47 protein-coding genes and 4 pseudogenes (1 of these 51 running past the window's edge) are annotated in these 57,005 nt (G+C 69.9%); 25 read left to right on the top strand and 26 right to left on the bottom strand.

Going from position 1 to position 57,005, the window contains the following annotated elements:
- Together ACZ5SK_RS08470 and ACZ5SK_RS08465 are read right to left on the bottom strand one after the other, a co-directional pair.
- Positions 1–775: the 5' portion of an ATP-binding cassette domain-containing protein gene (locus tag ACZ5SK_RS08470; RefSeq protein WP_334578505.1), read on the bottom strand. It extends 5 nt beyond the left edge of the window; 775 of the gene's 780 nt are visible here — the first part of the coding sequence; it begins with the start codon at positions 773–775; its stop codon lies beyond the left edge, outside the window.
- Positions 776–798: 23 nt separating this feature from the next.
- Positions 799–1,911 carry a sugar ABC transporter substrate-binding protein gene (locus ACZ5SK_RS08465; protein WP_361707554.1) on the bottom strand — a complete coding sequence of 371 codons (1,113 nt, stop codon included), beginning with the start codon at positions 1,909–1,911 and terminating at the stop codon, positions 799–801.
- Between the two features lie 203 nt (positions 1,912–2,114).
- Between ACZ5SK_RS08465 and ACZ5SK_RS08460 the strand changes: the two genes are divergently transcribed.
- Together ACZ5SK_RS08460 and ACZ5SK_RS08455 are read left to right on the top strand one after the other, a co-directional pair.
- Entirely contained in the window at positions 2,115–2,981 is an 867-nt protein-coding gene (locus ACZ5SK_RS08460) for a polysaccharide deacetylase family protein (RefSeq protein WP_334578503.1), read from the top strand.
- Positions 2,982–3,120: 139 nt separating this feature from the next.
- The gene (locus tag ACZ5SK_RS08455; protein ID WP_334578502.1) at positions 3,121–3,603 is read left to right on the top strand and encodes an SRPBCC family protein; all 483 of its coding nucleotides are present in this window, start codon (positions 3,121–3,123) and stop codon (positions 3,601–3,603) included.
- Between the two features lie 38 nt (positions 3,604–3,641).
- On the opposite strand, the gene ACZ5SK_RS08450 is transcribed toward ACZ5SK_RS08455, so the two are convergent.
- The 9 genes and pseudogenes from ACZ5SK_RS08450 to ACZ5SK_RS08410 form a co-directional block, all read right to left on the bottom strand.
- On the bottom strand, positions 3,642–5,372 hold the full coding sequence (locus ACZ5SK_RS08450; protein WP_334581247.1) for a glycoside hydrolase family 15 protein: 1,731 nt from the start codon (positions 5,370–5,372) through the stop codon (positions 3,642–3,644).
- Between the two features lie 70 nt (positions 5,373–5,442).
- A pseudogene (locus tag ACZ5SK_RS08445) lies at positions 5,443–6,553 on the bottom strand (enolase C-terminal domain-like protein).
- A complete protein-coding gene (locus tag ACZ5SK_RS08440; protein WP_334578500.1) occupies positions 6,550–8,409 on the bottom strand; it encodes a thiamine pyrophosphate-requiring protein in 1,860 nt (619 codons plus the stop codon). The pseudogene ACZ5SK_RS08445 and the gene ACZ5SK_RS08440 overlap by 4 nt, the downstream one beginning before the upstream one ends.
- 98 nt (positions 8,410–8,507) lie before the next feature.
- Positions 8,508–11,555 (bottom strand): FAD-binding and (Fe-S)-binding domain-containing protein, encoded by a 3,048-nt coding sequence (locus ACZ5SK_RS08435; RefSeq protein WP_468575599.1) that lies wholly within the window; start codon positions 11,553–11,555, stop codon positions 8,508–8,510.
- Between the two features lie 26 nt (positions 11,556–11,581).
- On the bottom strand, positions 11,582–12,187 hold the full coding sequence (locus ACZ5SK_RS08430; protein WP_457495192.1) for a cysteine hydrolase family protein: 606 nt from the start codon (positions 12,185–12,187) through the stop codon (positions 11,582–11,584).
- A 72-nt stretch (positions 12,188–12,259) separates the two neighbouring features.
- Positions 12,260–12,448, bottom strand: a pseudogene (locus ACZ5SK_RS08425) (LLM class F420-dependent oxidoreductase); the annotation flags it as partial.
- A gap of 149 nt (positions 12,449–12,597) precedes the next feature.
- Positions 12,598–13,680 carry an iron-containing redox enzyme family protein gene (locus ACZ5SK_RS08420; RefSeq protein WP_468575597.1) on the bottom strand — a complete coding sequence of 361 codons (1,083 nt, stop codon included), beginning with the start codon at positions 13,678–13,680 and terminating at the stop codon, positions 12,598–12,600.
- A complete protein-coding gene (locus ACZ5SK_RS08415; protein ID WP_334578496.1) occupies positions 13,677–13,901 on the bottom strand; it encodes a CDGSH iron-sulfur domain-containing protein in 225 nt (74 codons plus the stop codon). The genes ACZ5SK_RS08420 and ACZ5SK_RS08415 overlap by 4 nt, the downstream gene beginning before the upstream one ends.
- Positions 13,885–14,562, bottom strand: a complete 678-nt coding sequence (locus ACZ5SK_RS08410) for a HemK2/MTQ2 family protein methyltransferase (RefSeq protein WP_361707540.1) — start codon at positions 14,560–14,562, stop codon at positions 13,885–13,887. Before ACZ5SK_RS08410 ends, ACZ5SK_RS08415 begins: the two co-directional genes overlap by 17 nt.
- Before the next feature lie 177 nt (positions 14,563–14,739).
- Between ACZ5SK_RS08410 and ACZ5SK_RS08405 the strand changes: the two genes are divergently transcribed.
- Together ACZ5SK_RS08405 and ACZ5SK_RS08400 are read left to right on the top strand one after the other, a co-directional pair.
- A complete protein-coding gene (locus tag ACZ5SK_RS08405; protein WP_334578494.1) occupies positions 14,740–15,792 on the top strand; it encodes an ATP-binding cassette domain-containing protein in 1,053 nt (350 codons plus the stop codon).
- A complete protein-coding gene (locus ACZ5SK_RS08400; protein ID WP_334578493.1) occupies positions 15,789–16,583 on the top strand; it encodes an ABC transporter permease in 795 nt (264 codons plus the stop codon). Before ACZ5SK_RS08405 ends, ACZ5SK_RS08400 begins: the two co-directional genes overlap by 4 nt.
- On the opposite strand, the gene ACZ5SK_RS08395 is transcribed toward ACZ5SK_RS08400, so the two are convergent.
- Positions 16,561–19,722: an ATP-binding protein gene (locus ACZ5SK_RS08395; RefSeq protein ID WP_468575594.1), complete on the bottom strand. Its 3,162-nt coding sequence runs from the start codon at positions 19,720–19,722 to the stop codon at positions 16,561–16,563. The two genes, ACZ5SK_RS08400 and ACZ5SK_RS08395, sit on opposite strands and share 23 nt — an antisense overlap.
- A gap of 217 nt (positions 19,723–19,939) precedes the next feature.
- On the opposite strand from ACZ5SK_RS08395, the gene ACZ5SK_RS08390 reads away from it, so the two are divergent.
- Entirely contained in the window at positions 19,940–21,292 is a 1,353-nt protein-coding gene (locus tag ACZ5SK_RS08390) for a COG1361 family protein (RefSeq protein WP_334578491.1), read from the top strand.
- 53 nt (positions 21,293–21,345) lie between these two features.
- Here ACZ5SK_RS08390 and ACZ5SK_RS08385 read toward each other — a convergent pair whose 3' ends face one another.
- The gene (locus ACZ5SK_RS08385) at positions 21,346–22,362 is read right to left on the bottom strand and encodes a zinc-dependent alcohol dehydrogenase family protein (RefSeq protein WP_334578490.1); all 1,017 of its coding nucleotides are present in this window, start codon (positions 22,360–22,362) and stop codon (positions 21,346–21,348) included.
- A 329-nt stretch (positions 22,363–22,691) separates the two neighbouring features.
- Between ACZ5SK_RS08385 and ACZ5SK_RS08380 the strand changes: the two genes are divergently transcribed.
- Positions 22,692–24,134 (top strand): alpha/beta hydrolase, encoded by a 1,443-nt coding sequence (locus tag ACZ5SK_RS08380; protein ID WP_334578489.1) that lies wholly within the window; start codon positions 22,692–22,694, stop codon positions 24,132–24,134.
- A gap of 210 nt (positions 24,135–24,344) precedes the next feature.
- A complete protein-coding gene (locus ACZ5SK_RS08375) occupies positions 24,345–25,703 on the top strand; it encodes a phosphatase PAP2 family protein (RefSeq protein WP_334578488.1) in 1,359 nt (452 codons plus the stop codon).
- 64 nt (positions 25,704–25,767) lie between these two features.
- Here ACZ5SK_RS08375 and ACZ5SK_RS08370 read toward each other — a convergent pair.
- Together ACZ5SK_RS08370 and ACZ5SK_RS08365 are read right to left on the bottom strand one after the other, a co-directional pair.
- Positions 25,768–26,985: pseudogene (locus tag ACZ5SK_RS08370) on the bottom strand (RNA-guided endonuclease InsQ/TnpB family protein); the annotation flags it as partial.
- Between the two features lie 362 nt (positions 26,986–27,347).
- The gene (locus ACZ5SK_RS08365; RefSeq protein WP_334578487.1) at positions 27,348–27,896 is read right to left on the bottom strand and encodes a DUF4232 domain-containing protein; all 549 of its coding nucleotides are present in this window, start codon (positions 27,894–27,896) and stop codon (positions 27,348–27,350) included.
- Positions 27,897–28,463: 567 nt separating this feature from the next.
- On the opposite strand from ACZ5SK_RS08365, the gene ACZ5SK_RS08360 reads away from it, so the two are divergent.
- Entirely contained in the window at positions 28,464–28,610 is a 147-nt protein-coding gene (locus ACZ5SK_RS08360) for a hypothetical protein (RefSeq protein WP_159424411.1), read from the top strand.
- A gap of 15 nt (positions 28,611–28,625) precedes the next feature.
- Positions 28,626–29,393: a DUF2637 domain-containing protein gene (locus ACZ5SK_RS08355; protein WP_334578486.1), complete on the top strand. Its 768-nt coding sequence runs from the start codon at positions 28,626–28,628 to the stop codon at positions 29,391–29,393.
- 21 nt (positions 29,394–29,414) lie between these two features.
- Here ACZ5SK_RS08355 and ACZ5SK_RS08350 read toward each other — a convergent pair whose 3' ends face one another.
- The 5 genes from ACZ5SK_RS08350 to ACZ5SK_RS08330 form a co-directional block, all read right to left on the bottom strand.
- Positions 29,415–30,620 (bottom strand): cytochrome P450, encoded by a 1,206-nt coding sequence (locus ACZ5SK_RS08350; RefSeq protein ID WP_334578485.1) that lies wholly within the window; start codon positions 30,618–30,620, stop codon positions 29,415–29,417.
- Positions 30,620–31,618, bottom strand: a complete 999-nt coding sequence (locus ACZ5SK_RS08345) for a DUF1259 domain-containing protein (protein WP_334578484.1) — start codon at positions 31,616–31,618, stop codon at positions 30,620–30,622. Before ACZ5SK_RS08345 ends, ACZ5SK_RS08350 begins: the two co-directional genes overlap by 1 nt.
- Before the next feature lie 251 nt (positions 31,619–31,869).
- Entirely contained in the window at positions 31,870–34,521 is a 2,652-nt protein-coding gene (locus ACZ5SK_RS08340; protein WP_334578483.1) for an RICIN domain-containing protein, read from the bottom strand.
- Positions 34,522–34,755: 234 nt separating this feature from the next.
- Entirely contained in the window at positions 34,756–35,292 is a 537-nt protein-coding gene (locus ACZ5SK_RS08335; protein ID WP_334578482.1) for a GNAT family N-acetyltransferase, read from the bottom strand.
- A 168-nt stretch (positions 35,293–35,460) separates the two neighbouring features.
- On the bottom strand, positions 35,461–37,674 hold the full coding sequence (locus tag ACZ5SK_RS08330; protein ID WP_468575590.1) for a protein kinase domain-containing protein: 2,214 nt from the start codon (positions 37,672–37,674) through the stop codon (positions 35,461–35,463).
- Positions 37,675–37,902: 228 nt separating this feature from the next.
- Here ACZ5SK_RS08330 and ACZ5SK_RS08325 point away from each other — a divergent pair, with 228 nt between their 5' ends.
- A complete protein-coding gene (locus ACZ5SK_RS08325; protein WP_334578480.1) occupies positions 37,903–39,882 on the top strand; it encodes a protein kinase domain-containing protein in 1,980 nt (659 codons plus the stop codon).
- 224 nt (positions 39,883–40,106) lie between these two features.
- A complete protein-coding gene (locus ACZ5SK_RS08320; protein WP_334578479.1) occupies positions 40,107–40,847 on the top strand; it encodes a DUF4232 domain-containing protein in 741 nt (246 codons plus the stop codon).
- 45 nt (positions 40,848–40,892) lie between these two features.
- Here the strand turns inward: ACZ5SK_RS08320 and ACZ5SK_RS08315 are convergent, their stop codons facing one another.
- Entirely contained in the window at positions 40,893–41,696 is an 804-nt protein-coding gene (locus ACZ5SK_RS08315; protein ID WP_334578478.1) for an SDR family NAD(P)-dependent oxidoreductase, read from the bottom strand.
- A 139-nt stretch (positions 41,697–41,835) separates the two neighbouring features.
- Here ACZ5SK_RS08315 and ACZ5SK_RS08310 point away from each other — a divergent pair, with 139 nt between their 5' ends.
- Positions 41,836–42,744 (top strand): LysR family transcriptional regulator, encoded by a 909-nt coding sequence (locus ACZ5SK_RS08310; RefSeq protein WP_334578477.1) that lies wholly within the window; start codon positions 41,836–41,838, stop codon positions 42,742–42,744.
- 121 nt (positions 42,745–42,865) lie between these two features.
- On the opposite strand, the gene ACZ5SK_RS08305 is transcribed toward ACZ5SK_RS08310, so the two are convergent.
- On the bottom strand, positions 42,866–43,492 hold the full coding sequence (locus ACZ5SK_RS08305; protein ID WP_361707513.1) for a glyoxalase: 627 nt from the start codon (positions 43,490–43,492) through the stop codon (positions 42,866–42,868).
- 52 nt (positions 43,493–43,544) lie between these two features.
- A complete protein-coding gene (locus tag ACZ5SK_RS08300) occupies positions 43,545–44,138 on the bottom strand; it encodes a TetR/AcrR family transcriptional regulator (RefSeq protein WP_334578475.1) in 594 nt (197 codons plus the stop codon).
- 108 nt (positions 44,139–44,246) lie between these two features.
- Between ACZ5SK_RS08300 and ACZ5SK_RS08295 the strand changes: the two genes are divergently transcribed.
- On the top strand, positions 44,247–44,699 hold the full coding sequence (locus tag ACZ5SK_RS08295; protein WP_361707509.1) for an iron chaperone: 453 nt from the start codon (positions 44,247–44,249) through the stop codon (positions 44,697–44,699).
- A 99-nt stretch (positions 44,700–44,798) separates the two neighbouring features.
- Here the strand turns inward: ACZ5SK_RS08295 and ACZ5SK_RS08290 are convergent, their stop codons facing one another.
- On the bottom strand, positions 44,799–45,371 hold the full coding sequence (locus ACZ5SK_RS08290) for a TetR/AcrR family transcriptional regulator (protein WP_361707506.1): 573 nt from the start codon (positions 45,369–45,371) through the stop codon (positions 44,799–44,801).
- A gap of 104 nt (positions 45,372–45,475) precedes the next feature.
- Here ACZ5SK_RS08290 and ACZ5SK_RS08285 point away from each other — a divergent pair, with 104 nt between their 5' ends.
- Together ACZ5SK_RS08285 and ACZ5SK_RS08280 are read left to right on the top strand one after the other, a co-directional pair.
- Complete coding sequence (locus tag ACZ5SK_RS08285; protein WP_361707503.1) at positions 45,476–45,784, top strand: hypothetical protein; 309 nt, start codon at positions 45,476–45,478, stop codon at positions 45,782–45,784.
- An 83-nt stretch (positions 45,785–45,867) separates the two neighbouring features.
- Positions 45,868–46,590 carry a VOC family protein gene (locus ACZ5SK_RS08280; RefSeq protein WP_334578471.1) on the top strand — a complete coding sequence of 241 codons (723 nt, stop codon included), beginning with the start codon at positions 45,868–45,870 and terminating at the stop codon, positions 46,588–46,590.
- A 413-nt stretch (positions 46,591–47,003) separates the two neighbouring features.
- Here the strand turns inward: ACZ5SK_RS08280 and ACZ5SK_RS08275 are convergent, their stop codons facing one another.
- Complete coding sequence (locus ACZ5SK_RS08275) at positions 47,004–47,699, bottom strand: SDR family NAD(P)-dependent oxidoreductase (protein WP_457495199.1); 696 nt, start codon at positions 47,697–47,699, stop codon at positions 47,004–47,006.
- 102 nt (positions 47,700–47,801) lie between these two features.
- Here ACZ5SK_RS08275 and ACZ5SK_RS08270 point away from each other — a divergent pair, with 102 nt between their 5' ends.
- From ACZ5SK_RS08270 to ACZ5SK_RS08240, 7 genes are all read left to right on the top strand, one after another.
- On the top strand, positions 47,802–48,680 hold the full coding sequence (locus ACZ5SK_RS08270; protein ID WP_334578469.1) for a helix-turn-helix transcriptional regulator: 879 nt from the start codon (positions 47,802–47,804) through the stop codon (positions 48,678–48,680).
- A gap of 405 nt (positions 48,681–49,085) precedes the next feature.
- The gene (locus ACZ5SK_RS08265; RefSeq protein WP_361707498.1) at positions 49,086–49,787 is read left to right on the top strand and encodes a hypothetical protein; all 702 of its coding nucleotides are present in this window, start codon (positions 49,086–49,088) and stop codon (positions 49,785–49,787) included.
- Positions 49,788–49,804: 17 nt separating this feature from the next.
- Positions 49,805–50,323 (top strand): HAD domain-containing protein, encoded by a 519-nt coding sequence (locus tag ACZ5SK_RS08260; protein WP_457495201.1) that lies wholly within the window; start codon positions 49,805–49,807, stop codon positions 50,321–50,323.
- Positions 50,324–50,592: 269 nt separating this feature from the next.
- Positions 50,593–50,952 carry a hypothetical protein gene (locus tag ACZ5SK_RS08255; RefSeq protein ID WP_334578466.1) on the top strand — a complete coding sequence of 120 codons (360 nt, stop codon included), beginning with the start codon at positions 50,593–50,595 and terminating at the stop codon, positions 50,950–50,952.
- 147 nt (positions 50,953–51,099) lie between these two features.
- Complete coding sequence (locus ACZ5SK_RS08250; protein ID WP_334578460.1) at positions 51,100–51,411, top strand: hypothetical protein; 312 nt, start codon at positions 51,100–51,102, stop codon at positions 51,409–51,411.
- Between the two features lie 128 nt (positions 51,412–51,539).
- Complete coding sequence (locus ACZ5SK_RS08245) at positions 51,540–51,788, top strand: hypothetical protein (protein WP_107443165.1); 249 nt, start codon at positions 51,540–51,542, stop codon at positions 51,786–51,788.
- Positions 51,785–52,186 carry a DNA-binding protein gene (locus ACZ5SK_RS08240; protein WP_361707493.1) on the top strand — a complete coding sequence of 134 codons (402 nt, stop codon included), beginning with the start codon at positions 51,785–51,787 and terminating at the stop codon, positions 52,184–52,186. The genes ACZ5SK_RS08245 and ACZ5SK_RS08240 overlap by 4 nt, the downstream gene beginning before the upstream one ends.
- Before the next feature lie 661 nt (positions 52,187–52,847).
- Here the strand turns inward: ACZ5SK_RS08240 and ACZ5SK_RS08235 are convergent.
- Positions 52,848–53,308, bottom strand: a pseudogene (locus ACZ5SK_RS08235) (DUF4265 domain-containing protein).
- A 366-nt stretch (positions 53,309–53,674) separates the two neighbouring features.
- Here ACZ5SK_RS08235 and ACZ5SK_RS08230 point away from each other — a divergent pair.
- From ACZ5SK_RS08230 to ACZ5SK_RS08220, 3 genes are all read left to right on the top strand, one after another.
- On the top strand, positions 53,675–55,402 hold the full coding sequence (locus tag ACZ5SK_RS08230; RefSeq protein ID WP_361707490.1) for an AIPR family protein: 1,728 nt from the start codon (positions 53,675–53,677) through the stop codon (positions 55,400–55,402).
- 43 nt (positions 55,403–55,445) lie between these two features.
- Entirely contained in the window at positions 55,446–56,279 is an 834-nt protein-coding gene (locus ACZ5SK_RS08225; RefSeq protein WP_361707487.1) for a DUF4231 domain-containing protein, read from the top strand.
- A gap of 391 nt (positions 56,280–56,670) precedes the next feature.
- The coding region (locus ACZ5SK_RS08220; RefSeq protein WP_468575784.1) for a helix-turn-helix domain-containing protein at positions 56,671–57,005 on the top strand (335 nt) is incomplete at its 3' end.

Genomic DNA, 57,005 nt, shown 5'->3' with positions numbered 1-57,005 from the left:
GCCATGCTTCCTCCGGGCGTGTCGGGCGGTGGGAGGCGGCGTTGTCGGCCGCTCCGGTGATGGAGGCGATGATCTGCTCCTGAGAGGTGGTGTTCACGTCGAACTGACCGTTGTTGCGGCCGAGGCGCAGCACGGCGACGCGGTCGGCGACGGCCTTGATGTCCCCCATGTTGTGGCTGATGAGGAGCACCCCGATGCCCTGGTCGCGCAGTTCCTCGATGAGGTCGAGGAGCTGACCGGTCTGTTCGACGCCGAGGGAGGCGGTGGGCTCGTCGAGCAGGAGCAGGCGGGGCGAGCCGAGGAACAGCCGGGTGATCGCGACGACCTGCCGCTGGCCGCCGGACAGCGTGGCGAGCGGCGCCCGCACGTCGGGTATGCGCACGGACAGGGTGTGCAGCAGCTCGCGGGTGCGGCGCTCCATCTCCACCTCGTCGAGGACGCCGAGCCGGTGGATCTCCCGGCCGAGGAAGAGGTTCGCGACGACGTCGAGGTTGCCGCACATCGCGAGGTCCTGGTAGACGGTCGCGATGCCCAGGACCTGGGCGTCCTGCGGGCGGGTGATCTGGACGGGACTGCCCTGCCACTCGATGACGCCCCGGTCGGCGGGACCGACCCCCGAGATCACCTTGACCAGGGTGGACTTGCCGGCGGCGTTGTCGCCCATCAGGGCGACCACCTCCCCGGCCGCGATCTCCAGCTCGACGTCCACCAGCGCCTGGACGGCGGCGAACCGCTTGGACACGCCGCGCAATGCCAGCAGCGGCTGACCCGGCACGGGGCCACCTCCTCGGGTGGGGCTCATGGGATGAGTCCGGCCTTGGCGCAGGCGGCCCTGAGCTGCGGGGTGCAGATCTGCTCGATCGTGTACATACCGTCCTTCACCACAGTGTCCTTGACGGTGCCGGCCGTCACCGGCACCGACGGAAGCAGGACCGCCGGAATGTCCTTGGTGGTGGCGTTGTCGACGGTGCCGGTGGCGATGGACGCGACCGACTTGCCGCGCCCCAGGGCGACGGCCATCTCGGCGGCGGCGTCGGCGGCGGGCTTGAACGGCTTGTAGACGGTCATATACTGGTCGCCGCGGACGATGCGCCGCACGGCCACGAGGTCGGCGTCCTGGCCGGTGATCGGTGGCAGCGGCCTGACCTCGGTGGCGTTGAGGGCGGAGACGACGGCGCCGGCGAGGCTGTCGTTGGCGGCCAGGACGCCGTCGATGTTGCCCGCGCCCAGTGCGGCGACGGCGCTCTTCATGTTGACGAAGGCGTACTCCGGCCGCCAGCCGACGGTGTCGTACGACTTGCCGATCTTCACCTTGCCCTTGAGGACGGAGAGCGCCCCCCGCTTGAACCAGCCGGCGTTGGGGTCGGTCGTCGCGCCGTTCATCATGACGATCTGCCCGCCGTGCGCCTTCGCGCCCATGCCCTTCAGCAGCGCCTCCCCCTGAAGCCTGCCGATCTTCGCCCCGTCGAAGGTGACGTAACCGGAGATCGGCCCCTGCGCGAGCCGGTCGTAGGCGACCACCGGAATGCCGGCCCGGTGCGCGGCCTCGACCGACGGGCGCAGCAGCTGGGGGTCGACGGCGGCGATGATCAGGACGTCCACGCCCCTGGTGATCATCGATTCGAGCTGCTGCCGCTGGACCGCCGGGTCGGGCGTGGCCGCGAAGGTCGCCGCCGGGCAGTTCGGGCACAGCTCCTTCAGTCGCCGCTCGATCAGGGGCTTGTCGAACTGCCCGAAGCGCGAGGCCCCGCCGCCCGGGAGCAGCAGGCCGACGGTGGGACTGTCGCCGCCGCCCGACCCGCCCCCGCCGCAGGCGCCGGCCAGCGCCACACCGGCGGCGACCGACACCGCCACGGCGGCACGGGTGAGGGACCTGCCCGTCAGAGCCGGAACGCTGCCACGGAGACCCATTCTTCGGTTCCTTAGAAATTTCGCCCGATTTCATAACGTATCGGACGTCTGCTGTCCAGCGTAGCCAAGCCACCGAAGGCGGGCGCAGTACAGGCACGGCCTCGGCCCTCGCCACCTCGTCCCGGGTGGAACCTCGGACATCTGTTCGCCGTCAAGCAGGGGGAACGGGCTGATGATCACGGACGAACACGGGGTGGCACGCGGTGGACAGGCGAATCAAGAGGGCGGCGCTGGCCTGTCTCCTCCTCACGACGACGGTCCTCACGGCGGGCTGCTCGGCCGCGACGCCCAAGGCGTCCTCCGAGGACTCCTCGCCTTCCGCCACCGGGCACTCCGCCGCACCGTCCGCCCGCCCGCGCGGCGACGCGGGCGCGCAGGCCGGCACCGCGGCGGCCTACCGCAAGTGGGGGATCAAGCCGCTGGCGGCGCCGCCCGCCCCGCCCAAAACCAAGCCGGTGGTGCAGGCGGCCGCCGGCAGCGGGGTGCCGGTGATCAGCGACATACCCACCAAGGAGAAGATCGTCTTCCTCACGTTCGACGACGGGGCCGAGAAGGACCCGAAGTTCGTGACGATGATGCGGGAACTGAAGATCCCCTTCACGATGTTCCTGACGGACGCCGCCATCCGCGCGGACTACGGCTACTTCAAGCCGCTTCAGGGCCTCGGCGACCCCATACAGAACCACACGCTGACCCACCCGAACATGCGCACCCTGAGCGCGTCCGCGCAGAAGGCGGAGATCTGCGGCCAGCAGAAGAAACTGAAGGCCGAATACGGCACCGCGCCCCGGCTGTTCCGCCCGCCCTATGGCAACTGGAACGAGGACACCCGTGCCGCCGCGGCGTCCTGCGGCATGGAGAAAATCGTCCTGTGGCGCGAGTCCATGCAGATCACGAACATGCAGTACCAGCGCGGCGACAAGAAGCTCCACCCGGGCGACATCATCCTCGCCCACTTCCGCGGCCCGTCCGAACTCAAGGGCACGACGATGACCGAGATGACGGCGAACATGCTGCGCCACATACAGGAACAGGGCTTCACCGTCGCCCGCCTGGAGGACTACCTCTAGGGCTGCCCCAGCCCACGGCGATCGCCCGTCCGACCGGACGTCGGGCGATACGCCCGATATGCAGGTCTATGCAGGTCTTCATGCCTTCGTGTGCGGGTACCCGGCGTCGTGCGGAACGTCCGCCAGTGAGGAGGAGACGATGAGCACGGTGAAGGAAGCAGTGGACGTCGAGGTCCCCGTCCACACCGCCTACAACCAGTGGACGCAGTTCGAGGAGTTCCCGAGGTTCATGGAGGGCGTCGAGGAGGTGCGGCAGCTCGACGACCGGCACAACCACTGGACGACCAAGATCGGCGGGGTGCGGCGCGAGTTCAACACCGAGATCGTCGACCAGCTGCCGGACGACCGGATCACCTGGCGGGTCGTCGAGGGCGACACCCGGCAACGGGGATCGGTCCGGTTCGAGCGGCTGGACGACACCCACACCCGCGTGGAGCTCACGATGGACGTCGAGCCCACCGGCATGGCCGAGAAGGGCGCGGACGCGCTCGGCGTGATCGACCGCCGGGTCAAGGGAGATCTGCACCGCTTCAAGGACTACGTCGAACAGCGCGGCGGGGAGACCGGCGCCTGGCGAGGACGCATCCGGCCCGGCGACCCCGGCCCCGGCCCCGTCCTCTGACACCGGAGCCCGGAGCCCGGAGCTGACGCCGGAGGGGGTCAGCTCCGGGTGAGGCCGGCGGCCGTCTCCAGCAGCAGGGCGTGGACGAAGGCCTGCGGGAGGTTGCCGCGCAGTCGCCGCTGAGCGATGTCGAACTCCTCGGCGTACAGACCGGACGCCCCGCAGGCGCCGCGGCCGCGTTCGAACCAGCGGTGGGCGTCGACCGCGCGGCCCTGCTGGTGTTCGGCCAGCGCCATGACGAACCCGCACAGCAGGAACGCTCCCTCGGCCTCTTCCAGGGGGCGTTCGTCATGGCGGAAGCGGTAGAGGAAGTGGTCCTCGGCCAGCCGGTCGCGGCAGGCGGCGAGGGTGGCGCGGGTGCGCGGATCGTCGGCGGGCAGGGCGCCGCGGACGGCAGGCAGCAGCAGGGCCGCGTCGACCGACGGATCGTCCGGGGCGCGCTGCCAGTGGCCGTCGGGGTGCACGCAGTCGGCGGACGCGGCGGCGAGCAGCGTGTCGGCGAGCCGGGCGCAGGTGTCGGCGAGGGGGTGGCGGGGCGCCGCGGCGGCCAGGGCGCGCAGCCCGGCGACGCAGGTGAGGCGGCTGTGGGTCCACTGCCGGGCGTCCAGCTCCCAGATCCCGGCGTCCGGCTCGCGCCACCGTTCGGCGATGGCGCGTACCGCCGCTTCCGCGGCCTTCCAGGCGTCGGCGTCCAGGCGGTCCGCCCGCTCGGCGGCGGCGAACAGCAGCAGCGCCTCCCCGAAGCAGTCCAGCTGGAACTGGTCCGAGACATGGTTGCCGACCCGGCTGAAGCCGCCGGGATAGCCGGGCAGGTCCAGCTCCCGCTGCCCCGGCACCGCGTTGCCGTGCACGGTGTAGGCGGGGGCCAGGCGCGTCCCGTCGGCGACGAGCCGCTCGCCGACGAACCGGACCGCCGCGTCGAGCAGGTCGGGGGCGCCGGCGGCGGCCGCCGCCTGGCCGGCGTAGCTCTGGTCGCGGATCCACACGTAGCGGTAGTCGTAGTTGCGGCCGGCTTCCGCGCGTTCGGGAAGGCTGGTGGTGGCCGAGGCGACCATGCCGCCGCCGTGACTGGTCAGCCCCCGCAGCACGGCGTACGCGCGCCGGGCGTCGCCGACGGCGATGGTGTCCTTCAGCGGGGGTACCGCCGCCCGCCAGGCCCGCTCGGTCGCGGCCCATGCCTCCTCGGCCCGGGGGAGGTGACGGGGCAGCGGGGAGGCGGAGCACTCCAGGACGAGGTCGCGGGTCTCGCCGGGCCTGAGCAGCAGGTCGGCGGTCAGGCCCGCCGCGTCGGCGGTGGCTTCCCGGGCGCCCTGCCAGCGCAGCCGGTGGTGGCCCGAGGTGAGGTGCCAGACGCCGTCCTCACCGCGGTGCGGGGAGGATGTCGGGGCGCGACCGTAGTCGCCGTGCGGGTCGAGGACGACGCGGACGCGGGCCGGTGCGTCGACGGCGCTGAGCCGTCGCAGCAGGATCAGCCGGTTGGCCTCGCCGGGGAAGGCGAGCGCGTCGCGGCACTCGACGACGCCGTCGGTGGTGACCCAGCGGCTGCGCCAGATCAGCGTGCCCTCCTCGTAGTAGCCGCCGGGGACGTAGCGGCCGCGCGGGGTGACGGCGTAGCCGCCGCGGCCGCCGATCAGGGAGGCGAAGACGGCGTCGTCGTGCCAGGTCGGGGCGCACAGCCAGTTCACGGCCCCGTCGGGCCCGACGAGAGCGCCGCGCTCGCCGTCGGCGAGCAGCGCGTAATCATGCTGCGCATGCGGCGGGAAGGACATGGACTTCACGTCTGTCACTGCCTCCTGCTGTCAGTTTCAGTCGCCCCGGGTGGCCGGCGGCCCCCCGCCGTCACCCCACCCGATACGGCCGGGCCTGCTCGGTGTTGAGGGTGAGGCCGTGGCCGGGGGTGCCGTCGGTGCCGGGGGTGAGGGCGCCGCCGTCGGGGGTGAGGACGCCGTCGAAGAGGATGCGCTCGATGCGGACGTGGTCGTGGAACCACTCCAGGTGGCGCAGGTTGGGCACCGCGGCGGCGGCGTGCGCGTGGGCGTGCGGGGCGCAGTGCCCGGAGATCTCCAGGCCGCGGGCCTGGGCGAGAGCGGCGGCGCGCAGCCAGACGGTGAGGCCGCCGCAGCGGGTGGCGTCGGCCTGGAGGCAGTCCACGGCTCCGGCGGCGAGCATGTGCTCGAAGTAGGGCAGGGTGTAGCCGTACTCGCCGGCCGTCACGTCCTGGGGGACCTGGGCGCGGATCGCGGCGAGGGTGGTCAGCTGGTCGGAGGAGACGGGCTCCTCGAACCAGGTCACGCCCTCGTCGGCGAGCGCCCGGCCCACCCGCACGGCCTGCTTGGCGCCGTAGCCGCCGTTGGCGTCGACGTACAGCTCGGTGTCGTCGCCGATGACGGCGCGGGCCCGGGCGACGCGCCGCCGGTCGCGGTCCTCGCGGGTTCCCCACGACTCCGCGATCTTGATCTTGACGCGGGGGATGCCGTCCTCCTCGGCCCAGCCGCGCAGTTGCCGTTCCTGCCGGTCGTCGTCGTAGGTGGTGAAGCCGCCGCTGCCGTAGACCGGCACCTCGTCGCGGGCCGCGCCCAGCAGGCGGACGAGGGGGCAGGCCGAGCAGGCGTGCCTTGCAGTCCCACAGCGCGATGTCCACGGCGGCGATGGCCTGTGCGGCCACGCCGGGCAGACCGGCGTTGCGGACCGCGCGGTGCATGGCCTCGTTCATGCGCGGCACGTCGAGCGCGGGGGAGCCGGTGACGACGCTTGCGAGCAGGTCGTCGACGATGCGCGCCGTCGCCGCGGGCGCGTAGGTGTAGCCGAGGCCGGTGACGCCCGCCGAGTCGACGGTCGCCAGGACCAGGGTGGTGCTGTCCCAGGCGAGGGTGCCGTCCGCCTCGGGGGCGTCGGTGGGAACGGTGAAGACGGCGGTGCCCACCCGTTCCACGGCCGGGGTGTCGCTCATGTGCCGTCCTGTGCGCCGGGCCGGTCCGTGCGGTGGCGGTGGCCGGGCAGGAACTCCTGCACCTTGGCCTTGAAGCCCTGGCGGACCATGTCCGCGCGGTCGCTGTCGCCCTTGAGGATGGAGGTCGTCGCGGCCTCGATCTGGTCGAGGGTGGCGTGCGGCGGGATCGGCGGGACGGCCGGGTCGGTCACGAAGTCCAGGACGCAGGGCCGGTCGGCGGCCAGCGCGGCCTCCCAGGCGCCGACCACGTCGTTGGGCTTCTCGACCCGGATGCCGTCGAGTCCGAACAGGCGGGCGACGTCGGCGTAGGCGATGTCGGGGATCGACTGGGAGGGCAGGAACTGCGGGGCGCCCTCCATGGCGCGCATCTCCCAGGTGACCTGGTTGAGGTCCTGGTTGTTCAGCACCGCCACGACGAGCCGCGGGTCCTCCCACTCCCGGTAGTACTTGGCGATGGTGATCAGCTCGGCCATGCCGTTCATCTGCATCGCCCCGTCGCCGACGAGGGCGATCGCGGGACGGTCGCCGTGCGCGAACTTGGCGCCGATCGCGTACGGCACCCCGGGCCCCATGGTGGCGAGCGTGCCGGACAGCGAGCCGCGCATGGCGCCGCGCAGCTTCAGGTGCCGGGCGTACCAGTTGGCGGCGGAGCCGGAGTCGGAGGACAGGATCGCGTTCTCCGGCAGCAGGTCGTTCAGCGCGTGGACGACGTACTCGGGGTTGACCGGGTCGGCGTCGACGGCGGCGCGCCGCTGCATGACCTCCCACCAGCGGGCGGTGTCCTTCTCGATCTTCTTGCGCCAGCTCTTGTCCTTCGCCCCCTCCTTCGCCCCCTCTTTCGACCCGCCCTTCCCCGCGTCGAGGAGCGGCAGCAGGCGGGTCAGTGTCTCGCGGGCGTCGCCGACGAGGTTGACCTCGAAGGGGTAGCGCAGGCCGACCATGTGCGGGTCGATGTCGATCTGCACGGCCCGCGCCTGCCCGAACTCCGGCAGGAACTGGGTGTAGGGGAAGGACGAGCCGATGACGAGGAGGGTGTCGCAGCCGGTCATCAGCTCGTACGACGGCCGGGTGCCCAGCAGGCCGATGGAGCCGGTGACGTACGGCAGGTCGTCGTCCAGGGCGTCCTTGCCGAGCAGTGCCTTGGCCACGCCGGCGCCGAGCCGGTCGGCGACCGCCATGACCTCCTGACGGGCCCCGCGGGCGCCCTGCCCGACGAGGACGGCGACCTTCTCGCCCGCGTTGAGGACCTCGGCGGCGCGCGTGAGGTCCTCGTCGGCCGGGACGGGCGCATAGTGCGGCATGCCGAGGCTGGAGGGGACCATCTTGAAAGCGTGTCCGGGCGGCGAGTAGTCGAGTTCCTGCACGTCGGCGGGGATGATCACGGCCGTGACCGAGCGGCGGGCCATCGCGGTGCGCATCGCCCGGTCCAGCACGTTGGGCAGCTGCTCGGGGACGGTGACCATCTCGCAGAAGTCGGAGGCGACGTCCTTGTACAGGCTCACCAGGTCGACCTCCTGCTGGTAGGAGCCGCCCATGGCGCTGCGGTTGGTCTGCCCGACGATCGCGACGACGGGCACGTGGTCGAGCTTGGCGTCGTACAGGCCGTTGAGGAGGTGGATGGCGCCGGGCCCGGAGGTGGCGGCGCACACGCCGACCTTGCCGGAGAACTTGGCGTAGCCGACCGCTTCGAAGGCCGACATCTCCTCGTGGCGGGACTGGATGAACCGGGGGTTGTCGTCGGCTCGGCCCCAGGCCGCGAGCAGGGCGTTGATGCCGTCGCCGGGGTAGGCGAAGACATGCTCCACTCCCCACTCGCGCAGGCGCTCGAGAATGTGGTCGGAGACCTTCTGCGACATGTTCGAAGACCTTTCCGGGTTGCGGTCGGGACGTTCTGGTCGGTCGGGGCGGTCGAGGCGGTCACCAGGGGCGCGCGGGCGCGCGGGCGTGGCGGGTGCTAGGGGCGGTGCAGGGAGCGCAGGGCGGCTCGGCCGGCCACGGTCGCGGCGGCCGACGTGAGGGCGGCGGCGCCGGCGGTGGTCGCCCAGCGGGCCGCGCGGGAGGGCGGGTCGGGGCGTACGGCCAGGCGTTCGGGATGCTCGCCCGGGAGCGGGCCGTCCAGGCCGAGGGCCAGCGCTTCGGCCAGGTGCAGGGCCCGCCGCCCGGTGCCGCCCTGTTCGATCTGGGTACGGCAGCTGAAGCCGTCGGCGAGCAGCAGGCTGTCGGGGGCGGCGGCGCGGACGGCGGGCAGGACGCCCTGCTCGGCGACGGCCATGGAGACCTCGTGGTGGCCGCGTTCGAAGCCGAAGTTCCCGGCGAGGCCGCAGCAGCCCTCGTCGAGGACGTCGGCGTTCAGGTGGGCGCGGCGCATCAGCTCGCGGTCGGCGTCGAACTTCATGATCGCGTGCTGGTGGCAGTGGGTCTGCACGGTCGCGTGGCGGGCCAGCCGAGGGGGGTGCCAGTCGGCGGGCGCGTGCTGGACGAGGTGTTCGGCGAAGGTGCGGACCTGCCCGGCCAGCCGCTGCACGTCCTGGTCGGCGGGCATCAGCTCGACGGCGTCGGAGCGGAAGACGGCGGTGCAGGACGGTTCGAGGCCGATGACGGGGGTGCCCGCCTCCAGATAGGGCCGCAGGACGTGCAGGGTGCGGCGCAGCACCTTGCGCGCGACGGGCAGTTGGCCGGTGGAGATCCAGGTCAGGCCGCAGCACACCGGCTCGGTGGGCACGGCGACGCGGAAGCCGGCGTCCTCCAGGACGCGTACGGCCGCGACGGCGATCGAGGGGTGGAAGGAGGAGGTGAAGGTGTCGGGCCACAGCACGACCGTGCGGGGGTCGGCCGGGTCGGGCTCCTCGGCGTAGGCGTGCCGCTGCCACCACTGCGGGAACGAGCGACGGGCGAACACGGGCGCCTGCCGGGCCTCGTCCACGCCGGCCAGCCGTTTGCCCGCCCGCGCCAGACCGGGCGCCTGCAAGGCGCTGTTGACCAGCCCCGGGGCGAGACGGGACAGGCGCGCCCAGACGGGGAGCCAGCCCATGGAGTAGTGGGCGGCCGGGCGCATCCGGCCCTCGTAGTGGTGGGAGAGGAACTCCGCCTTGAGGGTGGCCATGTCGACGCCGGTCGGACAGTCCGACTTGCAGCCCTTGCAGGCCAGACACAGATCGAGCGCGTCGTGCACCTCGGTGGAGCGCCAGCCGTCCGTGACGGCCGAGTCGGTGTGCCCGTCGAGCATCTCGAACAGCAGCCGGGCCCGGCCGCGGGTGGAGTGCTCCTCCTCCCTGGTGGCCCGGTAGGAGGGGCACATGACGCCGCCGGAGTGGCCGCGGCAGTTGCCGATGCCGACGCAGCGCATCACCGCCCGGTTGAAGGAGTGGTCGTCCTCGGGGAAGTCGAAGTGCGTCGCGGGGGTCGCCGGCCGCCAGGAGGGTCCGAGGCGCAGCTGCCCGTCGACCGGGTTGGGGTGGACGACCTTGCCCGGGTTCATCCGGTTCCCGGGGTCGAACAGCGCCTTCAGCTCGCCGAACGCGCCCACCAGCCGCTCGCCGAACATCCGGGTGAGCAGCTCGCCCCGGGACTGCCCGTCGCCGTGCTCGCCCGACAGGGAGCCGCCGTAGGAGGCGACGAGGTCGGCGGCCCGCTCCACGAAGCGCCGGAAGTGGGCCACGCCGTCGGCGGTCCGCAGCCCGAACGGGATGCGGGTGTGGACGCAGCCCTGCCCGAAGTGCCCGTACAGCGAGGGGTGGTCGTAGTCGAACTCCGCGAACAGTTTCCTCAGGTCCCGCAGATAGTCGCCGAGCCGTTCGGGCGGTACGGCGGAGTCCTCCCAGCCCTCCCAGGTCTCCCGGTCGTCGGGCGGGCGGGCGGTGACGCCGAGCCCGGCCTCGCGGGCCTTGAGCATCCGCTGCTCACGCTCGGGGTCGTCGGAGAACGCGACGTCGGCGTCCTTCTCGGTCCGGCCGAGGGCGCGCAGCAGGGCGTGCGCCTGTTCGTCGACGGCGCTCTGGCTGTCGCCGCCGAACTGCAGCATCAGCCAGCTGTCGCCGTCGGGCAGCGCGTTCAGGGAGGTCAGATAGGCGCCCTCCGCGCGCATCAGCTGGGCCATCCGCCCGTCCAGGGCCTCCAGCTGTCCGGGGTGGCAGTGCTCCAGCAGCCGGGGGACGTCGTCGGCGGCGGCGCAGATGTCGTCGTAGCCGAGGACCAGCAGCGACTGGTACGCGGGCACCGGCACCAGGTCGAGTTCGGCGTGCAGGACGGTCACCAGGGTGCCCTCGCTGCCGACCAGCGCCCTGGCCACGTCGAAGCCGTTCTCGGGCAGCAGGGAGTCGAGGTTGTAGCCGGAGACCCGGCGGGGGATCTTCGGGTAGCCGCGCCGGATGTCGGGGAGGTACGCGGCGACGAGGCCGTCCAGCCCGGCGTACAGCTCGGCGCGGCGGCCGCCCTCGGCGGCGATCCGCGCCCGCTCGGCCTTCGACGTCGGCCCGACCCACATGCGGGCGCCGTCGTAGGTGAGCACTTCCAGGCGGCGCACGTTGTCGACGGTCTTGCCGTACGCCTGCGCGGACCCGCCGCACGAGTTGTTGCCGATCATGCCGCCCAGGGCGCAGTGGCTGTGCGTCGAGGGCTTCGGCCCGAACTGGAGTCTGTGGTCCGACAGCCGCCCGTTGAGCGCGTCCAGCACGATGCCCGGCTCGACCACGCAGGTCCGGGCGTCGGGATCGACGGCGACCAGTCTGTCGCAGTACTTGCTCCAGTCGATCACCACCGCCGTGTTCGTCGACTGGCCCGCCAGGCTCGTGCCGCCGCCCCGCGACAGGACCGGGGCGTCGAAACGGGCGCACACCTGCACGGCCTGCGCCGCCGCCTCCACCGAACGCGGCACCACGACGCCGATCGGCACCTGCCGGTAGTTGGAGCCGTCGGTGGCGTACGCGCCCCTGCTGCCCGCGTCGAACCTGACCTCGGCGTCCACCTCCGCGGCCAGTGCCGCGGCCAGTCCGTTGCGACTCATCAGAGGAAACCGCCTTCCCACGGACGCTACTGCCGCTCCCGGGTACCCGGCCCGGAGGACTGCAAGAGTGGGTTTTCCGAGAAGGCGATCTCCTTCGCCGTGGTGATCCGGGCGTCCATGTTGCGCTCCATCATGTCCAGGGCGGCGGCTCCCAGCCCGGGATGGATGGAGGCCACGGCGTCCTTGGGGATCGTGACCCCCAGGTGGCGGATGTGCGCGTCCAGGGCGGAGTACAGGACGCACTGCTCGGTGACCTGGCCGCTCAGCACCACGTCCGCGACGCCCAGGCGCCACAGGAGATAGGCCAGGGGCGTCTCGTAGAAGACGGAATGGCGGGCCTTCACCACGAACAGCGACGCGTCGTCGGGCCGGATCGGCTCGATCAGGTCGGCGTGCGGCCGGGACAGCGCGGCGGCCACGAGTTCACCGTGGTGGGAGCGCCACCGCCCGAAGTTGTCGTTCGCGTAGATCACCGGCACGTCCGCCTCGCGGGCCCGGGCGATCAGCTCCGCCAGGACGGGCACGATCCGCCGGACGGACGGCACGAGGAGCTCGGCGTCCTCGTGCTCGTAGGTGTTGATCATGTCGATCACGACGAGAGCGAGCCCCGTCGTGTCCTCGGGCTGCTCCACCACGGCTCACCGCCCATCCGGCGCAGTCGGCGCTGTCAGTGCTGTCGGTGCCGGACAGCGCCGTCGGTGTGGTCATTCGCGCAGTCGCGGCAGGATCTTCGTGCGGTAGAAGTCGAAGAAGCCCTGCTGGTCCTTGCCGATCTGGTTGACGTACACGGTGTCGAAGCCCGCGTCGACGAACGCGGACAGGGCCTCGACGTGCGCGTCCGGATCGTCGCCGCACGGCACGGCGGCCGCCACCTGCTCCTCGGTGACCAGTTGCCTGCTCGACGAGCTCTGCCGGGCTGTGCTCCTCGCACGACAGGAAGTATCCGAACTCGGGCATCTTCTCTCCCAGGCGGAGCGGGTGTGCGGTGACGGCTCAACGGTTTCGGGGAACGCGCTGCCGAGTACCCGGCGGCCGGGACGGCCTAACGCAGCGCCGTGGCGCCCGCGCGCCAGGCGCCGAGCAGCCTGTCCGCCAGGCGGTCGTCGAGATGGGCGGTCGCGCGGATCCCGAACACCACGTCGGCGTCCAGGTGCGGTTCGCCCTCCAGCAGCCCGCCGACGACGTCATGCCGGACGATCTGTTCGTGCACGGCGTCCGCCTCCACGTGCTCGGCGTAGAACCGCACGGCCGCCGGGCCCGCGCCCACCCGGCGCAGCGCCTCGGCGAGGCGGCGCGAGGCCGGCGACGAGGTCACCTCCACGGCGGCGAAGTGGCCGACGAGCGCCGCGCGCAGCGCCCGGTGCAGACCGAACAGGGACATCAGGTTGACGGTGGCGAGCGCCTCGGCCGGCGCCGCGTCGACGTAGTGCCCGTACGTCGCGTCGAGCCGCAGGTCCTCCATGAGGTCGGCGAACAACCGCGCGTGGATCCGCTCGGCGCGGCCCCCGCCGAACTCGTCGAACTCCACGGCGACCATGGCCGCCTTGGCCCGCCCGTGCAGCCGGGGCAGGACCCAGGCGTGCGGGTCCGCTTCCTTGAGGTGGTACAGCGAGCGCACGGCCGCGTACTCACGCAGCTGGTCGAGGCTGCCCTCGTCCCGGAGGAAGTGGGAGACGCTGCCGGGGGCGTCGCCGACCGGTTCGAGCTGGAGCGCGTCGAGCGCCTGCACGGCCGTCACCGTGTGGCCGGTGCCGTCGTCCAGGGGGACGTCCCTGCGCAATGCGGCCAGGAAACGCTCCTCGATCGCAGCGCGGCAGGCCAGCAGCGCGCTGTCCCACTCAAGGCTGTCGGGGACGTCCTGGAAGCCCTGGTAGTGCAGCTCGTAGAGGACGTAGAGGGCGAGCTGAAGGTCGTCGCCGTAGACGGGACAGTCCGCGGGCGACGACAGGGGCGACTGCGCGGGGGAGGGCGGGCTCCCGGGGGCCGGTCCCCGCAGCAGGGCCGTCACCGCGGCGGAGAGCGGGCCGCGCGGCTCGGGCAGCGGCGGCGGCCGCAGCCGGAGCTGATCGCGGGGACGGGGAGAGGGATCGGGAGGGGGAGAGGGCGAGGGCCGGGAGACGGTCATGCGGCGTCGCCCTCTTCCGGCCGGCAGCGGCGCCGATGGCTGGTGTCGCACCAGGGGTAGATGCGGCTGCGGCGACAGGTGCAGACCGCCACGGTGAAGCGGTCCGAGACCGTCACCTCGCCGTGCTCGTCCACCACCTCGACCGGCCCCTCGATCAGCAGGGGCCCGTCGCGCTGGACGCGGACACGGACGCGGCGGGGGCGTTCAGGGGTGTGCGGCACGGATCACCACCAGCTCCTCCGTCGTCCCGTCGGCCGTCAGCCCCTGCTCGCGCAGCCAGGCGAGCCGTGACCGCAGCACCCGGCCGAAGGGCAGCCGGGCCCGGTCGACGACCTCCGCGCGCAGACCCGCCTTCTGAAGACGGGCCAGCGTGGCGTCGACGCCGCACAGGTGCGAGTGCACGATCAGCAGCGTCCCCGTCGGACGCAGCACCGTCGGCGCGGTGTCGCAGATGCGGTCGATCAGCAGACGGCCGTCCCGGCCGGCGTCCCACGCCCTGGCGGGGCCCCGGGGCGGCGCGGCGCCCGGAGCGGGCACATAGGGCGGGTTGGCGGTCACCAGGTCGAAACGGCGGCCGGGCACGGCCGCCGCGAGGTCGCCGTGGCGCACCCGCAGGGACTGTCCGTTCAGCAGGGCGTTCAGCCAGGCCACGGCGATCGCCCGCCAGGAGATGTCGACCGCGGTGACCCGGCCGCCGAGCCGGGCCGCCTCCACCGCGAGCAGTCCGCTTCCGGTGCCGAGATCCAGCACGTCCGTCTCGCCCGTGATCCTCTCGCGGCGCAACGCACGCTCCAGGAGCCGCGTGTCGGCCTGCGGGGGATAGACGCCCCGGGGGACCCAGCAGCGAAGCCGTGGTGCGGCGGCGAGTGAGTCGGCCGTCATGGCTGCCTGTGCCTTCCTCTGGAACGTGCTGCTGAGCCGGCAACGCCCCACGAGTACCCCGGGACGGCAGACGTAACGACGCTCACGGCGCGCCGGTTTCAACGCCTCGAAGGTTCCCCGGCGGACTGAAACCGGGTTGAAGCCGCTCTGAACCGCTCCGCCCGCAAGCTCTGCGGCATGACTTCGACGCACAACGAACCCGCGATCGCGGCCACCGGGCTGCGGAAGGCCTACGGGGACAAGACCGTCCTCGACGGCATGGACGTCCAGGTGCCCGCAGGCACGATCTTCTCCCTCCTCGGCCCGAACGGCGCCGGCAAGACCACAGTGGTCAACATCCTCTCGACGTTGATCTCCGCCGACGCCGGACAGGCGCGGATCGCCGGGCACGACGTCACCGGCGAGGCCCAGGCCGTGCGCGCCGCCATCGGCGTCACCGGCCAGTTCTCCGCCGTGGACGGGCTGATCACCGGCGAGGAGAACATGCTCCTGATGGCCGACCTGCACCACCTCTCCAGGAGCGAGGGGCGACGGGTCACCGCCGAACTGCTGGAGCGGTTCGACCTGGTCGAGGCCGCGAAGAAGCCCGCCTCCACCTACTCCGGCGGCATGAAACGCCGCCTCGACATCGCGATGACCCTGGTCGGCAGCCCCCGGATCATCTTCCTCGACGAGCCCACCACCGGCCTCGACCCCCGCTCCCGGCACACCATGTGGCAGATCATCCGCGAGCTGGTCTCCGGCGGCGTCACCGTCTTCCTCACCACCCAGTACCTGGAGGAGGCCGACCAGCTCGCCGACCGCATCGCGGTGCTCAACGGCGGCAGGATCGTCGCCGAGGGCAGCGCCGAGGAGCTCAAGCGGCTCGTCCCCGGCGGGCACGTGCGGCTGCGCTTCTCCGACCCGGACGCGTACGCCCGCGCCGCGACCGCGCTGCGCGAGACGACCCGCGACGACGAGGCGCTCACCCTGCAGATCCCCAGCGACGGCAGCCAGCGCGAACTGCGCGCCATCCTCGACTGGCTCGACTCCGCCGGCATCGAGGCCGACGAGCTGTCCGTGCACACCCCCGACCTGGACGACGTGTTCTTCGCCCTGACCGGCACCCCCGTCACGGCCCCCGCCACCGACCCCGCCACCGACCCCGCCAAGCAGACCACCAGGCAGACCGCCGACAAGACCGCCAAGCAGACCGCAGGCAAGACCGCCGAAAAGGAGACCGCCCGATGAGCACCCCGTCGTACGCCCTTCGCGACAACCTGACCATGCTGCGCCGCAACCTCCTGCACGCCCGCCGCTACCCCTCCCTCACCCTGAACCTCCTGCTCACCCCGGTCATCCTGCTGCTGCTGTTCGTCTACGTCTTCGGCAACGTGATGAGCGCCGGCATCAACGGCGGTCACGCCGACCGTGCCGACTACGTCGCCTATCTCGTCCCCGGCATCCTCCTGCTGACCGTGGCCATGACCTCGCTCGGCACCGCGGTGGCCGTGTGCACCGACATGACCGAGGGCATCATGGCCCGGTTCCGCACCATGGCGATCTCCCGGGCCTCCGTGCTGATCGGCCATGTGATCGGCAGCGTCATCCAGACGATGATGGCCCTGGTGCTGGTCCTGGGCATCGGACTGGCCATCGGCTTCCGGCCCGACGCGTCCCCGCTGGAGTGGATCGCGGCGGCCGCCCTGATGGCCCTGGTCAGCCTCGCCATGACCTGGCTCGCGGTCGGCATCGGTCTGATCAGCCCCAACCCGGAGGGGGCCAGCAACATCGGCACGCCGCTGGTGATGCTGCCGTTCCTGTCCAGCGCGTTCGTGCCGGTGGACGCCATGCCCGGCTGGTTCCGCTGGTTCGCCGAGTACCAGCCGTTCTCGCCCCTCATCGAGACCCTGCGCGGGCTGCTGCTGGGCAGCGGGATCGGCGCCAGGAACGCGGTGCTGGCCGTCGGATGGTGTGTGGGGCTGTCGGTGCTGGGCTACCTGTGGTCCAAGGCGAAGTTCAACCGTGAGCCGCGGCACTGAGTTCGCGCAGTGCGGCCGCCCGCAGCTCCTCCCGTCCCAGGGTGGCGTACGTCGACCTCGCGTCGTCGTAGGCCGCCCTGTCGGCCTTTTCGGCGGCCTCCCGGGCCCGGGTCGTGGACAGGGTGGGGAACTCCCGGATCGCCGGCATCCGCTCCGCCAGCGCCAGCAGCCGTACGGCCGCCGGGTCGCCCAAGGCCAGCCCGGTGAAGCCGAGCGCCAGCAACACCGTGCCGTACACGGGCAGTTCCGCCGGGGAGTCGTCCTCGAAGGAGCCGCCCAGCATCCCGAGCAGCCGCTGCCGCAGTCGTTGTGCCAGCTCGGCCACCGGCTCGAGCCGGCCGCACTGCGCGTGCGCCGCCAGCGCGGCCGACTGGATCTCCAGCGACCACGGATCCACGAACGGATCGTCGGCGTACAGCAGGCTGCCCTGCCGGATCCGCTCCGCCGCCTGGCGCCACAGTCCGAGCCCGACCTCGGTCAGCCCGCGGGCCAGCGCGATCTCCGCGCGGGCCGGCAGTTCGGAGCTGAACGCCTCCGCGGACTCCGGCTGCTGTTCCAGGGCCGCGAGGCCCAGCCAGTACTCCGCCTCGTCGACGTCCCCGCGTTGCAGACAGGCCAGCACCAGCCCCCAGCGCACGCCGATCGCGTCCGACCAGTCGCCGACCTCGTCGAGCGCGCCCAGCGCGGCCCGCAGATGGTCGTACGCCTCCGCGCCCCGCGCGGACTTCAGGCACAGCTCGCTGATCCGCCCATGACTGAGCAGCCGCATGGCCGGATTCCCGAGCGGCCCCATCGCGTCGAGCATCCGGCGGGCGCACGCCAGCGCGCGCTCCGTCTCGTGCTCGGCCTCCCACACATAGCTGGCGACGCCCGCCGCCATGCCCGCCAGCATGGGCGCGTCGGCGTCGCAGAGTTCCTGCAGCCGCGTGTACTGCGGCGGATGTATGTCGGGGAAGGCGCACAGCACGACGGCCAGCGCCCGCGCCAGCGTGTCCGGCGGGGCGGGCGGCAGCCGGCGCAGCGTGACGAGATGGCGTACGGCGTGGGGGCCGCGGCCCATGAAGAGGCTGGCCGTGCACACCACCGCCGCGCTGCGGGCCGCCTCGACGTCCGCCGGGTACTCGGGGTCCTCGGGGCCGGGGCGGAAATGGGACAGCGGGCCGCCGGTCTCGTCGGCGAGGGCGGCGAGGCGGGCGTAGTTGGAGCCGGTGGCCCACAGCGAGCCCAGCGCCGCGGTGACCGCCGCGACGGTGGGGCCGTCGGCGCGGGCCAGCGCGAACCGCAGGGCCAGGACGAGGTTGTCCTGCTCGGCCCGGATGCCGGTCCACGGGCGCGGCGGGCCGCCGCCGAACAGCACGTCGTGGTGCGCCCGCCCGAAGTCCCGGGCCCACAGGAGGAACCGGCCGGTCACCGCCTCCTCCTCGCCTGCCTCGGCGCGCCGGGCGGCACTGAACTCGCGCAACGTCTCCAGCATGTGAAACCGCACCCCGGCAGCGGTTTCGCCCACCTTGACCAGGGACTGGCCCGCCAGCTGTTCCAGCAGCGTCAGCGCGTCCGCGTCCGCGTTCTCGCCGAGCACGCACTGCGCCGCGTCCTCGGTGAAGCCCCCGGGAAACACCGACAACGCCCGCAGCGCGGCCTGACCGTCGGCCTCCAGCAGATTCCAGCTCCACTCGACCACGGCCCGCAGGGTGCGGTGCCGCTCGGGCGCGTCGCGCGCGCCGCCGCGCAGCAGCGCGAAGCGGTCCCGCAGCCGGCGCGAGATGTCGGCAACGGAGAGCACCCGGACCCGGGCCGCGGCGAGTTCGACGGCCAGCGGCAGCCCGTCCAGGTGGCGGCAGATCTCGGCCACTTCGGCGGCCGGCAGGTCCACCCCGGGCCTGGCGGCCCGCGCCCGCTGCACGAACAGCTCCACCGACGTCGCCGGCGAAAGCTCCGGCAGGGCGTACACCGACTCCGAGGTCAGCCCCAGCGGAGCCCGGCTGGTGGCCAGGATCCGCAGCTCCTTCGACCGCGACACCAGCGCCTGTACGAGATCCGCCGCGCCGGCGATCACCTGCTCGCAGTTGTCCAGCACCAGCAGCGTGGGCCCGGCGCCCAGCGCGGCGACGATGCCGCCGACGACGTCCCCGCCCCCGGCGAACCGCCCGGCCTCCCCGGCGCCGACGGCCGAGGCCACTTCGTCGGCGACGTCCTCGTCGGCGAGGACACCGGCCAGGGTGACGAAATGCACCACGGGCTGCACGGCCGCCCGGCTCACCGCGTGCGAGAGCCGGGTCTTGCCCAGCCCGCCGGGGCCGACGACCGTGACCACCCGCGCCTCGCGCAGCAGCCCGCCCACGGCGGCGACGTCGGCGTCCCGCCCCAGCAGCGGGTTCGGCTCGTGCGGCACCCCGTGCCGGGTGGGCGGCGCGTCCGCGCGCAGCAACTCCTGGTACAGGGACCTGAGCCCGGGCCCCGGGTCGGTCCCCAGCTCGTCGCGCAGCCTTCGGCGGTAGGCGTCGTACCGGGTCAGTGCCGCGGGCCGCCCCGCGGTCGCGGCCTCGCACCGCAGCAGCTCCGCCAGCACCTCCTCGTCCCGCGGCAGCTCCCGGGCCAGCTCGGCCAGCGGCGCCGCGGCCTCCGCCCGCCGCCCCACCCGGGCGAGCGCGAGCGCCCGGGAGCGGGCCAGCGCGCGATGAGCCCGGCGGCGGCCGGCGCGCAACGCCACCACCGGATCGTGCGCGTCCTCGCCCGCACCGGCGCCCACGCTCCCGTCCCACAGCGCCAGGCCCGCCTCGGCCTGCGCCAGGGCGCCCTCGTGGTCCCCGGCCCGCGCCCGCTCGGCGCTCGCCGCCTCGTACGACAACAGCGCGGAGCTGTCGACCTGGGTCTCGTCCAGCGCCAGCCGGTACCCCGTCGGCGTGCTCACGATCAGCTCGGCGCCCAGCTGCGCCCTGAGCCGCGACACCAGGACCTGTACCGCCTTGCCCGGCCGCTCCGGCAGCTCGTCCGGCCACAGTCCCTCCACCAGCAGGCCGGTGCTGCAGCCGGCGTGCAGGTCGGCGGCGAGCAACGCCAGCAGGCCGCGCAGCCGGGGCGCGGTGATCTCCCGCCCACGACAGGCGACTTGGGACAGCAACGCCAACTCGGTGGTCATGCCTGAAGGTTAGCCAGCACCACACCGGGGGCTGCCGCCCGCACGGCATCGGCGCCCGCACCGCGCTGCCGCCCGTGTGCGAGTGATCAAGAAGTCGGTAAGAACCAGGCGTCCTGCGCCGGTTGGGCACAACCTTTCGGCCCGGCAGGCCGTCCAAGTCGCGCCCGGTGCCCGTCACCGCGCCGGGGTTTCTTCTGTGTCATCTCTGGGGGATGTCATGAGTTCTGTCTCCGTCGGGCGTGTGCTGCGTCGCGGTGCATGTGCCGGAGCCGTGGGCGCGCTGGTCGTCGCCGGTCTCGGGAGCGGGCTCGCCGTCGCCGACGACGAGCCGCAGTCCGATCAGCTGTGGATCCAGGCGCCGTACGAGCAGGCGGTCACCGTCGCTCCGGACGGCGGCGCGGCGCAGTACCGGTCGCTGGCGCTCGGCCTCTACCACGACAACGGCAACTTCACCGTGACCGGCGGCCGGCTGACCGTCGACGTCTCCTCACTCGCCGGGATCGCCGACGTGTCCTGGCCCGACAACTGCACGCCGGACGACGCCGGCACCGTCGCCGTGTGCGACACCGGGGACGTGCCCACCCGCTACAGCGCGCAGGTGCAGCTGAAGGTGCGGGCCGCCGCCGGCGCCGCCGTGGGAGCGCAGGGCGCGATCGAGTACTCCGCCGAGGCCACCGGCGGCCCCGACGGCACGCTGACCGCCCCGCAGGGCTCCGCGGAGACCTTCGTCACCGTCGGCTCCGGCCCGGACCTCGGCATCGGCGCCCCGCAGGACCTCACCGGCGTCGCGCCCGGCACCACCCTCACCGTGCCGTACTCCGTCACCAACACCGGCAACGAGACCGCCCACGGTTTCAGCGTGCAGATGTGGGCGACGTACGGCCTGGACGTCGCCACCCGCTACCCGCAGTGCACCTACACCGGGCCGAACGACGACGACAGCCAGTACCCGTCGATGACGTACGTGACCTGCTCCTTCGACACCGACGTCGCGCCCGGCGCCACCGTCGAACTGCCGCAGCCGCTGCGGCTCGCCGTCACCGACCACGCGCTGTACGAGCGGTTCGACTACAACGTGGAGCCCGGCGGCGGCGCCACCGACCTCGACAGCTCGGACAACGGCAGGTCCTGGCACATCAACGCCGACAACACCGCCGACTTCGCCGTGCACGGCACGAAGGCGAGCGGCGCGGCCGGTGACACCGTCACCGCCGGCTTCCGCTTCGTCAACCGCGGCCCGGCCTGGGTCGGCAACGTCGCCTCCGGCGACCCGGTCGCCGTGATCGACTACTACCTGCCGCCGGGCACCACCGCCACGTCCGTGCCCGCGACCTGCCACAGCGCCTGGACGTCCGGCGACGACCCGTCCATCGGCCACTACGCCTGCACCCTGCCGACGTGGGCGAAGCCCCGTCTGAAGGTCGACTTCCCGTTCCGGCTGCGCATCGACCGGGTCGTGCCCGACGCGACGGGCCGGGTCACCGTCCACCCCCACTCCGACACGTCCGTCGGCTTCGACCCGAACCCCAGGAACGACACCGCGAAGGTGGTCGTCAACCCGTCCGCCTGACGGGAGCGACGCTAGCGACCGGGCCCAGGTCTGTGACCTGGGCCTTCGGTGTGTCAGGGCTTGAGCAGGGTCTTGATGGCGCGGCGTTCGTCCATCGCCTTGTAGCCCTCGGCGACCTGGTCCAGGGGCAGGGTGAGGTCGAAGACCTTGCCCGGCTCGATCCGGCCGGACAGGACGCGGTCGATGAGGTCGGGCAGGTAGCGGCGGACGGGCGCGGGGCCGCCGCGCAGGCCGACGTGCGAGAAGAACAGTTCCTGGCCGTCGATCGCCACCTCGTGCGGTACGCCGACGAAGCCGACGTTGCCGCCGGGCCGGGTGGAGTGCAGAGCCTGCCGCATGGACTCGGCGGTGCCGACGCACTCCAGGACGGAGTCCGCGCCGATGCCGTTCGTGAGGTCCTTGACGCGGGCGATGCCTTCGTCGCCGCGCTCGGTGACGATGTCGGTGGCGCCGAACTCCAGGGCCAGCTTCTGCCGGGGCTCGTGCCGGGACATGGCGATGATCCGCTCGGCGCCGAGTTCCTTGGCGGCGATGACTCCGCACAGGCCGACCGCTCCGTCGCCGACGACGACGGCCGTGGCGCCGGGCTTGACCTCGGCGGCGAGGGCGGCGTACCAGCCGGTGCCCATCACGTCGGAGACGGCGAGCAGGCCGGGGACGAGGTCGCCGGAGGGGTGGTCGTCGGTGGCGACGAGGGTGCCGTGGGCGTTGGGGATGCGGACGTAGTCGGCCTGGCAGGTGGACATGAACTCGCGGTGCAGGCAGTTGGACTGCCAGCCGTTGCGGCAGTTCGCGCAGGTGTTGTCCGAGGTGGCGAAGGAGCCGACGACGAACTGTCCCGGCGTGACGTTGTCGACCTCGCTGCCGACCTCCTCGACGATGCCGACGTATTCGTGGCCCATCGGGTGCGGGTCGCCGATGGGTTCCGCGCCGCGGTAGGGCCACAGGTCCGAGCCGCACACGCAGGTGGCGACCGTGCGGATGATCGCGTCGGTGGGGCGGCTGATCGTGGGGTCGTCCAGGGTCTCGAAGCGCACGTCGCCGGGGGCGTGGATGACTGCTCCGCGCATGATGGTGGTTCCTTCACTGCGAGGGGTTCTGGCGCCGCGGCCAGGGGGACGTGAACAGCGGCTCTCCCTCGAGCCTCACACGCGGGGACGCGCGCGGAAAGCGGAGGAATCCCTCCGGGGAGGAATCTCTCCGGGGAGGAAATTCTCCCCGGAGGCCTCCCCTAGGCCTCCCCTAGGCCTGGAGCGCGCGGGCGCTATGTTGGGCATTCTCTTGACTGCCGTAAGAATTTAGCCCTACGTTCCTCGGTGTCTTCGTCGTTCAGCGCACCGAGCATCGGCTCCGGTCAAGCCGCGGGCCGTCCCCCCACTCGCCCGAGGAGCCGCCCCCCATGCCCGCCAGCACCCGCCTCCGCACCTCGCGTACCCCCCTCACCCCCCACACCCCCCACACCCCCCGCACCCGCCCCCGTCTGCGCATCGCCCTGGCCGCCCTGACCACGCTGGCGTCCGCGGTGCTCACCGCGCTCCCGGCGCCGGTCGCCGCCCACGCGGACTCACCGACCGCCGGTCACCTAACCGGCACCCTCGCCGACGGCGCCACCTGGATCGCGGACGTCCCCGAGCAGTGGAACGGCACCCTGCTGCTGTTCAGCCACGGCTTCGGCCCCACCGTCGCCAGGAACGCCCCCACCGACGCCGTACGCACCGCGCTGCTCGCCGAGGGCTATGCGATGGCCGGGTCGTCGTACGACCCCAACGGCTCGATGTGGGCCCTGAACAGCGCCGAGCGGGACCAGTTCGCCACGCTCGACGCCGTCGCCGCGAAGATCGGCAAGCCGCGGCGCACGCTGGCCATGGGCCAGTCCATGGGCGGACTCGTCAACGCGCAGATCGCCCGGGACGGCGGCGGGCGCATCGACGGCGCGCTCGGCCAGTGCGGCCTGGTCGCGGGCGCCACCGACCTGGACAACTACCAGCTCGACGCCGAGTACGCGATCGCCCGCCTGCTGCTGCCCGGCCAGGACGTGAAACTGGTGCGGTTCGGCACCGCCGCCGAGGCCTCCGCCACCGCCGCCCTGCTCACCGAGGCGGTCACCGCCGCCCAGCGCACCGCGCAGGGCCGGGCCCGGGTCGCCCTGGCCGCCGCCTTCCTCAACCTGCCCGCCTGGGCGCCCGGCCAGGCCCGGCCCGCCGCGACCGACTGGGCGGGTCAGCAGGAGCAGCAGTACGCGTGGTTCGCGCAGGGCATCCTGACGTTCGTCGAGGGCGGCCGGTACGCCGTCGAGCAGTCCGTCGGCGGCAACAACTCCTGGAACCGGGGCGTCGACTACGCCGACCTGCTCGCCGGTTCCGCGCACGCACCCCAGGTCCGCGCCCTCTACCGGGCCGCCGGCCTCGACCTGCGCGGCGACCTGCGCACGCTGACCGAGGGCGCCACGATCACCGCCGACCCCGCCGCCGTCCGCGCCGCCCGGCGGACGTCCTCCGCGGGCCAGGGCCTCGACGTGCCGCTGCTCGACATCCACACCACCGCCGACAACCTGGTTCCGGTGGAGCAGGAGAACCGCTTCGCCGCCCGGGTGCGAGCCTCCGGCGACGGGGCGCTGCTGCGCCAGGCGTACGTCGAACGACAGGGCCACTGCACCTTCACCACCGCCGAGACGGTGGCCGCCCTGCACGCCCTGGAACACCGGGTCGGCACGGGTCGCTGGGACGACGCCGCGACCCCGGCCGCGCTCCAACGCGCCGCCACCGCCCTCGACCTGGACGGCGCGGCATACGTCCCCTACCGCCCCGCCCCGCTGACGGTCGCCCGCGACCGCGCGCAGTGAACCGATGATCGTTGTTTCCCGTCCTTACGGGCACGGCGCGACTGCCGATAGCATGTTCGACCTTGCGACGAACACCCCCTTGCCCGCCCCTCACCAGAAAGCCATGCCATCCGACGCGATAAGTGATCTGGTCAGCTAAATTCTCACAAAATGGTCAATTAATTGATATCTATATCACCGCGGTTGTTTTCGCGAATAAAGAGCAGAATCATGGTCTCCTCGTGGCGTGAGCCACGGGTGATACTGGGGACCGCGGTGGGCGTGGTGGGCCTCGGATTCCTCCTCGCGCTGGAGATCGCCGCGCGCCACTACGGCGTGCGCGGGCCGATCACCAGCCAGGTGCGCGAGGTGGTGTTCCCGCCCAAGTCGGGCGGTCTGCTGTACGCCAGCATGGCGTTGATGCTGGTGGTGTTCACCTGGCGGCAGCGCCTCATCGCGATCGGCGCCGCGATCGGCATCGACCTCGCCTTCGTGGTGGTCCGGTGGGCGGCCGACATCAAGGTGACCGAGGGCCACCCCTTCGGCAACGGGGCGCTGTGGGTGACTCTCGGCTGTGCGGTCTTCGCCGTCACGCGCCGCACCGGCCGTGAACGGGCACTGCTGCTGAAGGGCGCCGGGCTGGGGCTGCTGCTGATGACCGGCCGTAAGACCGGGGACACCTGGTTGCTCATCACCTCGAAGACCCGCCCCATGGTGCTCGACCAGTACGTGGCGGCCGCCGATCACGCGCTCGGCAACCCGTCATGGCTCATGGGCCGGATCGTCACGGCCACCGGCGCGACCGGCTTCAACATCCTCGACTTCGTCTACGGCCAGCTTCCCGTCGCCGCGGTCGTCGTCGCGCTGTACCAACTGCGCAACGTGGCGGCCGAGCGCCGCTTCCCGACCCACCACCTGGTGCGCACCTTCCTGGCGATCGGCCTCCTCGGACCGGCCTTCTACATGATCTTCCCGGTGGTCGGCCCGATCTTCGCCTTCGGCGACGGCACCCAGCACTGGGCGGCGATCAGCCTGTGGTCGGAATCGCACTCCACCGCGCAGTGGGCGGCGGCCGATCTGTGGCCGGATACGGCGACGCCGCTCACCGCCCCGCACGCCATGCCGTTCGACGGGATCACCCCGCGCAACTGCATGCCCAGCCTGCACACGGCATGGGCTGTCACGATCTTCGTCCATTCCCGCAAGGGCCCGAGGGCGCTGCGCTTCGCCGGCGCGTTCTGGCTGATCGCCACGCTGACCGCGACGCTGGGATTCGGCTACCACTACGGCGCGGATCTCCTCGCCGGCGTGGTGTTCGCGCTCACGATCGAGGCAGCGCTGCGCACGTACGACCGCGGCTGGGAGCGCTCGGGGATCCGGCTGGTCGCGTACGGCGCGACGGTCTTCACCGCGCTCCTGCTGTCGTACCGCTATCTGCCGTTGCAACTGGCCGGCCACCCCTGGGTCTACGGTCCCCTGCTGCTGCTGGCGATGACCTCGGTGGTCTACGGCTATGTACGGACGACCACGGCGTGGGAACCGAGGACCGTCCTTGTGCGGCAACCGGAACCCCAGCCCGAACCGGTGTGATTGACATGCTCTTCGCCTTGAAAGGCGAGGATTCTGGCCTTCTCCACCGGTTGCCGTGCCGCTGCGCGGCGCGGTTTCCGGTGGGGAGTCCGTGGCTTCCTGTTTCTTCGCGCTGTGCCAGAACGGGTTCTGGTCCTACCGGCGCTCCGCAGGCTGTTACCGCCAGTCCGGCGGCCTGTTGGACGTTGAGTGCGGCGTTGTGGTCCCGGTCGTGGAGGGTGCCGCAGGCCGTACAGGTCCATTCCCTGATGTTGAGGGGTTTGGGACCGTCCTTGACGCCGCAGGTGGAGCAGACCTGACTCGTCGGCTCGTACCGGCCGATCTTGATCAGGGTGCGTCCGTACCGCTGGGCTTTGTATTCCAGCATGTTCACGAACGCCGTCCAGCCCGCGTCGTGGACGGACTTGGCCAGCCGGGTACGCGCCAGACCTGCCACCGACAGACTCTCCACGGCGATTCCTTGGTTCTCGGAGATCAGCCGGGTGGAGAGCTGGTGGTGGAACTCTTTGCGGGCGTCGGTGACCCTGGCGTGGGCGCGGGCGACCTTCAGACGGGCCTTCTCGTGGTTCCTCGACCCCTTCTGTTTCCGGGACAGGTTCTTCTGGGCCTTCTTCAGCTTCTTCTCAGCCCGGCGCAGGAACCGGGGTGAGTCGATCTTCTCGCCGGTGGACAGCACCGCAAAGTGGCTCAGGCCGAGGTCGACGCCGATGCTCTGGTCCGACTGGGGCATCCGGTTCGCGTCGGCGGGGTCGGTGTCGATGACGAACGAGGCGAAGAACCTGCCCGCGCTGTCCTTGACGACGGTGACGGAGGTGGGGGTGGCGGGCAGGCTACGGGACCACTTCACCTTCACCGCCCCGATCTTCGGCAGGCACAACCGGCCGGTGCCGCTGATCTTCCAGCGGGCGTTGGCGGTGAACCGGATCGACTGCCGGGTGTCCTTGCGGGACTTGAACCGGGGCGCACCCAGCTTCGGACCCTTGCGGGTGCCCTTCAGGGAGGCGAAGAAGTTCTTGTAGGCGGCCTCGGCGTCGCGCAGCGACTGCTGCAGGACGACCGCGGACACCTCACCCAGCCAGGACCGCTCCACGGTCCGTTTCGCCTCGGTGATCAGACGGCTGGACAGCTCCCCCGCCTTCGGGAAGGCCCTGCCCGCCCTGCGGGCGTCCTCACGGGCGCGGACCGCGTCGTTGAACACGACGCGGGCGCACCCGAACGCCCTCGCCAACGCGATCCGCTGACCGGCATCCGGGCACAGGCGAAACGCGTACCGGAGCTGCATGACGATCACACTAGGCAGGTCGAACGAGTGCAGTCACCGGGAACATTCGAGCGAACCGTCACCGTCACCGCAGCACAGCCCGGCTCCGCCGGAACGACACCGCGACGCTCCGCGTCGCAGGCATGAGATTCGCTTCACCCCCGGGGTGGACCCCGAAGCACTGCGAATGAATCCCGGTAGCGTGCTCCTCCATCGACCCGGGCCAGGTCGGCCCCGCCACCCGCGTACGCGGCCACGGCTGGCTCGCCCTCACCGAACCCGACGTGGGCCACGGCGTGTTCCCCGCAGTCCTCCCCCTCTGAGCCCGTGGACCCGTGAGCCCGTGAGCCCTCAGAGGGGTGAGGTCCGTCGGCGATCAGCTGTTACCAGGACAGGGCGTCCGCCGCGTTGTCCTGCCAGTAGGTGACGGTGGCGGCGCTGTTGAAGAAGACGCCGCCGTTGGGCAGCTTCAGGGTCTTCTCCTTGTTGATCGAGCTGCCGTTCCTGTCGACGAAGAACACGCCCAGCGTCTTCTCGGTGGCGCCGCCTTCGCCGTCGGGGGAGGACGTCGTGATGCCGGCGTAGGCGGACTGACCGGGCTCGAGCACCAGCACGGACTGCGGAATGGTCTCGTCGGCCCACGGCAGCGGAGCCTGCGCGTCGGCGCCGGCCCGCAGGAACGGCGCGCTGTAGGCGTAGCAGGGCTTGGCGCCGGTGTTGGTGGCCTTGAGCAGCAGGTGGTTGATCGGACGGGCCGCCTCGGTGACGGTCAGCGCGGTGTTCGCCGTGGTGCAGGTGACGACGGAGGACGCCTTCGTGGTGGCGGCGGAGGCGGCCTGCCCGGCGGCCTGGAATCCGACGACCGCGAGGGCGGCGGCTACGACCATGGAGGAGGCGGCCGCACGGGAGGCGAAACGGGTGGCGATACGCATGGCTGGACTGCTTTCTCTGTACGAAGGAAATTGATCTTCAAGCAGGGACGAGCACCGTGTCCGGCGAGGCGCCCTGCTTGGACGGCCCAAGCCTGTGCCACGATCCGTCCCAGCCGCCATTCCCTCGTGATTTCCGGGACGCTGGAACGCGAAAACCATCTCTGACCTGGGGAAACGTGTCCTGCCCGGGACGCCGGACGGAACGGGGAACCGGCGCAGGCAACCGGTGCAGGCGGCCGACGGAGGGGGTGCGCCTGGTCGCCTGGCGCACTGCTCAAGAAGATTTGAGAATAAAAACTACTCGACTCATAACGTGCCGGGTGAGGCGTCAATGGCATTAATTAATAAACGTTCTCCCCAACATTTCCCCCGCGTCGGAGTCACCCATTTGCCGCGCATCTGGAGGAGAGGGCGCAGCGTTAGCGGGATATGACGAAAGCTAGGCCCTATGGCTTGCCTCAGCGCGACACGGGGAAGAGCAAACTGCCTGCGACCGGGGAGGTGAATATGGGGAAATACACTTACGTGACCGGTCCGTCACACTCTGTGCTTGATTCGTGTGGCGTCTTGCGCGAGGACCGAACACGGGTCGAACCCCAGGTCACCGAATCCCTGCTGCGCGATTTCCTCGCACTCCTGGAGGCGGCCCAGAAGGAACTCAACCAGCGCTGGAACGACCAGGAAAAGTCCGGCTGTCACGCGGACTGTGCGTGACGGGAGGGGGTTTCCATGAATCACGACTATATGGACCCCTCCTTTGTACGTGAATGGCATCCCGACGCCACCCTGTACGGGTCGGATGCCGACTGGCACGGCAGTCCTGTCGATCCCCTCGACACAGGGGTTCCCCTGGGACCCGCCGTCTCGGGCTGGGACCCGGTCGAGGAACTCGCCTATCTCCTGCAGGAGGCAGCCCCGGCGGAGCCGCCGGCCGGAGTGCCGCCGCCTCGCAGCGAGCCCCCGGCCGGCGCCCAGTTCACCGGCCCGATGGAGAACCTGGCGCAGATCACCGCCCAGCTTCCGCCCATCCGACGCTCAGCTGTCGGGCATCGGAAGACTCGAGCCGGAAAACTCCAGCTCAAGTGGTTGCAGACCGGCAGTTTCGTGATCGTCGCATTCGTCGCCGTCATCGTGGCGATGGTCAGCGTCTTCGGCGGTATGGCGGCATACGCGCCTCTGCAGAACATTTCGTCCGGTACGAAGAGCGGAATGATCCATCAGTGGCCTCTTCTTGTGTACGGCCCCTGGATGGTGGCGTCTCTCTCCATCCTCCGCACTGCCTTGCATCGGCGCCGAGCCCTGCACTCATGGTTCATCGTCGTGCTGTTTTCCTCGGTCGCCATCATGCTGTGCGTGGCTCAGGCCGACCGGACCTTCACCGGTATCGCCGGAGCCGCGCTGCCCGCCCTCGCGTCCCTGGCCTGCTTTCAGCAGCTCATCCGACAGATCACCTTGACTCTGCCACCACGGCAGGCATCCCGCCGCCACCGCCAGTAGCGGACGGGATGCGCTCGTCGCCTACCAAGCCACCGGCAACTCCAGCGGAAACCGCCGGATCGTCTCCGTGTCCCACGGCACTTCCTCCGGCGGCACCGCAAGCCGCAGCCCGGGGAAGCGCTCCAAGAGGCGCCCGACCGCCACTTCCAGCTCCGCCATGGCCAACGGCACCGCGATGCACCGGTGTCCGCCCCAGCCGAAGGTCATGTGCGGCTGGAACGGCCGCTCGGGGTCGAGGACGTGCGGGTCCGGGAAGCGCTCCGGGTCACGGTTCGCCGTCAGGTACGACACGTGGACGAAGTCGCCCGCCCGGATCCGTACGCCGTCCAGCTCGAAGTCCTCAAGCGCCACCCGGGGGATACCGACCCCCTTGCGGAACGGGATGTGGCGGAGCATCTCCTGCAGGACGTCGGTCAGGGTCTCCGGCCGGCGTCTGAGGTGCTCCATCAGCTCGGGACGCGTCAGGAGCAGGTAGGCGATGTCGCTGATCTGGCACGTCGCCGTGTCCTGGCCGCTGAGTGTCAGCGTCAGCGCCATGACGGCCAGTTCCCTGTCGTCGAGCTGGTCGTCGCCGTCCCGCGCCGCGGCCATCGCGCTGATGAGGTCCTCGCCGGGTGAGTTCCGGCGCTGCTCGACGAGTTTGCCGAAGTAGGACGTCAGATCGGCCTTGGCGCTGGCCGCGGCCTCCTTGCTGTCCGCGCCGACGACGAGCAGCCGGCGCACGGACTCCTGCATCCGGGGCCATTCCGCCCGTTCGACGCCGAGGAGGTCCAGGATGGTGTGCTGCGGAAGCGGGTCGGAGAGGTGCTGGACCAGGTTCGCCGGCGAGCCCTCCTGCTCCATCTCGTCCAGCAGGGCGTCCGCGAGCCGGGCGATCCGGCTCCGCATGCCGTCGACCTGCTGCTGGGTGAAGGCCTGCGAGGCCAGCCGGCGGACGCGGCTGCTGTGCGGGGGGTCCATCACGTTGATCGATTCGGCCGAGACGATGGGCTCCGGCGTCAGCCGGGGGTAGTCGTGGCCCATGATGGCGGCCCGGCTGAGCCGGTGGTCGGTGGTCACCCGCTTGACCGCGTCGAAGCCGGTGACCAGCCAGGCGTCCCCGTCACCGTAGGGAAGCCGGATACGCGCGGGGGAGTCGCGCCGCATCAGGTCCGCGAGCGCGGGGTCGAACTCCAGTGCTTCGCTGAAGTCGAACGGGCAGAAGACCGTCTCGTCGTCCGCGGTCATCAGGCGCCTCCTCCGAGCATGGGTACGACGTTGGTGGTGTCCACGGCCCGGCGAATGGCCTTGGCGAGCCTGACGGCGTCGCCGACGGCCCAGTAGTGGACGAAGAACAGGCGCGGTTCGTCGGTGAGGTTGTGGTGGTGCACTTCGACGAGTTCGACGCCACCGCGCCGCAGCGCCACGAGGACGCCCTGGACCTCCTTCGCGATCATGACCAGGTCACCGCTGATGGCGGCCCTTCCGCCGCCGAGCGGCTGGAAGTTGACGGAGGTGGTGGCGCCCAGTCCCGGAGGAAGGATCACCGGGCCGTCGGCGATGGTCTCGCGGCGCACATAGGTGGACTTGTAGACCTCGCCGTCGGCGGTGCCCTTGACGCCCATGGCGGCGTCGATCGCGGCGGTGTCCAGGTCGACGGGCGGCGAGGAGGTCGCGGGTTCGGCGGGCGGGGTGCCGGTGCGGTCGAGCGCGGCGCGCAGCCCGCGGGCGACGGCGACCGGGTCGTGGCCGTGGGCGTGCAGATGAACCCACCAGACAGCCGGCTGGTGGGCGAGCAGATGCTTGTGGATGGCGGTCTGCATGATCCCGTGCTGCTGGAGCACATCGCTGAAGCGCTGCAGTTCGCCCTCGGTGACCACCGCGTCGCCCATCAACAGCGTGCTGTGGTCTGCGTACCGCACGAAGGAAACGTGTGTGCCCAGGGCGAGCGCGGGGTCGATCTGGATGCCCCGGGAGAAGACCGTGAGGTCCAGGCGCGGAAAGGGCGTGTGGTACATGAACCGTCTCATGTCACCGGGCCGGCCCAGAGCCTCGCCCACGGCCGCCCAGTCCGCCAGTTTGGTCATCACCGGTTCGACCAGGGCGCGGGGTTTCGGCCCGGCGGACAGGGCGCGGGCCTCGGCAGGCGCCCCGGTGAGGGTGGGCGCGAGGGCGGCCGCGGCCAGCACCCGCCGCCGGGACGCGGTGAGTCGGGGACGGGGGTCCTGCTGTCGCTCGTCATCCATGTCGTATGCCTCCTGGCGCGATGCAAGCACGCAAGACCCCGTGGACCGCTGACCGGCACAGTCACATCCCGCCAGGTGGCCTAACCGGCCACCGCCTTTGGACGGCGGCCCGGAGACTCGTCCGGGACCTGACCGACGGCCGGCTTCGTCGACGGCCACGAGAGACGCGTACTCGGCCAAGGCGGGGCCGCAGGCCGTTGTGCCTGCGGCCCCGCTCGGGCGTCGGGATCAGGACGGGCCGGGCGTCGGGATCAGGACGGGTCGCCGTACTGGAGGCCGCGTCCGTTGGTGCCGACATAGACGCGGCCGAAGGTGTCGGGGTCGCCGGTGATGACGCCGACGGCGCCGATGGCGCCCCACTGGTGGGCGTCGTCGTTGACGCGGAGCCAGGTGGCGCCCTTGTCGGTGGAGCGGAAGACGCCGGTGACGTCCTTCACGGTGCCGATCAGATACAGGGCCTGGTAGGAGGCGCCCGGCGCGGCCTTGCCGAAGCCGAGGGCGGAGGCGGACTGCACCGTCTTGAGCGTGGTGAAGGTGCGGCCGCCGTCGGTGGAGTGCAGCAGCCCCTTGCCGTCGCCGGAGATCCACAGATCCCCGGCGACGCCGGGAACGGCCGTGAGCCGGCCGGCGGGCAGGTTGCCGGCACGGGCGGTGAAGGTCGCGCCGCCGTCGGTGCTGGCGTAGAGCGTGCCGCCGGACAGTGAGTAGAAGGTCTTGGCCACCGAGCGGTCGGCGACGACCACGGCGCCGGCGCCCAGGCCGCCGACCTTCGACCAGCCGGCCCCCTTGTCGGTCGAGCGGTACGGGGCCTGCCCGGCCTCGGTCCAGACGATGGTGGAGCCGTCCGCCGCGACCGCGACATGGCCGCTGTCGGCGCCGCCCACCGGCTCCGCCCTGAAGCCGTTCCAGCTGCCGCCGCCGTCGGTGGAGTAGGCGCCGTCCTGCTCGCCGCCACGGCCGACGCGGACCATCACCGCGGGGTTGGACTGGGCGAAATCGATGTCGGTGCTGCTGGACATCATCGGGTTCTTCAGCCGCCCGGCGGGCACCTGTGCCAGGGAGTCGTAACGGAAACCGCCCTGGTCGCCCATGGAGGTGATGAGGGTGGCGCCGCCGGGCGGGGCGATCGCGTCCGCCAGAGCGGTCTCCTCCAGCCCCCGGGCCCCCGCCGTCCAGTGGCTGGTGCCGCCGCTGTCGGCGGCGGTGGCGTCCTCGCTGCCCCAGATGCCGTTGCCGGTGCCGTACAGCACATGCCCGGAGTTGAAGGGATCGATGGCCAGGGCGGTCATCCAGTGCCCGATGCCGGTACCGACGTAAGGAGCGGCGGAGGCGTTCCGCACCGATGTCGCGGCCAGTGCCTTCCAGGTCGTACCGCCGTCGGTGGTGCGGTAGAGCTCGTCCTGCGGCCACCAGCGGTCGAGGGTGGTGACCATCACCGTGGACGGCTTCTGCGGGTCGACGGCCAGACCGGAGAACCCGTAGCCGCCCCGGGACGGGGAGACGTCCTTCCACGCCCCGCGGGCCGGCGTGTACTTCCACACCGAACCCCCCGTCACGCCGTTGGGCCCGAGGGCGTCGGTGTACGTCAGGTACAGCGAGCCGTCGCCGGAGACCACGCCGTGCTGGGGCATCTGTCCGGTGGGCTGTCCGGAGACGGCCTGCCAGGTGCTGCCGCCGTCGGTGGAGCGGTACAGGGAGGTGGACTTGTCGGCGACACCGACGTAGACCGTCCTGCTGCCGGCCGGGCCGTACGTCACGAAGGAGATGCCCGCGCCGCTGCTCGCCCCGTCCCTGACGGGGAACGAGGAGACCTGGCTCCATGTCACGCCGTAGTCGGTGCTGCGCCACAGGCCGTTCTTGCGGGTGCCAAGGAGCAGGGTGCCGTGGTCCGCGGGGTCGACCACGAGCCGTTCGCCCGCCCCGCGGCCGTCCTCGTTGCCGCCCAGCTTGAACGGCAGCTCGGTGCGCTTGAAGGTGCGGCCCCGGTCGGTGGAGCGCAGGATCGCGCCGTTGCCCGCCCACTCGTTGGTGTAGGTACCCGCCCCCAGGTAGAGCCGGTCGGGGTCGACGGGGTCGGTGGCCAGCGAATCGATGCCCAGCAGGTTCCAGTCCTTCTCGCCGATCCAGTCGGTCAGCGGGATCCACTGCTCGGCCCCGGTGTCCCAGCGGTAGGCGCCGCCCATGTCGGTGCGCGCGTACAGCAGGCCCTTCTCCCGCTGGTTGAACACCAGCCCGGTGACGTAACCGCCGCCCACCACCTGGGCGTTCTTCCACACATACGGTCCGGCCGCGGCCGTGGCCTGGGTGCCGCCGGTCCCGGACGCCCGGGTCTCGGCCGTCTTCACCAGCTTCCACTGCTGGTTGCTGCTGCCCCTGCTCGGATACTGGACGACCGCCGCGCCCTCGGCCTTGGAGCCTCCGAGGACGTCCAGTACTTGGCCGCTCCTGCGGGAGGTGAAGGTGACGGCGTCGGAACCGCTCACCTCCTTGAGCTGCCACTCCTGGGAGGCGGACGAGCTGTCGGTCTGCTGCTCGGCGGCGGCCCGCTGAGCGGTGGAATCGCCCGCTACGCCCAGCACCTTGCCGCTGTTGCGGTTCACCAGCTCGTAGTAGCCGTCCCCGGTGGCTTTCAGCTTCCACTGCTGGTTGGCGGTGTTCTGGTCGGTCCACTGCTGGATACGGGTGCCGTCGGCGGTGGAGAAGCCGTTGACGTCCAGCACCTTGCCGCTGCGCACGGAGACCAGCCGGTAGTAGGCATTGCCGTCGACCGTCGCGGCCTGCGAGTCCTCCTGCGTGAACAGGACATACGGCACGACGGCGAGGGGCAGACCGAGCAGCACGGCGGTGGCGGTCCAGCGACGGCGATGGCGCCCGCGGCGCCCGCCGTTCGTGGGGTCGTTCATGGGGAGGCGTTCTCCTTGCGTGCCATTCACCAGAGGTGAGGCGGATCCAGGCTCCGGAACGGCTGGATCCGCCTTCTTGTGGTCACAGGCCCCGCACAGGGTTGCCACGAGCCGAAAACTTCTTTTGCGCGCGGCGCTCGGCGGGGTCAGCAGGTCGCGCGGAGGTAGCCGTCCGCACCCTCGGACACGACGTTCTGCTCGCGCCGGTCATGGTCTGCGACCGCCGCCGCGCTGTCACCTCCGGTCGGCGACGAGCGACCAGACCTCCACATCGTGTCGGACGCCGTCCAGCGCCAAGGCCGAGCGCAGTACCCCCTCGCGCTCCATGCCGAGTCGTTTCGCCACCGCGATGCTGCGTATGTTTCCGGTGGCCGCCGACCATTCGACCCGGGACATGCCTCGGGTGCCGAGCGCCCACTCGATCATGAGGCGGGCGGCCCCTGTCACCAGCCCGCGGCCCCGCGCCTCCGGTGCGAGCCAGGCGCCCAACGAGCAGGTTCCGTTCCGGGCGTCGAAGGTGGCGAACCCGGCTCCTCCCACGAGCAGGCCGTGGAGCCAGATGCCGTGGACGCGCCTGCCGTCCCGGGCCTGGTCGTCGGCGTAGCCCTGCAACCAGCGTTCGGCCTTGGCCACATCGTCGATGTCCGTCGCCCAGGGCATCCAGGGAGCGAGATGGGAGCCGGAGCGTGCGACGAACTCGTAGAACTCCTTCGCCCGCCAGGGTTCGAGGGCGCGGAGCTCGGCCCCCTCGGTGATGGGCTGACTGAGCATGAGAGCGTCCGATCGACGGTGGGAGTGGAAGCGCGCGGCGCGGCTCAGGCTACCCAGGGCCCCACGTTCTGCCTCGCCCGCCGGGGTGGAGCCGCCGACGACCCCGAGGCCGGCACATGGCTGAGGACCTTCAAGAGCTGACCTGGGCGGACGGCCGAGCTGTGCCGGTCAGGTGGGCCCGTCCGGGCTCCGGGAGAAGGCCGTGTCGCCGGCCATCGCCACGATCGCGTCCTTGACGAGCAGCACTCGCGGCGGGGAGTCCTGCGCTTTGTCCCCGGGGGCGTCCAGTGCGGAGGTGCGCCAGACCTCCGCTCCGGTGCGGCTGTCCAGTGCCAGCAGACGGCCGAAGCGGTTGGAGAAGTAGACCCGCTTGTACGTCGCTGACACCGCGGGCGCGGACAGACTCTCCACGTCCGTCACCTTCTGCCAGAGTTGTTTGCCGCTGTCCGCCGACACCGCGGTGACCGTCCCGTCGGACCGGACGACGTAGACGACGCCGTCCACCAGGGTGGCCGTGCCGGTCAGCGGATGTGCCAGCGGTATCCGTCTGACGTGCCCGGTGTTCGGGGCCACCCGCAGCAGCGCGTTGTACGGCCGTTCGTACCCCGATTCGTACACGTCCTTCGCGGTCTGGGGGGCGAGGAACAGGGGTTGCCCGCCGACCGCGCCGAGCGCTTCCGCCTTCTTGGGCAGTGTGGCGGTCTCGGTCAGGCTGCCGGGTCCGATCTTCATCAGCTCGACCGGGGCCTGGCCGGGCTCGGTGCCGGCTGAACACAGGGCGTAGGGGGCGCCTCCCAGTGCCGACGGAGTGCAGACCTCGTTCAGTGAGGGCGCCCGCCACAGTTCCCTGCCGGACGGCCCGTAGGCCACGAACGACGAGTAGTCGGGAGACAGGGTCAGCAGTCCGCCGTCGTACAGGACCGCGTCCTGGGACTTGTTGATGTCGCGTTGCCACCGCCGGTGCCCGGTAGCGGCGTCGAGGGCCACCACGCGCCTGGTCCTGTCGTCCGGTTCCTCGTACATGTAGACCAGCCCGTCGCGGACGCCGATCGGCCGCGCGCTCTGCGGGCGGGTGCCGGTCCGCCACAGGGTGCGGCCGGAGGCCGCGTCGATCCTGGCGACCGTGAAGCCCGTACCGCCACAGAACAGGGCGCTTCCCTCCGTCACGCATCCCGGGCTGTCGTAGTCGAGAGGGATGCCCTTCACGGCGTTCCGCAGCTCCGTCCGCCACGGCCGCCAGCCGTCGGGCAGTGACGCGGCACGGGCGGTGGTCGTGGCGGTGGCGGTGGCCGCGGCGGTGGTGTCCTGACCGGACACGAAGACACCCACCCCGATACCCAGCCCCGTGACGGCCAACGCCGCGCCGAGGCCGGTGAGCAGCATCCGGGCTCGGCGTCGCTTTCCGGTGCCGGTGCCGGTGCCGGTGCCGGTGCTGGTGGGGGTGTTGGTGGGGGTGGGGGTGTTGGTGCGGGTGTCGGTCGCGGCGCCCGCGGAGGTGGTGGCCGCGCTCCGAGAAGTGGGGTGGCGGCGGGGGTTCGCGGACTGCCCGGTCTTCGGGGACCCGGTGGCGTCGGATTCCGGCAGCGCCTGGAGCATGCGGTGTATGTCCGTCAGTTCCGGCCGTGCGGCAGGTTCCTTGTCCAGGCAGCGCTCGACAATGCCCAGGAGCGCTTCCGGCACCCCGGCGAGGTCCGGGGTCCCGTGCACCACCTGATAGCCGGTTATGTACGGGCTGTCGGCGTTGAACGGTCCCGTGCCGACGGCCGCGAACACCAGCAGCGACCCCAGCGAGAACACGTCCGAGGCCGGGGTGACCTCTCGGGGAGACGCCAGTTGTTCCGGCGACATGAAGGGCGGAGTGCCGATCATCCGACCGGTCGTGGTGAAGCTCTGGTTGTCAGGAGCGCGCGATATGCCGAAGTCGATGACGCGCGGCCCGTCCTCGGTCATCAGGACGTTCCCCGGTTTGAGGTCCCGGTGCACCAGGCCCACCCGGTGGATGTCGCGCAGCGCCTCGGTGAGCCCCAGCCCCAGCGCGCGCAGGTGCCGCTGGCTCAACGGGCCGTCCTGCTTCACGACTTCGGAAAGGGTGAGCCCCGGCATGTAGAGCGTCGCCATCCACGGCCGTTCGGCGTCCGGGTCGGCGTCCACGACAGGCGCGGTGAAGGCTCCGCTCACTCTGCGCGCTGCCGCGATCTCCTGCCGGAAGCGCGTCCGGAACTCCTCCTCCTGGGCATACGGCCCGTGCACGAGCTTGACCGCGACCCGCCGTCCCGAGGCGGAGACTCCCAGATAGACGACTCCCATGCCGCCCGCCCCGAGCCGACCGAGAAGGGTGTAGCCGCCTATGGACTCCGGGTCCCCGGTGCTCAGGGGCGTCATCGCCGATCATCCTTCCCAGCGCCGGCCTGTCTCACGGGGATCAGAGTAGGGCCTGCCTCCCCGGAAACGGAGCCGCGCCTATCACGAGCTGTCGGCAAGTGTTGACTCGAACACCAACTCGCTTTTGTCGAAAGAATGTTGCGATAGTCTCCACGCTGACCGACATCAGTCGCGCACGTCGCGCACGTTGCGCACGTCGCACATGTCACGCGAGAGACCGGGATTCCCATGTCTGTCCCTCACCACGGCCGGTCCAGCGCGCTCGCCTACGCCGCGGCCGGCATGGAGCCCCCGCCTCCGGTCCCGCTCAAGAAGACCGACCCCACTCGGGTCGGCCCGTACGTCCTGATGTCGGTGCTCGGCAGTGGCGGGATGGGCCGGGTCTATCTGGGCCAGGACACCACCGGCGGGTCGGGCCTGGCGGCGGTCAAGGTGATCCGGCCCGAATACGCGGAGGATCCCCAGTTCCGGAAGCGTTTCGAGCGGGAGGTCGGCGCCCTCGACCGCGTCCAGGGGGCGCACATCGTGCGGCTGCTGGGCAGCGGTTGCGACGAGGACCTGGTGTGGGTGGCCACCGAGTACGTCCCCGGGCCGACACTCGCCGAACTCGTCGACGCGCGGGGGCCGATGGACGCGCAGGCCGCCTGGCGGCTGCTGGCCGACATGGGCCGTGCGGTCGAGGCCATCTGGCGCGCGGGGATCGTCCACCGTGATCTCAAGCCGTCCAATGTGATCCTGGCGGCCGACGGCGCCCGCGTCATCGACTTCGGTGTCGTCCAGGCCACCGACGGCACCTCGATCACCGTCACCGGCCAGAACGTGGGAACCCCCGCCTACATGTCCCCGGAACAGGTCAGGGGCAAGGAGGTGACCGCGGCCTCCGACGTCTTCGCGCTGGCCTCCGCCCTCGCCTACGCCGTCACGGGGCAGGCGCCGTTCGGTGAGGGCACCGGTGTCGACGTCCTGCACCGGGTCGCCTTCGAACCGCCGAAGGAGGAGGTCCTCGAGAAGGCGGCGGCCGTCGACACGGAACTGGCCGCGTTCATCCGCACCTGCCTGGACAAGGAGCCCGAATCGCGCCCTTCACCGGAGACGGTGTTCCGGACCGCCATCGGGCACCAGTTCCCCGCGCCGACCGAGCGGCCGTCACGGTCCGCGCCGAAAAAGGCACCCCTTCTCGATGGACGACTCACCGCCGCCCCCGCGCCACCCGCGGACCCTCCCGCCGGCTCCGCCGCCTCCGACTCCCCTGCCTCCGATTCCCCTGCCACCCCCGCTCCCGGGAGGCGCAGGAAGCTGATCGTGGGCGCGGCCGCCACGGTGTGTGTCGCGGTCGCCGCGGCCGTCACCGTGGCACTGCTGCCGCACAGTCACTCCTCTACGACGGCCGCCCCCGGGCCGGACACGTCGGCGACCGTGACGGACAACCCGGCCTCCACGCCCAGCAGTTCACCGAAGGCGCGGACGTCCTCCCCGTCGCAGGCGGACCAGGCGGCGAAACTGTCGCCGAGTGCGGCGGCGACGAAGGACCCCACCACGCAGGGTTCCGGGACACCGGACCTCCGCACCGCCGCGTGCCGCGCCGAGCTCGCGTCGGGAGCCACCGGCGCCTGCGTCAAGGCCCTGCAACTCCTCCTCGACGCCCATGGCCTCTACGTCCCGGTCAGCGGGGACTTCGACGCCGCGACCGTCGCCTCGGTCAGGGCCTTCCAGACCGAGGCCGGCCTCACCGTCGACGGCAAGGTCGACGCGCAGACCAGGAAGCTCCTGTACGCCCTGCCCCGCGGAACCGTCCGGGCCGGCTCGGTCACGGTGACCGAGAGCGTCAACGCCGCCTCGGTCGCCCGGTGCCTCGACAATCGCGCCTCGGACGTCCAGGTGTGGGGGTGCAACGGCACGGACGCCCAGAAGTGGGCCCTGTACCGCGTGGCCGGCCAGGGCTCTCAGTACCGCGTCGTCAATCGGGGCAGCCATCTCTGCCTGGACGCCGACGCCGGCACGACCGGCCGGAACGGCCAGGAGATACAGGCCACGGGCTGCGACGGGCTGAGCGCCCAGACGTGGCAGCTGGGCGGCGGCGGAACGCTGGTCAGCGTCCCGGACGGCTTCTGTCTGGACGCCGACGCCTCCACTTCCGGGCAGGACGGTCAGCCGGTACAGGGCTGGGGATGCGCGGGCAGCGTCAACCAGGTGTGGCACTGGTCCTGACGGCTCCGCCGAGGGGTGGACACGACGTCGCCCCGCAGTACTGACCACACCGGTCTGTCCGTGTTTCTCCGCCGTCCGTAACGGCGCATCAACTCCCTTGTCACAGCGGTGTCCTGGTGCAACTCCCACCGCAACGCATCGTCCGGCGCAGGCCTCCTGTGAAACAACCGAGGCCGCTCAGCCGGAGCGAGCGGCCGATACGACACCGCTTCCCAGGAGTACCGATGCGCGTCAAGAAGATGCCCGCCCTCGCCCTCGTCGTCGCTGCTGCCGGCCTCTCGCTGACCGCGTGCGGCAGCGGTGACGGATCGAGCGCTTCCGCCAAGACCAGCACGTCCACCGCCGCGAGCAGCTCCACGGGCGCGAGCACTTCCTCCACCGGCGGCACCTCCACCGGCGGTACCTCCGGCGGCGGCCAGGGCTCGACCTCGGGTTCCTCCTCGTCCGGCTCCTCCTCCTCGTCCGGCTCCTCCGGCTCCAGCGGCACCAGCGGCTCCAGCAAGGGCAGCGGAACCGCCGCCCAGGCGAAGTCCTCGACGTCGGGCTCCATGTGCAAGACCGACCGTCTCGCCTTCAGCGCCTCCTCCACCGGGACCAAGAACGAGATAGTCGTCAACCTGAAGAACACCGGTTCCAGCAAGTGCAGCATGCACGGCTTCCCGGGCGTCCAGCTCGTGGGCCCCGACGGACTGGGCGACACCGGGCCCGACGCCGCCCGCACCGACGCCTCGGCGCCCACCGTCACCATCGGGCCCGGCGAGGAGACCCGCTTCCTGCTCCGCTACATCCCGGACACCAGCGGCTCCGGCAAGAAGTACACCCGGCTCGACGTCACCCCGCCCAACGAGAAGGTCTCGGAGATCGTGAATCTCAACGGTCTCGCCTTCACCATCTCCGCGTCCAGCGGCAACGCTCCGGACGTCTACGTCGACCCGGTCGGCTACCACGTCGGCTCCGGCAAGTAAGACCGGCAGCGAGCCACGCCCACCACCGACGCCCGGGGCTCCCGCTCAGCCGAACGCAGCCAGGGAGACCGGCTGCCACTGGCGCCAGGTGCTCAGACGCTCCTCGTAGAGAGCGGCGACGTCGGTGAAGGACTTGCCGAGGAAGATCCTCAGCGGGGGCCGTTCCGCATCGACGATCCGGAGAATCGCGTCGCGGGTCGCGCGCGGGTCGCCCACCTCGAAATCCTGCGCGGTGGCCGCGTGGACTTCGGCGTAGTCCGGGTGCAGCGCACTGTGCCGTGCCCCGCGATCCAGCCAGTCGGTGGCATAGGGGCCGGGCTCGACGTTGGTGATGTGGATGCCGAAGGCTGCCACTTCCTGTGCCAGGGACTCCGACAACCCCTCAAGAGCCCACTTGGAGGCGTGGTACGCGCCGATGCCGGGAAATGCGCGTACACCTCCCTCGCTGGTCACCTGCAGGATCCTTCCCGAGCGTTGCGACCGCATGAGAGGCAGCACGGCCTGCGTGACCCACATCGCGCCGAAGAAATTGGTCTCCATCTGAGCCCGGAGGTCGTCCTCGTTCAATTCCTCGACCATGCCGAAATGCCCGTAGCCGGCGTTGTTGACCGCGATATCCAGCGAACCGAAATGCGAATGGGCGAGCTGCACCGCCTCATGCACCGCGGCGCGGTCGGTGACGTCGAGCCGGACCGGCAGTACCGCGTCCCCGTACCGCTCGGCCAGAGCGGTCAGCGCGCTGACGTCCCGAGCCGTCGCCGCGACGTGATCGCCGCGTTCGAGCGCCGCTTCTGCCCACTCGCGGCCGAACCCCCTCGAACTGCCCGTGATGAACCACGTCTTCGCCATGACTGGTGCTCCCCATCCGTGCATTGCTGTGCGTGAATTGCCTGCTGTTGCTCCTCCAGCGTGCTGCTGATCCAGGTATTCCACCAGCGAAGGTCTCACATAGGAGACATGCGGTTTTGGAACATGTCAGGATGACGGCATGGCGGACTTCACCCTCACCGGTCTCCGCGTCGTCCAGGCAGTGGTCGACACCGGATCGTTCACCGCCGCGGCCGACGCACTCGGATACACACAGTCAGCGGTGTCGCGTCAGGTGGCGGCGATGGAAGCCGCCGCGGGCGCACCGCTGTTCGTCCGCGGTGCCCGCGGGGTGGCCCCGTCTCCCGCGGGCATGATGCTCGCCCGCCGAGCCGCGACCGCCCTCAACGAGATCGACGCCGTCAGCACGGACCTCGCCGGACTCCAGGACCACGTCACCGGACGAGTCGCCATCGCGGCGTTCCCCTCGGCCGCAGCCGTGCTCGTCCCCAGGACACTGGCCCGCCTCGGAAACGAACACCCGGGTCTGATCGTCGAGTTCGGCGAGGCGTCCTCGCCCACGCAGCTTCGCCAGCTCCGCGCCCACCGCATCGACGTCGCGGTGATCGGTGTGGGACCGGACCTGCCCGCCTACGATTTCGAAGGGCTGCGCCGCGACCTGCTCCTCGACGGCGGCCTGCTGCTCGCCGTCCCTGCCGACCACCGGTTCGCCGGCCGCGGAACCATCCCGGTGACCGAGCTGAGGGACGAACCCTGGATCGTCGGCAAGGGCCTCCGCGACGACCCCCAGTTCGGCGCCTGGCCGACCCTCGACCACCCGCGGATCGCCTACGCCGCCCGCGAATGGCCCACTCGCCTCGGCCTTGTCGCCACCGGTCTCGGCATCGCAGTACTCCCCGAAGTAGCCGCGGCCGCGGTCCCCACCGGAGTCCGCGTGGTCCAGGTCGACGACCCCGCCTGGCTCGGACGGGCCGTCGTCGCCGTCACGGCCCGAGACCGCTCTCCCGAGGTGACGGCCACCGTGGCGGCACTGCGCCACGAGGCCGCACAGCTTCGAGCGGCGCCATGACGCTCACTCCTGACGGGAGCGAGCGGTCTCGCGGTGGGTGTCCCGCTGTCTCTCATCGAGCTCACGCGATGGCGCGGTCGTCATGGATTCCTCCGGTAAGCCGGCGCAGGTGTCGGTCGGTTCAGCGCGCGTGTGCCGCTACGGCGGCTTCCCAGGTGAATCCGTCCGGGTCGGTGAGGTCTCCGGTGGTGCTGCCGCCGATGACGAGGCGGTGCGATCCGGTGCCGTCGGGGGCGACACCCAGCTCCTTGGCGAGGGCGCGGCGCCGGTACAGGGCCAGTTTGACGGGGCTCGGCCCGGAGGCGAACTCGGCGTACATGCGGCCGAAGCTCTTCGTCACGGTCAGGCCGTGGTCGATGTAGAACCGCTTGCTCTCGGCCATGTCGGCGACTCCGAGCAGCAGTACGAGCTCGTCGATCCGGCCGGTGGCCGGGCCGGTGTTCTTCTTCGCCGAGGTCGCGATCTTCCAGATCGTCCCGTCCGGCGCCTGGACGACGCCGCCGTAGCCCCACAGGGACTTCGCCGGACGCTTGAGCGGCGTGGCGCCGGCGTCGAGGGCGGCGCCGACCAGCCGGTCGACGTCGGCGGGCTGGGACACCGTGAGCGCCAGTGTGTAGCCGCGGAAGCCGGTCGTGGGTGCCTCGGAGGCCCGCAGGCGGAACCGGCCGTGCAGGCCGAAGGCCGTGTAGAAGCGTTCGGCGGCCTCGACGTCGGCCACCTCGAGGGTCAGGGATGCGATGGATGCCATGCCCTCACGCTAGGGACGGTGCGGCGGTCGGCGCTTCTCGAATCCTGACCGGTCACCTGCCGGTGGTTCCGTAGGCGGCCATGAACATGTCCAGCAGGCTGTCGATCGCGGTCTCGTCGATGGGGCGGGTCGACAGCAGACTGCGGTAGTACAAGGTGCCGCACAGCACCTCGGCGGCGAATTCCAGGTTCGCGTCCGCGACCAGTTCACCGGTCCGCTGGGCGCGGGTGATCCGGTCGAGGGTGCTCCGTTCGACGGTGGCGAGGAAGCGCTCGTGCAGGGTCGCCCGCAGTGCGGAATCGGCTTGGGCCTCGGCGATGACGGCGCGATAGATGGGGCCGATCGGCGGTTGGGAGAGGGCCGAGCCGGAACGGATGAACTGTTCGCGCAGATCCCCGCGGACGTCCCCGGTGTCGCGGTAGTCCAGGTCGCTGGTCCACACATGGTTGAGCGCGTCGAGCAGCAGCGCCGCCTTGGACGGCCAGCGCCGGTAGATCGTGTGTTTTCCGACCCCGGCCCGTCGGCTGACCGCCTCGATGCTCAGGCCCGCGTAACCGGACTCCGCGGCCAGATCGAGGGTCACCCGCAGCAGCTCCTCGGTGCGGGCGGCGCCTCGGCGCCGCGGCGAGGCGGGAGTGTCGGACATGTTCCCAGCATATCGGCACGCAGCGTGCCGTTGACATGGACCGAGGGTTTCCCGCAGGATTCCGTATCTATCGGCACGGACCGTGCCGATAAGCAGGAGGGGGTAACCATGAGCACCACCGAAAGCGGCAGGCACGAGGGCTTCTCGGTCGAGGAGCGGGCCGCGATGAAGGACCACGCGCAGGAGCTCAAGAAGGCCGCGCGCCGCGCCACGGCTGCGGAGAAGGCGGCGGAGGCGGAGCGGGACGTGCTTGCGAAGATCGCCGAAATGCAGGACTCGGACCGCGTCATGGCCGAACGCGTCCATGCCGTCGTCACGGCCAACGCCCCGGCCCTCGCACCGAAGCTCTGGTACGGGATGCCCTCCTACGCGTTGAACGGCAAGGTGGTCTGCTTCTTCCAGAGCGCGGAGAAGTTCAAGGCGCGGTACGCGACGCTCGGGTTCAGCGACCAGGCGAAGCTGGACGACGGCACGATGTGGGCGGCCGGCTTCGCGCTGACCGAGGTGACGCCCGAGGCGGAGGAGCGGATCGCCGCACTCGTCAAGCAGGCGGTGAGCTGAGCCGCAGAGACGTGCTGTACGCGTGCGCTCGGATCGGCGGCACGCGAACGACGAAGCCTCAGGTCTTTGCCCCTGAGGCTTCGTCGGAAGAGCGGCGGTTCAACCCGAGCCCGGGAGGGCGGAGAGCAGGGCCGCGGCAGCTCTGTCGAAAGGGGCGATGCTGCCCGCGGCGCGACACAGGATGTGGGCGCCTTCGAGTGTGACGATCATGAGGGTGGCCAGATCAGCGGCCTGGGACGCGCCCATACCGGCGTGGGTGAGTTTTCCGGCGAGCTCGTCGCCCCATCCGGTGAATGCTTCGGCCGCGACTGTGCGCAGGCTGCCCTGGTCGGCAATGGCCGCACCGCCGTCGACGGTGACCGCCGCGATCGCGCAGCCGCCGCCCCCGGCGGACGCCTGCACCACGGGGCGGACGCTGCCAAGGAACGCCTCCACGACTTCGCGTGGCGTGCGGGCCGGCAGTTCGTGCAGGTGGCTGCGGACGTCATCTGCGTTGCGGCGGGCGGCTTCGAGTGCGAGTTGCTGTTTGCCGCCCGGGAAATGGTGATAGATCGCCCCGCGCGCGGCACCACTCTCGGCCAGCACGTCGGTGAAGGACATCGCGGCCAGGCCGTGGCGCTGCAGCAGTCCGATTGCTGCGCTGATCATGCGGGACTTCGTGTCCGCGGCCATCGCGACCTCCTTGACTAGTACGGCCATCCTAGTCCATGCTCCCCCCACTAGGACGCTCGTACTAGTGGCGTGGGCTGGACAGCCCCCCAAACCGGAGGTTCGTGATGGGCAAGACGTTTCTCTACACCGAGATCCAGGCCGCAGTGCCGTTCGATCAGTTCGACTGGCACCAGATCAATGCGGCGCTGAAGACCGCGCCGGGCCTGATCCGCAAGACGTGGCTGTCCGGCATCGGAACTCACACCGTCGGCGGCTTCTACGAGTTCGACAGCGCCCAGAACGCCCTGGCCTTCGCTCAGGGCCCCTTCGCCGAAGAAGCCCGCCGGGCCGGAGCCGCGGCGACGACACGACTGTTCGACGGCGACATCGTCAAAGACGCCAGTATCGACCTGAACTCGCCCTACTACATCTGACACCGCGGGCTGCCGCCGAGTCGGCTCTGAACACGCCTCGTTCCACCGCCGGGGCGAGGCGGCCCCAACGGAAAGTCATCTCGATGAACATCACGCGGCACCCCGAGAACACCGTGAGCTGGATCGACCTCGGCACCCCCGACATGGGGACGACGACGGCGTTCTACACCGCGCTGTTCGGCTGGACCGTCGCCCAACCGGACTCCAACGGCTACCGGCTCTGTACGCTGCGCGGACATCTCGTCGCCGCCCTGGGGCCGGCCGAGGACGCCGGCGCACCCTACTGGACGACCAACGTCACCGTGTCGGACATCCAAGCCACCGCCACCCGCTTCACGAACCTGGGCGCCCGGATCATCGTGGCACCCACCCAAGTCGGGACACTCGGCCACTACGCTGTCGCTCTCGACCCCGTCGGCGCACCACTGTCACTCTGGCAGCCCGGCACCCATGACGGCATGCAGCTCAACCACGAACCGGGCACCTTCGCCGACATCAGCCTGCTCACCGACCACCCCGAGCAGGCCGCCGCCTTCTACCGACCGGCCCTGCACTGGAACTCCAACCCCCAGCACACCGAGTTCCGGTTGCCGGACAACTCCATCGCCGCCACCGGCACGCCGCCAGGGAAACCAACGGCGCAGCGATCACTCTGGCTGGTCGGGTTCGCCAGCAACAGACCCGCCGCCGACGCCAAGCGGGCCCGACAGCTCGGTGCGACCGAAGTTCGCCAGAACTCCAACGGAGACCTGGTCATGCGCGATCCCACCGGCGCTCTGTTCGGCCTCATCCAGCACGTCCGATAGTCCCGCTCACGCCATGGGCACGCCTCCGCGTGGGGACGCCATACGGGGGCGGGACTGCTCCACCGCGGTTCTGCACCTGTGGATGCGGGATGTTCCCGACGCATCGGCCTGCAGAAGCACACCCCTCCACAGGCACCGCACGCTCCACCTCACCCGCTCTCCCCGCATCGCCGGACGGCGGCTGTCAAGGCCCTCACCAGCCCGCACGCACCATGGCCCGGGGCGACGAGATCGCCGCCGTCGCCTTCGCGCCGGACGCTTCGCGGTTCGTGACGGGTGACCGGACGGGCCGGGTGGGGCTGTGGGACGGAAAGATCGAGCATCGGGCGACGTTGATGACAGCGGCGAAGTCTGCGGTCAATCAATGGCATGGGTCCAAGACTCACTCCTGCTCACTGATTAGGAACGGTGGATCACCAGGCCACCTCACCGTGACGGTCGCGGAAGGTTCCGGTCGGTCCGTCCGTCCCGAGGGTGGCGAGTTCGACGATCGCGTCGGTGCCCTCGGTCACTGTCTGCGGGCCGCTGTGTCCGTTGAAGTCGGTCGCGGTGTAGCCGGGGTCGGCCGCGTTCACCTTCATCTCCGGCCAGGACTTGGCGTACTGCGTGGTCAGCATGGTCACGGCGGCCTTCGACGCCGTGTAGAGCGGCGCGAGGTTCCTCGACTCGACGCGCTCGGCGTCGTGGGTGGCCGCGAACGACCCCATACCGCTGGACACATTGACGATGACCGGGTGCGCGGACTTGCGCAGCAGCGGCAGGAACGCGTGCGTCACCCGGACGATCCCCACGACATTGACCTCGAACACCGCGGACGCGTCGGCGGCCGTGATCTGGTCGGCGGGGCTGTGTGTCCCGAAGACACCGGCGTTGTTGATCAGGACGTCGATGCCACCCTCGCGAGCCGCGACGTCGGCGGCGGCCGCGGCGACCGACGCGTCGTCGGTCACGTCGATCTGGACGAAACGGGCCCCGAGGGCCTCGGCGGCCGCCCGGCCGCGCTCCGGATCACGCGCACCGAGCAGGACGTCGTGGCCGGCCTCGACGAGCCGACGGGCGGTCTCGTAGCCGAGGGACTTGTTGGCTCCGGTGATGAATGTTGTGGTCATGCGTCCACCCTCGGCCCGGCACGAGAGCAGAACCAGTGCCCCCTGCGACGGTAGGACAGCCAGTACCAGGCACGACGACTGCCGGGCGGAGACAATGACGGAGTGGACGAGACCCTGGGCACGGCACTGCGCCGCTGGCGCGACCGTCTTTCCCCCGCCGACGTCGGACTGACCTCACGGCCCGGACGACGCGCGGTGGGGCTGCGACGCGAGGAGCTGGCCGAGCTCGCCGGATTGTCCGTCGACTATGTGGTCCGCCTGGAACAGGGCCGCGCCACCAGCCCTTCGGCGCAGGTCGTCGCGAGCCTGACCAGGGCGCTGCAGCTGCAGCCCATGGAGCGCGATCACGCCTACCGGCTGGCAGGTCTCCTGCCTCCCCAGGAGGGAACGGTGTCCACGCATGTCCCGGCCGGGGTCCAGCGGATGCTGGCCCGCCTCGGGGAGTTCCCCGTGGGCGTGTTCAGCGCCGACTGGACCTTGCTGTCCTGGACCCCCGCATGGTCAGTACTGATGGGCGACCCCAGCGCACGGACACACGACGAGCGCAACCTGACACGGGCGGTCTTCGCCGCAGGGCCCAGCCGGCTCGCCTCATGGCCCGTGCTCCATGAAGACAACGCCCTGAAACCCGCCCTCGTCGCCGACCTGCGCACAGCCCTCGTCGACCACCCCCGCGACCGCGGCCTGACCGACCTCGTCGAGGAACTGCGTTCCGCCAGTGCGGAGTTCGCCCGGATGTGGGACGAGGGTGCGGTCGGTCCGCACGTCTCGGCCCGCAAGACCGTCGTGCACCCCCAGGTGGGTGAGGTGATCTGCGACTGCGACGTGCTCACCGTCCCAGGCTGCGACATCCGACTCGTCGTCTACACGGTGGCCGCGGGATCCGCCGACGCGGAGAAGCTGGAGTTCCTACGGGTCACGGGCGGCGTCAGCGCCGACGGCCCCGCGCCTCCGGGACCCGGCCTGTTCTCCACGCCGTAACGATCGGGCCGGCCGGACCCCTCCAGCCAACAGCCTCCCGCTCCTTCAGCACCCCCGTCACCGACGCCACCGGCCACCTCCGCATCGCCGAGGCCGAACAGAACGTCCATCAACAGGGCCCCGGTCAATTGGTCTACACAACAAACAAATCCCAGGCCGCTGACCTGGGGTTTCATCATGGAGCGGGTGACGAGAATCGAACTCGCGCTCTCAGCTTGGGAAGCTGCGAGCTTTTGCGGCCGGTCCGGGCGCTGACCTGGGCGAACGGTGAGGGAGCGGCCTCGTCGGACTCGGCTGCTTTCACCGTGGTTCCCCGCTGTTCCCCGCTCGTTCTGGTGCGCTTGTGGTGCATCCTGTCGACGGCGTGGAGGCAGGAGTGTCCGTGCCTCGTGCCATGATCCTCGGGTGCTGGAGATCCCGGGATACGAAGGCGGCCCTTTGGTCGAGGGGAGCGCCTATCTGGACGAGCCCTTGTTCTGGCCGGTGCACCTCGGTACCTGCTTGCGTGGCGAGGACGCGCAACGAGCCGCGTTCGGTGCCGACTGGGACGCGGCCATGGAGCTCTACCGCGCACTGTCCGCCGACCACGAGTGGCCGGTGTTCACCGTGCCCCTGCGCTCCGGCCACACCATCTACGTCGTCTACCGCAACTTCGACGGAGATCAAGGGGTGGACTACCTGATACATAACCCGGCTTGGCCCGCGGCGGAAATCCTCGCAGTGGACGACGGCCACTTCATGGGGCCCGGAACCGCCTGGCCGGAACTACTGTCCGCTGCCCGACAGCCGGCACCAGCGGGCATGGACGATGCCGACGCTCGCCTCCTGCTGCTCTTCCCGACCCTCGGTGATGCGCGGCTCCCCGAGGACGCGGCTGTTCCCCTCACTGCCGCGCTTGCCGCTCTCACGCTGATTGAGGAGCCCGCCGAAGTAGCGGGGATGCTCTTGGAGAACCAGGGGCAGTGGGAGCCTGCCCACTGGAGGCTGGCGGACGGGGTCTGGATCAACGACGGCGGGCACTCCTACCGAAATCCCTACAACGCTTTCGCTCTGCCGGAGGAGCGCCTGCGGGAGATCAGCAACGCCTTGATCTCATCGACGCCGTAGAGGGCTACCGTTCTACTGTGACCGGCTCAACAGAGCGCCCCATTCTGTTCCTCGACGTCGACGGGCCACTCATCCCGTTTGGGCAGCCCCGACGGGCGGCCCCTGCTTTCCGTTCCGATGTGTCCTGCGTTTTGGGGAACCCGCTGCTGGAGCGACTCGACCCCGCCGTCGGTCCGCGCTTGATGGCGCTGGGGTGCGATTTGGTGTGGGCCTCGACATGGATGGACGATGCGAACGAAGCAGTCGCTCCGCGCATCGGGCTGCCGCGGCTGCCTGTGGTCAAGTGGCCAGACGTGCTCACCGACGAGGGGCCGCGCGGCTTGCACTGGAAGACCCGCCATCTTGTCGCGTGGGCCGGCCGCCGCTCGTTCATCTGGGTCGATGACGAGATCAGCGATATGGACCGCCTCTGGGTCTCTGCGCAGCACGAAGGTCAGTCGCTGCTGCACCGCGTCGACCCGGTCGCAGCCCTTACTGACGACGATTTCGCCGAGCTCGCCCGCTGGCTCCGCTCCACCTTGTGCAACCGCTCCTGAGCACCGCTTTAGGAGTTCGGTTCAATCCCGCTTCGGACGTCGTAGTCGACTGGCGCGACGGCCGGACAGGGTTGTCGGCGTACGCCCGCGTCCGGCGTCGTTGATGTCAGCCGTGGATGTCAGAACCTTCTGATCTGTAGCTCTAGCGGGATCGGTCAGCGGGGGTCATACCGGCCGCTGGGCGGGCCCGGTGGGACGCTACCGTGCGGGGGCGGCTACCAGGGTTGCGGTACCTGGCTGCTGTACCGCACGATCCAAATGGGGTGACCATGGAACGGCATGTGCTGGAATCGCTGTTGATCGGTGATGACGAGGCGTTCGTGATAGCTCTGGCCGCCCTCCGCAGTGGCGCCCCCTACTCGGTGGAGGAGCGGGTACAACCCACTGGTGCGCATGCCGGAGTCTTCGGTCGTCGACTTCAGCGCATGCGGATGCACGGATTCGAACCCCTTGGCCTGGAGCGAGCAGTGCAGCTCATCAGGGAATACGGCCGGCCTGTGCGCTCAGCGCTGATCGATCCTGGCAATCGGACACGGTTCACACTGCTCTTCCTCACCGAGGACGGCAGCGCACTCGTGGCCTGCGCTAGCTGGCCGCTGCCGCTGGTTGCCAGGAAGCCACCGCTTTAGGAGCGAGTGCGGGAAACCGCTGGTCAGGGGCATTCTCGTCCTGGCCGTGGACTACTTTAACTAGGGTCGGCGACGGCGCCCACGGCGGATATGCCGCTGCTGAACAGGCCGGTCCTCAACCGTACGGTGCAGCGCTACGGTGAGGCCATGAGCACCCGGGACCCGGCCGAGCTGAAGGCGTTGATCGAAGAGGCCACCATCGATGCCTACGGCGAGGATGAGCAGCTCACCGGCTTCTTCACGATGATCGAGGAGAACCTTGCCGTGCCGTTCACCACGACTGTTCTCGGCGTCGAGGTGAGCGTGATCGGCGTCGATCTGGCCGAGGACGGGCGCGTGGTCGCACGCTGTGCCCGGGGGGCGGTACGACAGGACATCGGAATTCTCGACCTGCCGTTGCCGGATCCCGCCCCTGCGGGCTCGCAATGGATCGAGGCATACCGCTACTGGGCCCGCTGAACTGGCGCGCCGCGCAACTGCCCAGCTGAGCCCCTGCTCGAACGGACAGTCGTCCCCACTGCCGCTGACCGGAGCGACTGCGGGAAACGTAGAGCACGTAGCGCGCATACCGCAGTATGCTTGCCGTTATGGCTGACACCACGCGCATCACGGTGACCCTCCCCACCGAGCAGGTGGCGGAGCTGAAGAAGATCACGGACAACATCTCCGGCTACGTGGCCGAAGCGGTCGCCAGACAGATCCGGCACCAGCTTCTGGGAGCCGACCTGCGCGGCCACACAGACGAGCACGGGGCCTTCAGTGAGGAAGAGCTGGCCGAGGCGCGGGCGCGGATCTTCGGTACGACGCAGGCCGCCGGTGGCGCGAGCGCCGCGTGAGCGGGCACATTGAGACTGTCGTCCTGGACGGCGAGGGGCTGTCGGCCTGGGTGGCGCAGGACCGGAAGGTTCTGGCGATGTTCCAGGTGTTCCACGACATGGGAGCGGACCTTGTCGTCAGCGCCAACACCATCGTGGAGGTGAGTCACGCCAGGGTGAATCTGCCCCGGCTGCAATGGGCGCTCTCCCGGGTCAAGGTGGAGCCGGTCACGGAGGCGGCCGCCAAGGCGGCGGCACAACTGCTCAAGGGCGCCGGTCTGCACGGACACAAGTACGCGATCGACGCCACCGTCGCCGAAGCGGCCTTGCGTCAGCCTGGCCCGGTCGCCATCCTCACGTCGGATGTCGATGACATGACCCGGCTGTGCGGCAGCAAGGTCCGGATGATCGGGCTATGACCGCTGCCGTGACTCCCTCGCCAGTCGCCCCACGGATGCGAGCGAGCGCCTTGTCTGCTTGGCGGACATGTCCCAAATGTCGCCTATAAATGCAACCGAAACTGCAACCAGGGCATGCCGAAGAGTCGGACCGCACTAAGCGGTCCGACTCTCTTGGTCCGGGGCGACGCCTACCTGGACGACCCGTTGTTCTGGCCTGTGCACCTCGGCTCCTGCCTGCGGGGGGAGGACGCACAACGAGCCGCGTTCGTGGACGAATGGGGCGTGGACTATCTGATCCATCAGCCGACATGGTCCGAAGCGGAAACCCTCGCTGTGGTCGACGGTCACTTCATGGGGCCCGGCATGGCCTGGCCAGAACTGCTGTCCGCTGCTCGGCAGTCGGCAACAGAAGGCATAGGTGATGCTGACGCCCGTCTCTTGCTGCTCTTCCCCTGCGTCTGCCATTTCCGTCACACGCTCGGGCAAGCGAGTGACGGGGAATGTCAATCAGCGAGGCAAGACATGTCTTCTTGCCCTGGGTCTTGCCGGGGATCTTGGTGAGCTGGGTCTTTGCTGGTCAGGCTCGTCCGCCTGGTGGTGGTCCTTGGTCGTCATTGGCCACCGTTGAGTAACCTCGGGCGGCCCAGAGACGGCCCAGCCGTGGATCACGCGAACGGCTCTAGCCGGCGGACGCCGCCCGCCATTGCGCGGTGATGCACCCCTCTTCCATGTCCCACCACTCCTCGCCCGCACCGTTGTTGAGCAACCGTTGCACCTTGGCGAGATCGGCGGTGGGTGGGACGTCTAGGGCGACCATGCGGAGCCGTTCTGTGCCCTCACCGCAGACTCCGAGTTCGTGAAACGCGTTGATCACGCTCTGCCGTTCAGCTCCAGAGCCGCCGCCACGGAGCACGATGAGGCGGATGGTGCAGACCTCGGAACGCCGAACCACCTCGCCGGCCCATCGCACGCCCTCCTCGTCGGGCTCGGTGGTCACGATGTCCCCGCAGGCGATGCCTCGGACGAACCAGGGGATGTCGTCGAGCCGTGCGGTGCCGTCGCCTTGGTTGACCGCCCACAGACTCTCTGCCGACGCCGGGGCCAGTCGTCCTCGATCTCAAGCCGGAAGTGCACCTTCAAGTAGAGGCCTTCGGGGTTCGTCGGGTGACCGGAGCCGTCTGCTCAAAGTTGGATACGGGTTCGTCTGTGCCTCAGCCGACGACAGCCAGCCACGAGGGCGGGTGCGCCAACCGATCGGGCGCGCGTGTGCCTCGCTGCACCCCCACCGGCATCAGCCACGCTATCGAGAGAGCCAGACGCTGGGGTCGGCTGTCGTCGGCCCACACGTAGGGAGGCCGATGTTGCTCAACTGGGTCGATGCCCACTTCATCACGTGATACCTAGGATGAAGACCGTGTCGCGCCGCCGTGCTACATGGTCACTCGCTGTTGGATGCTTGCCGGAAGAGGCGAGTACTGCTGAAAGTCATGCCAGGAGGGATATTTCATGGATCGTATCACTAAGACATACCTTGAGGCTTTCCAGAGCGAGCAGTGCCTGGGGCATCTCAGCCTCAGTGATGCGTTTGAACGCCTGGCCGACTATTGCGTTGTATCTGACGCCTATGACGATGAATTCAATGTCGAGGACGTCCACACGGGAGGAGGAGCCGATCTAGGCCTTGATGGGATCGCAATCCTAGTGAATGGCGCTCTCGTAACGTCACGAGAGGAAGTGATTGACCTCCTGTCCATTAGTGGGAGCTTGGATGTAATGTTCGTATTCATCCAGGCTAAAAGCGGCGGCGACTTCAGCGGCGAGTCGATCAGTGCCTTCTTTGACGGGGTAGACGAGTTCTTTCAGGAACGTATTGAGCTGCCCGCAAATGAGGAAGTTCATCAGGCGCACGAACTCATGGAGGTAATCTACGAGAACAGTGTTAAGTTCAAGACTAAGAAGCCGTCCTGTCGAATTAACTATGTAACAACCGGACAGTGGGCCGGTGACGGATACCTGCAAACCAAGATCGACAGAAGAGTGGCATCCTTGCGAGCAACTGGCCTATTCTCTGATGTCGAGTTCAATCCGATGGGTGCCGACGAGCTGCACGCAAGCTATCAACGTAGCAAAAATAGTGTTTCGGCCGAGTTCACCTTTTCAAATAAAGTGCTCCTTCCGGAGATCCCTGGGGTCGATGAGGCCTATCTTGGCGTAATTCCCGCATCTGAATTCATGAAGCTCGTGACCGATGGCTCTGGCAACATCAGGAAGTCGCTGTTTTACGACAACATCCGAGACTTCCAGGACTATAATACGGTTAATGTTGAGATCCGTCAGACTCTCGCAGCGGCTGCAACGCAAGGGCGATTTGCCGTTCTGAACAATGGAGTGACGATTGTCACTCAGCAACTCCAGACGACGCGAGACAAGTTCACGCTGACGGACTACCAAATCGTCAACGGATGCCAGACCAGCCACGTTCTGTTTGACGAGAGGGGTAAGCTAACTGATCTGATTCACATTCCCCTCAAGGTTATCTCAACCCAGGATGAAGAAATCATTTCGTCGGTGATCACTGCCACTAACCGGCAGACTCAAGTCACCGTAGAGGACCTATACGCTCTCGGCGCCTTCCAGAAAAAGCTCGAAGCATTTCTCGCCGCATACCCGGACAAGAAGAAGCTTTTTTATGAGCGGCGTTCCAAGCAGTACAATGCGCAGCCGGGAATTGAAAAAGTGCGCATTATCACCAAGCCTCAGCAAATCAAGGCATTTGCAGCCATGTTCTTGGATGACGCACATAGGTCGAGCCGCTACTATTCTGACCTGCAAGCGCAAGTTGGGGATAAGATCTTCAATGAGCAGCATAAGTTGGAGCCGTACTATGCTGCCGCGTTTGGATTCTACAAGTTGGAATTCTTGTTCCGTAACGGCGTTCTTCCTGTTTACTACAAGCCTGCCAGATATCACCTCCTTATGGCTTTCCGGTATCTTGCTGCTGGCCCTGAACTGCCCGCATTCCATGCGAACAGGGTCCAAAAATATAGCAACGTTATCTGCGAAGCGCTCTGGGATGATGCGCGAGTTGAGCAAACATTCAAGAAGGCAATCGAAGCTGTTGACGCCGCACTGAGTGGCGCGTCCCTCACCCGCGATACCGTGAAGACCCAGGGCTTTACTGATGCTGTTAAAGCAGCTCTGGGGCACCCGTCAAGAGCGCGGTCATCCAGTTGAATGATCGGAAAGTGTCATAGCGCGTTGCGCAGAGGGGGCGTTTGTGGCGAACACACGAGCGGCCGAGGAAGCGGTCGAACGCCTCCTCGCCCAGGATCGCAAGATTCTGAGGCTAAGACAAGAAATACGAGCTGGCCGACTGAGGCGCCAAACGCTGGTCTTCGCATTCTCCTCGACTCCCATATTATTCACACTGCTCCTAGTCGGAAATATCGCAGCCTGGCGCCGAATTGATATGGCCCGCATCAACATGGCATGCATTCCGATCTTTATTGCACTTGCTGTACTTGCCCTCACGATTGCAGCCAAAAGTAGTAATGTTAGCGGCCGCCTCGAGGGGTGGACGCCTGAGTATGTCGATAATCTTCGCCTGGATCTAGAGCTGGAGATTGAAAGGAAGCGCCTTTCTGCGGCTTCACTCACACTCCCCCCGGAAACCCGAAGGCACGTATACCGGGAGACCGTACCGGGGTCGGTAGAGCAATTTCGCCTGGAAAGCAGGAGATATCGCAGGATCCACAACGCATTCCAGAGTGTCATCATTATCGGATCTCTGGCAACGTCGACGGCGGCTGGCCTCGCGGACACGCCTCCTCCATATAAGTGGATAACAGTGGCAATGAGTTTTGCCGTGGGCATCTCGGCTGGATTTACCGGATATTTCAAGTTCCGTGAGCGAAGCTTCTACCTACAGCAGACCGCAGACGCCATCGAGGAAGAGTACGAAAGCGTGGCGCTTGGAGTGGGTCGATACAGGAATTCCCCAGACAGCGAAGCAGCCCTAATTGATTTTACACAGCGGGTCGAAACGCTAAAGAGTGATCAGAGGAAGAGGCAGCAGCAGCTAGACCAGCCGACCGAGGACGCTCAGGTCTAGAGCAACTCTGACCTAAGCAGGCGAAAGCCAGCCACAATGGCGGACGCGTCGAACGAGTACCTGTCACCAATAGCAACACGGGCGGGCTCCACTCCGGGCTGAGCGTTGTTGACGCAGACGTATGAGTGCGCGGTACGGCCGCCGGCCGGGCTGGAGCGGGGCGGAGACAGGAGCGCAGGCCCGGCCGGGGGCCGGGCCGCGCGCGGGGAGCGGAGCGAGCCGCCTTGAACCCGTAAAGAAGGTTGTTACTCAGCGACTGGCATCTTTTTGTCCGGTCCCGGGAGATGCTTGACACTTCGATCCCAGCTGATGGTTGACGGTGGCCGTGTTCGGCTTTTCTGTGCACGTCGTTGTGGCGTGTGGCGGGAGGCCGGGATTGGCTCTGGTGGAGTTGTCGGTTGTCGAGCAGAGATACCGGGCTGTGCTTGCGGTGCTGGCGGGTGCGACGGTGACGGAGATCGCCGTGTCGCTGGGGGTGTCGCGGCAGACGGTGAGCGGGTGGAAGTCGAGGTATGCCGCCTCGGGCCTGGCGGGGCTGGCGGATCGGTCACGCAGGCCGGCGTCGTGTCCGCATCAGGCTTCCGCCGAGGTGGAGACGGCCGTGTGCGAGCTGCGGCGCAAGCACCCTCGCTGGGGTCCGCGGCGGATCGCTCATGCGCTGGAGCGGTCCGGGGCGCTGTCGCCGGTGCCGTCTCGGATGACGGTGTATCGGATCCTGGTCCGTCA

The sequence above is a fragment of the Streptomyces sp. NPDC031474 genome, assembly GCF_055581185.1.
This window is presented reverse-complemented; position numbering and strand designations above follow the sequence as displayed.

Coding starts and splice junctions, on each gene's coding strand:
- ACZ5SK_RS08320 (WP_334578479.1), top strand. CDS start 40,107: ATGCGCGTCAAGAAGATGCCCGCCCTCGCCCTCGTCGTCGCTGCTGCC.
- ACZ5SK_RS08290 (WP_361707506.1), bottom strand. CDS start 45,371: ATGGCCGCGGACACGAAGTCCCGCATGATCAGCGCAGCAATCGGACTG.
- ACZ5SK_RS08350 (WP_334578485.1), bottom strand. CDS start 30,620: ATGACCGCGGACGACGAGACGGTCTTCTGCCCGTTCGACTTCAGCGAA.
- ACZ5SK_RS08230 (WP_361707490.1), top strand. CDS start 53,675: ATGGATCGTATCACTAAGACATACCTTGAGGCTTTCCAGAGCGAGCAG.
- ACZ5SK_RS08285 (WP_361707503.1), top strand. CDS start 45,476: ATGGGCAAGACGTTTCTCTACACCGAGATCCAGGCCGCAGTGCCGTTC.
- ACZ5SK_RS08255 (WP_334578466.1), top strand. CDS start 50,593: ATGGAACGGCATGTGCTGGAATCGCTGTTGATCGGTGATGACGAGGCG.
- ACZ5SK_RS08315 (WP_334578478.1), bottom strand. CDS start 41,696: ATGGCGAAGACGTGGTTCATCACGGGCAGTTCGAGGGGGTTCGGCCGC.
- ACZ5SK_RS08455 (WP_334578502.1), top strand. CDS start 3,121: ATGAGCACGGTGAAGGAAGCAGTGGACGTCGAGGTCCCCGTCCACACC.
- ACZ5SK_RS08390 (WP_334578491.1), top strand. CDS start 19,940: ATGAGTTCTGTCTCCGTCGGGCGTGTGCTGCGTCGCGGTGCATGTGCC.
- ACZ5SK_RS08355 (WP_334578486.1), top strand. CDS start 28,626: ATGAATCACGACTATATGGACCCCTCCTTTGTACGTGAATGGCATCCC.
- ACZ5SK_RS08300 (WP_334578475.1), bottom strand. CDS start 44,138: ATGTCCGACACTCCCGCCTCGCCGCGGCGCCGAGGCGCCGCCCGCACC.
- ACZ5SK_RS08325 (WP_334578480.1), top strand. CDS start 37,903: ATGTCTGTCCCTCACCACGGCCGGTCCAGCGCGCTCGCCTACGCCGCG.
- ACZ5SK_RS08335 (WP_334578482.1), bottom strand. CDS start 35,292: ATGCTCAGTCAGCCCATCACCGAGGGGGCCGAGCTCCGCGCCCTCGAA.
- ACZ5SK_RS08345 (WP_334578484.1), bottom strand. CDS start 31,618: ATGGATGACGAGCGACAGCAGGACCCCCGTCCCCGACTCACCGCGTCC.
- ACZ5SK_RS08310 (WP_334578477.1), top strand. CDS start 41,836: ATGGCGGACTTCACCCTCACCGGTCTCCGCGTCGTCCAGGCAGTGGTC.
- ACZ5SK_RS08375 (WP_334578488.1), top strand. CDS start 24,345: ATGGTCTCCTCGTGGCGTGAGCCACGGGTGATACTGGGGACCGCGGTG.
- ACZ5SK_RS08275 (WP_457495199.1), bottom strand. CDS start 47,699: ATGACCACAACATTCATCACCGGAGCCAACAAGTCCCTCGGCTACGAG.
- ACZ5SK_RS08440 (WP_334578500.1), bottom strand. CDS start 8,409: ATGTCGCAGAAGGTCTCCGACCACATTCTCGAGCGCCTGCGCGAGTGG.
- ACZ5SK_RS08410 (WP_361707540.1), bottom strand. CDS start 14,562: ATGACGGCCGACTCACTCGCCGCCGCACCACGGCTTCGCTGCTGGGTC.
- ACZ5SK_RS08280 (WP_334578471.1), top strand. CDS start 45,868: ATGAACATCACGCGGCACCCCGAGAACACCGTGAGCTGGATCGACCTC.
- ACZ5SK_RS08295 (WP_361707509.1), top strand. CDS start 44,247: ATGAGCACCACCGAAAGCGGCAGGCACGAGGGCTTCTCGGTCGAGGAG.
- ACZ5SK_RS08250 (WP_334578460.1), top strand. CDS start 51,100: ATGAGCACCCGGGACCCGGCCGAGCTGAAGGCGTTGATCGAAGAGGCC.
- ACZ5SK_RS08330 (WP_468575590.1), bottom strand. CDS start 37,674: ATGACGCCCCTGAGCACCGGGGACCCGGAGTCCATAGGCGGCTACACC.
- ACZ5SK_RS08305 (WP_361707513.1), bottom strand. CDS start 43,492: ATGGCATCCATCGCATCCCTGACCCTCGAGGTGGCCGACGTCGAGGCC.
- ACZ5SK_RS08405 (WP_334578494.1), top strand. CDS start 14,740: ATGACTTCGACGCACAACGAACCCGCGATCGCGGCCACCGGGCTGCGG.
- ACZ5SK_RS08245 (WP_107443165.1), top strand. CDS start 51,540: ATGGCTGACACCACGCGCATCACGGTGACCCTCCCCACCGAGCAGGTG.
- ACZ5SK_RS08380 (WP_334578489.1), top strand. CDS start 22,692: ATGCCCGCCAGCACCCGCCTCCGCACCTCGCGTACCCCCCTCACCCCC.
- ACZ5SK_RS08340 (WP_334578483.1), bottom strand. CDS start 34,521: ATGAACGACCCCACGAACGGCGGGCGCCGCGGGCGCCATCGCCGTCGC.
- ACZ5SK_RS08385 (WP_334578490.1), bottom strand. CDS start 22,362: ATGCGCGGAGCAGTCATCCACGCCCCCGGCGACGTGCGCTTCGAGACC.
- ACZ5SK_RS08435 (WP_468575599.1), bottom strand. CDS start 11,555: ATGAGTCGCAACGGACTGGCCGCGGCACTGGCCGCGGAGGTGGACGCC.
- ACZ5SK_RS08450 (WP_334581247.1), bottom strand. CDS start 5,372: ATGTCCTTCCCGCCGCATGCGCAGCATGATTACGCGCTGCTCGCCGAC.
- ACZ5SK_RS08465 (WP_361707554.1), bottom strand. CDS start 1,911: ATGGGTCTCCGTGGCAGCGTTCCGGCTCTGACGGGCAGGTCCCTCACC.
- ACZ5SK_RS08365 (WP_334578487.1), bottom strand. CDS start 27,896: ATGCGTATCGCCACCCGTTTCGCCTCCCGTGCGGCCGCCTCCTCCATG.
- ACZ5SK_RS08420 (WP_468575597.1), bottom strand. CDS start 13,680: ATGACCGTCTCCCGGCCCTCGCCCTCTCCCCCTCCCGATCCCTCTCCC.
- ACZ5SK_RS08395 (WP_468575594.1), bottom strand. CDS start 19,722: ATGACCACCGAGTTGGCGTTGCTGTCCCAAGTCGCCTGTCGTGGGCGG.
- ACZ5SK_RS08400 (WP_334578493.1), top strand. CDS start 15,789: ATGAGCACCCCGTCGTACGCCCTTCGCGACAACCTGACCATGCTGCGC.